The sequence below is a fragment of the Pseudomonas sp. SMN5 genome (genome assembly GCF_052041925.1).
GTDB lineage: Bacteria > Pseudomonadota > Gammaproteobacteria > Pseudomonadales > Pseudomonadaceae > Aquipseudomonas.
In genome coordinates this window covers 57,672-114,385 of sequence record NZ_JBKGGX010000007.1, presented here as the reverse complement: position 1 = coordinate 114,385, position 56,714 = coordinate 57,672, and the positions used below count along the sequence as shown (strand labels likewise).

Below are 56,714 nucleotides of genomic sequence, written 5' to 3'. Positions count from 1 at the left end.
CTGGAAGCGGCGATCGATGTCTGGAACGAGGAGTTGGGACCGTTGGAAAACTTCATCCTGCCCGGCGGCTCGACGCTGATTGCCCAGGCCCATGTCTGCCGCAGCCTGGCTCGCAGTGCCGAGCGTCGTTGCCAGCAGTTGAACACGGTCGAACCGCTGGCCGGGCCGGGGCTGGCTTATATCAATCGGTTGTCGGACCTGCTATTCGTGGCGGCCCGAGTGATAGCCCGGCGGCAAGGGGTGGCCGAGGTGCTTTGGGAGGCGGCGGCCAAGCCTGGGGATTGATCAAAAGAAATGTATCGCCTGTCAGGCCGCCTTCGCGGGCAAGCCCGCTCCCACATTGGATCTGCGTCAGACACTCAATCTGCGCTCACAACCGATCACCCTGTGGGAGCGGGCTTGCCCGCGAAGGGGTCAGCAGCCACACCACAAAAATCATGCCCCAGGCCAAAACGCCCGAATCCCCGCCACACCCTGAGCCCCAGCCTCCCAAGCTTTTTGCCGGTCATCAGGCCCGACCCCGCCCAGCAGATAAACCGGCTTGTTGAAACCTTCGATCAACCGCGCAGCTTCCTCCCAACCCAACGGCTGCGCCTCGGGATGGGTCTGGGTCGGTTGTACCGGCGAAAGCGTCACGAAATCCACATCCATCTGCTGCGCCAGGGCCAGTTCCTCAGCGTTATGACAGGAAGCCGCCAACCAGCGCTCCTTGCCGAACGGGCGACCGGCCGCTGCGTGTTTACGCAACTGCGCGGCGGTGATGTGCCAGCCAGCGGACGGAAAGTCCCCCAGCCACTCGAATGGCCCCTTGAGCATCAATTGCGCCTTGCCGGCGCACAACCCCGCCGCATCCACCGCCAGGTCGCGGTATTGCGGGTCGTAGCCGTTGGGGGCACGCAGTTGCACTAGCTTGATGCCGCCGGCGATCGCCTTCTGCAGGCCGCGCAGTAACGCCGGCGTCTCAAGGCCTTCAGGGGTGATCAGGTATTCGCCCGGCAAGCGGGCCGCAGCGACGATCGGTTGATTGGCGGCCGGAAACTCATAATTCGGCAGATCGCGGGCCGTCACCCAGGCCAGCGGCTGCCCCTCGGCGCCATGCGGCTCGCCGGTGAACGCCGAGACTTCCCAGACATCGAGCAATACCTGCTTGTCGGGGTAATCGTGGCGCACCTTGATCAGCGGTCGGGCGGTGCCGACCACTATCCCCAGCTCTTCATGGAGCTCCCGGGCCAGCGCCTTCTCGACGGACTCGTCGGCCTCGACCTTGCCACCGGGAAATTCCCACAGGCCGCCCTGGTGCTGGGTGTCGGCCCGTCGGGCGATCAGGATCTTGCCGGCAGCGTCACGAATGACTGCCGCCGCTACATGGACTCGTTTCACCGCGCAGTGTCCTCCAGGCCGGCCGTTTGCCACGCCTTGAGCGCCGGCCGTTGATAAAGGGGTTCGACTTGGGCCGCTCACCTCAAAAGTGTGCAGCCGTTGTGCCGCCATCGCGAGCTGGCTCGCTCCCACAGGGGATCTGTGGGGTGGCGTGAATTGAGTTCACACCACAGATCCCTGCTCGCGACAGGAGCAACTCGGTCCCGAGCCTTGTTAAGTCCGATACTCAGCGTTGATCTTCACGTACTCGTGGGACAAATCGGTAGTCCAGATCGTTTCGCTGCACTCACCACGCCCCAGCTCGATGCGGATGGTGATTTCTTCCTGCTGCATCACCGCCGCGCCCTGGGCTTCGGTGTAGGTCGCAGCACGAGCGCCTTGGCTGGCGATGCAGACTTCACTGAGGAACACATCGATCTTGCTCACGTCCAGCGCCGGCACGCCGGCACGACCGACCGCGGCGAGGATCCGGCCCCAGTTCGGGTCGGAAGCGAACAACGCCGTCTTGATCAGCGGCGAATGCGCCACGGTGTAGCCGACGTCCAGGCATTCCTGGTGATTGCCACCGCCGTTGACCTGCACGGTGACGAACTTGGTCGCGCCTTCGCCGTCACGGACGATGGCCTGGGCCACTTCCATGCAGACTTCGAACACAGCCTGTTTCAGGGCGGCGAACAGCGGGCCGCTGGCTTCGGTGATCTCAGGCAGGTTGGCCTTGCCGGTGGCGATCAGCATGCAGCAGTCGTTGGTGGAGGTGTCGCCGTCGATGGTAATACGGTTGAAGGACTTGTTGGCGCCGTCGAGCATCAGGTCTTGCAACACTTGGCGCGAAACCTTGGCGTCGGTGGCGATGTAGCCGAGCATGGTTGCCATGTTCGGCCGGATCATGCCCGCACCCTTACTGATACCGGTGACGGTCACGGTCACGCCATCGTGCTGGAACTGGCGGCTCGCGCCCTTGGGCAGGGTGTCGGTGGTCATGATCCCGGTGGCGGCCGCGGCCCAGTTGTTCTCCGACAGGTCGTCGAGAGCGGCCTGCAACGCGCCTTCGATTTTCTCTACCGGCAGCGGCTCGCCGATCACACCAGTGGAATACGGCAGCACCTGATTGGCATCGACACCGGTCAGTTCGGCCAGTTTTGCGCAAGTGCGCTCGGCGGCGGCCAGGCCTGGCGCGCCGGTGCCGGCGTTGGCATTGCCGGTGTTGGTCAGCAGATAGCGCACCGGCCCCTGCACGCGCTGCTTGGCAAGAATGACCGGCGCTGCGCAAAAGGCGTTGAGGGTGAACACGCCGGCGACCGTCGAACCTTCGGCGCAACGCATCACCACCACATCCTTGCGTCCGGGGCGCTTGATGCCCGCCGAAGCGATACCGAGTTCAAAACCGGCAACCGGGTGCAACGTTGGCAACGGACCAAGACCAACAGCCATGAATGCGCTCCTTTTAGATGTATGTCTGCGCCGCTCTCGTCGGGACGGCTAATCAAATGGCAAAACGCCGCGAGCCGTTTGAAACCGGTCGCGGCGTGGAGGGTTCAGCGTTGCAACGGGATTATTGGATCTGCCCGTGGCAATGCTTGTATTTCTTGCCCGAACCGCAGTAACACAGTTCGTTTCGGCCCAGCTTCTGCTCGTTGCGCACCGGCGCGCTCGCCAGGGCGACATCCACGTCGACGCCCTCTTCGGCAACGACTTCCAGGCCAGGGGCTTCGGCGTGCTCGAACTGCATGCGGGCAGCCAGGGCTTCGGCTTCCTGGCGCAGGCGGGCTTCTTCCTCGGCCGGGTCTTCGCGGCGGACCTGAACGTGGGACAGCACACGGATCGAGTCGCGCTTGATCGAATCCAGCAGATCGGAGAACAGCGTGTAGGATTCGCGCTTGTATTCCTGCTTCGGGTTCTTCTGGGCATAACCGCGCAGGTGGATACCATGGCGCAGGTGATCCATGGTCGACAGGTGGTCTTTCCACAGGTCGTCCAGTACCCGCAGCACAATCTGCTTCTCGAAGGAGCGCAGCGCCTCGGCGCCGGCCTGGTCTTCTTTCTCGTTGTACGCGGCGATCAGTTCGGCCAGCAGCCTTTCGCGCAGGGTCTCCTCGTACAGGTGGTCATCCTCGTCGAGCCACTGCTGGATCGGCAAGGACACGCCGAAGTCGCTGCGCAGGGCCGCTTCCAGTCCTGCGATGTCCCACTGCTCAGGTAGCGATTGCGGCGGAATGTGGGCGCTGACGGTAGCGTTGAGCACTTCCTGGCGGAAATCGGCGATGGTCTCGCCGATGTCGTCGGCGGCCAACAAACTGTTTCGCATGTGATAGATCACTTTACGTTGTTCGTTGTTGACGTCGTCGAACTCGAGCAGTTGCTTACGGATATCGAAGTTGCGCCCCTCGACCTTGCGCTGGGCCTTCTCGATGGCGTTGGTCACCATGCGGTGCTCGATGGCCTCGCCCGGCTGCATGCCCAGGGCCTTCATGAAGTTCTTCACCCGATCCGAGGCGAAGATGCGCATCAGGCTGTCTTCCAGCGACAGGTAGAACCGGCTGGAACCGGCGTCGCCCTGGCGACCGGCACGGCCGCGCAGCTGGTTGTCGATACGCCGCGATTCGTGACGCTCGGACGCGATCACCTGCAAGCCGCCGGATTCGAGCACCTGCTGGTGGCGCTTCTGCCAGTCGGCCTTGATCTGCGCGATCTGCTCCGGCGTCGGGTTTTCCAGCGAAGCGACTTCCACTTCCCAGTTGCCGCCCAGCAGGATGTCGGTACCACGGCCAGCCATGTTGGTGGCGATGGTCAGCGCACCCGGGCGACCGGCCTGGGCGATGATCTCGGCTTCCTTTTCGTGGAACTTGGCGTTGAGCACCTTGTGCTCGATGCCTTCCTTGGTGAGCAAGGCGGACATGTGCTCGGAGGTTTCGATGGTGGCGGTGCCCACCAGGATCGGACGGCCCTGGGCCATGCCTTCCTTGATGTCGTTGATGATCGCTGCGTACTTCTCTTCAGCGGTCAGGAACACCAGGTCGTTGTAGTCTTTACGCGCCAGCGGCTTGTTGGTCGGGATGACCACCACTTGCAGGCCGTAGATCTGGTGGAATTCGAACGCCTCGGTATCAGCGGTACCGGTCATGCCGGACAGCTTGTTGTACAGGCGGAAATAATTCTGGAAGGTGGTCGAGGCCAGGGTCTGGCTCTCGGCCTGGATATTCAGGCCTTCCTTGGCTTCGATGGCCTGGTGCAGGCCTTCGGACAGCCGACGACCGGGCATGGTACGACCGGTGTGCTCGTCCACCAGCACCACCTGGCCGTCCTGCACGATGTATTCGACGTTGCGATGGAACAGCTTGTGGGCACGCAGGCCGGCGTAGACGTGGGTCAGCAGGCCCAGGTTGTGGGCCGAGTAGAGGCTCTCGCCTTCGGCCAGCAGGCCGACGCGGGTGAGCATGTCCTCGATAAACTGGTGACCGGCTTCGTTGAGCTCGACCTGGCGGGTCTTCTCGTCGATGGTGTAGTGCCCGGCCTGGGTCACCTGGCCTTCGACTTCCTCGACGTGCAACTTGAGCTGCGGGATCAGTTTGTTGATCTCGATGTACAGCTTGGAGCTGTCCTCGGCCTGACCGGAAATGATCAGCGGGGTACGGGCTTCGTCGATGAGGATCGAGTCGACTTCGTCGATCACGGCGAAATTGAGTTCACGCTGGAATTTTTCTTCCAGGCTGAACGCCATGTTGTCGCGCAGGTAGTCGAAACCGAATTCGTTGTTGGTGCCGTAGGTGATGTCGGCGGCGTAGGCGGCACGCTTCTCTTCCGGCGGCTGGAACGGCGTGACGACGCCGACGGTCAGGCCGAGGAATTCGTAGAGCGGGCGCATCCAGTTGGCGTCGCGGCGGGCCAGGTAGTCGTTGACCGTCACGACGTGCACGCCCTTGCCGGACAGTGCGTTGAGGTAGACGCCCAGGGTCGCGACGAGGGTCTTGCCCTCACCGGTGCGCATTTCAGCAATCTTGCCTTCGTGCAGGGTCATGCCGCCGATCAACTGGACGTCGAAGTGGCGCATGCCCATGACCCGCTTGCCGGCCTCGCGGGCAACCGCAAAGGCTTCGGGCAGGAGCTGGTCAAGGGTTTCTCCCTTGGCGATGCGGTCCTTGAATTCGGCAGTCTTGGCGCGTAACTGATCGTCCGAAAGGGCCACCATTTGCTCTTCGAAGGCATTGACAGTCTGTACCGTCTTGAGCATGCGCTTGACTTCACGCTCGTTCTTGCTTCCAAAAAGTTTCTTTAACAAAGGCGCAAACATATCGGCAGGATCTTCCACACTAAAGGGATGGAGGGCGGCCCCGTGAGTCGCCCGTGCAGCCCTCATGGCCGCATGCGAACGAGCATTCTACCCGGAAACGATGGTGAGGAAAGTGGCGTTATTCCACGATGCTGGCACAGCGCTGTGACGGGGCCTGCTTAAAATAAGGGCTTTTGGGCGAACTTCAACCCATTAAATGCAGAAGTTACCAGTGTTTGTGTCAGTTAAACGCCTCGGACGACTGCGCCAAGGCGTGCCCGGTGCTTTCTGCTACCATGGCGCCTCTGTCACTTGTGGTAATCGTCCATGGCCTTTCGCCCTCTTCCAGCCAAGGCTCCCGCCGTCCTGCTGCGCGAAGCCAAACCGCTGAAAGCCCTCTTCGGCCACGCCCGGCGCCTGGGCCATTTGCAGCGCCTGCTGGACAGCCAGTTGCAACCTGCCGCCCGCGAGCATTGCCATGTGGCGTCGTGGCGCGAAGGCTGCCTGCTGCTGATTGTCACCGACGGCCACTGGGCCACGCGCCTGCGCTACCAACAGAAGCGTCTGCTGCGCCAATTGCAGGCGTTCGACGAGTTCGCCAACCTGACGCGGATCCTGTTCAAGGTCCAGCCGCCCACGGTGCAGGCCCGTGCCAAAGGGCACACCCTGGACCTGTCCAGTGATGCCGCCGCCACCATCCAGGCCACCGCCGATGGCATCAGCGATCCGCAACTGCGGGCGGCGCTGGAACGGCTGGCGGCGCATGCCCGGCCCAAGGCTTGAGGCCTTGCTTCACCTGGTAGATCGCTATCGCGAGCAGGCTCGCTCCCACAGGGGTCACTGTTGAACACAAAGTTTATGTCCACTGAAGGTCCACTGTCGGAGCGAGCTTGCTCGCGATAGCGGTGTGCCTGTGCAGGTGGTGTTGAATGTGCTGGCGCCATCGCGAGCAAGCTCGCTCCCACAGGGGGCACTGTTGAACACAAAGTTTATGTCCGCTAAAGGTCCACTGTGGGAGCGAGCCTGCTCGCGATGGCGGCGACCCGGTCTGCCGACTAGCGGCGCTTACTGCCCCCCAGCAACGACCCCATCAATCCGCGCACCAATTGCCGGCCCAGCTGATTGGCCGCCTGGCGCATGGCGGATTTCAATGCCTGGCCGGCCGCGGTGCCGAGGAACTCCCCGGCTTTGTCAGCAAAGCTCGGTTCTTCGACCTGCGGTTTACCCGGCGCTTCGGTCTGGGGTTCAAGCCCTTTGCGGCCCATCAACACCTCATAGGCCGATTCCCGATCGATCGGTTTGTCGTAACGACCTTGCAGCGACGAGTTGGCGATCAGCCCGGCGCGCTCGGCCTCGCTCAGCGGCCCGATGCGCGATTGCGGCGGCGCCACCAACACCCGCTGGACCATTTCCGGCGTGCCTTTTTCCTGCAAAGTACCAACCAAGGCTTCGCCGATCCCCAACTCAGTGAGCACCGCCAGGGCATCGAATTGCGGGTTGGGTCGAAAACCCTCCGCCACCGCCCGCAGGGATTTCTGCTCTTTCGCGGTGAAGGCCCGCAGGCCATGCTGGATGCGCAAGCCCAACTGCGCCAGCACATCGTCCGGCAGGTCACCCGGCGACTGGGTGACGAAATACACCCCCACTCCCTTGGAGCGAATCAGCCGCACCACTTGTTCCAGACGCTCCTGCAAGGCCTTGGGCGTACCGGCAAAAAGCAGGTGCGCCTCATCGAAGAACAGCGCCAGCAACGGTTTGTCCGCATCGCCGCGCTCGGGCAGTTGCTCGAACAACTCGGCCAGCAGCCACAGCAGGAACGTCGCGTAGACCTTCGGCGCCTCGTGGACCAGGCGGCTGGCGTCGAGCAAATGAATGCGGCCACGGCCATCGGCGGTCGGTTGCAGGATGTCTTCGAGTTGCAAGGCCGGCTCGCCAAACAATGCGTCCGCGCCCTGTTGTTCCAGCGTGGACAACCGTCGCAGCAAGGCCTGGCTGGAGCCGGTGGTCATCAGGGCCGCGTCGTCCCCCAGCAACTCGGGGTTGTCTTTGAGATGGTTGAGCAGCGCCTTCAGGTCCTTGAGGTCCAGCAGCAAGAGGCCTTCGCGGTCGGCGACCTTGAACGCGGCGTAGAGCGCCGATTGCTGGCTGTCCGTCAATTCGAGCAGGCTGCCGATCAACAGCGGGCCCATTTCACTCAAGGTAGTACGCAATGGGTGACCGGACTGGCCGTGGATATCCCACAAGGTCACCGGATAAGCCCTGGGCTGGTGATTGAGCCAGGGCATCGCGGCGATGCGCTCGGCGACCTTGCCCTGGGGACTGCCGGCGGCGCCGAGGCCGCACAGGTCACCCTTGATGTCCGCCGCGAACACCGCCACCCCGGCATCGCTGAACGCCTCGGCCAGGCGCTGCAGGGTGACGGTCTTGCCGGTGCCGGTGGCGCCCGCCACCAAACCATGACGATTCGCCAGGCGCATGGCCTGGCCGATAGGCTGGCCGGCGAGGTCGGCCCCGATAACGAGTTGCGCGAAATCCTGCATTTGGTCACCTGTGATTCATCTTTGGCGCTGCATGGTCGATAGCTAAAGCGACAGACCTCATCGAAAACTAAGGTCGGATAATTCCCCAGGGAGAGAAGGAAATATCAGCTTTATTTTCAGTACGGGGACATTTTGCGCTGCTTTACTAAAAAAGCACGCCTGGAAAAAAGACTTTAGCGGAACCCCGAACCATGAATAGAAATTTGCGCTTCAGCCATAAGATCCTGCTTGCTGCCGCCCTGATCGTCATCGCCGCCTTCGCCTCCTTCACGCTGTACAACGATTACCTGCAACGCAACGCCATCCGCGATGACCTCGACAGCTACCTGCATGAAATGGGCGATGTCACGGCGAGCAACATCCAGACCTGGCTGACCGGCCGCATCCTGCTGGTCGATAACCTGGCCCAGAACATCGCCATCAACCCGGATTCCGCCACGGTGTCCCGCCTGCTGGAACAGAAAGCGCTGACGTCCACGTTCATGGCGTCCTACCTGGGCGATGCCCAAGGCAGCTTCATCATTCGCCCCGATACGAAAATGCCCGACGGCTTCGATCCACGGGTTCGCCCCTGGTATAAAGGCGCGCAAAGCAGCAGTACCGCGACCCTGACCGAACCCTACATCGATGCGGCCACCGGCGCGCTGATCATCTCCATCGCCAGCGCCTCGCGCAACGCCACGCAAAGCATTGGCGTGGTGGGTGGCGACCTGAGCCTGCAAGCCGTCATCGACAACCTCAAGACCGTGGACTTCGACGGCATGGGCTATGCCTTCCTGGTCAGCGCCGACGGCAAGATCCTGGTGCACCCGGACAAGAACATGGTCATGAAGACCCTGGTCGAGGCCTTTCCCCGGAACACTCCGAAGATCAGCGACCAGATCAGCGAAGTCGAAGTGGACGGCCACACGCGCATCGTCACCTTCACGCCCATTAAAGGCCTGCCCTCGGTCAACTGGTATGTGGGTGTCTCGGTAGACAAGGACATGGCCTACTCCATGCTCAGCGACTTCCGCACCTCGGCCGTCGTGGCGACTGTCATCGCCGTGGTGTTCATCATTGCCCTTCTGAGCATGCTGATCCGCCTGTTGATCCAGCCGCTGCATGTCATGACCCGGGCCATGGAAGACATCGCCGACGGCGAAGGCGACCTGACCAAACGCCTGGTCATCCAGAACCAGGACGAATTCGGCATCCTCGGCACGGCGTTCAACCGTTTCGTCGAGCGGATCCACCGTTCGATCCGCGAGGTGTCCTCGGCCACCGAACACGTCAACGAAGTCGCCCTGCGCGTGGTCAGCGCATCGAACTCGTCGATGGTCAATTCCGATGAACAATCGAGCCGTACCAACAGCGTGGCCGCCGCCATCAATCAACTGGGCGCCGCCGCCCAGGAAATCGCCCGCAACGCCGCCCAGGCCTCCCATCAGGCCAGCGACGCCCGCGGCCTGGCCGAGGACGGCCAACAAGTGGTAGAGCGCAGCATCGCTGCGATGAATCGTTTGTCTCAGTTGCTGGGAACGTCGAGCAGCAACATCGAATCGCTGAACAGCAAAACCGTGAACATCGGTCAGATCCTTGAAGTGATCACCAGCATTTCCCAGCAGACCAACCTGCTGGCCCTCAACGCCGCGATTGAAGCCGCCCGGGCCGGTGAAGCCGGGCGCGGGTTCGCCGTGGTGGCCGATGAAGTGCGCAACCTGGCCCACCGCACCCAGGAATCGGCGCAGCAAGTGCAGACCATGATCGAAGAGTTGCAGGTCGGTGCCCGGGATTCGGTCACGACCATGAGCGACAGCCAGCGCCACAGCCAGCAGAGCGTGGAAATCGCCAACCTGGCCGGCGAGCGCCTGAGCAGCGTGACCCAGCGCATCGGCGAGATCGACGGCATGAACCAGTCGGTGGCCACCGCCACCGAGGAACAGACCGCCGTGGTGGAGTCGATCAACGTCGACATCACCGAGATCAACACCCTGAACCAAGAAGGCGTGGAAAACCTGCAATCGACCTTGCGCGCCTGTTCCGACCTGGAGCAGCAGGCGGCGCGGTTGAAGCAATTGGTGGGGAGTTTCAGGATCTAGAGCGCCTGGACTGGCCTCATCCGAGCAAGCTCGCTCCCACAGGGATTTGCGCTAACCCTGTGGGAGCGAGCTTGCTCGCGATAGGGCCCTGTCAAATCAAGCAACACTCCACTGACACCCCACCCCCCACAACCCAACCGAACATCTATTCTTCATAAAGGTCAACAAAGGGAGAACTCAGACCGGAGGGATGTTCATCGTGCATATAGCGGACATAACCATGTTCTACGCCCCCGCCAGCGGCGGCGTGCGCACTTACCTGGATGCCAAGCACCGGCGCCTGGGCGACCGGCCCGGTATTCGCCACAGCCTGCTGATTCCCGGCGCGCATCTGAGCGAACATGACGGGATCTACAAGGTCCCCGCCCCTGCACTGCCGTTCGGCAAGGGTTATCGCTTCCCGCTGCGCCTGGCACCTTGGCGAAATGTCCTGCGTGATCTGCAACCGGACCTGATCGAAGTCGGCGATCCCTACCTCACTGCCTGGGCCGCGCTGGATGCCCGGCGCCAGTTGGACGTACCGGTCATCGGCTTCTACCACTCCGACCTGCCGCTGCTGGTGAGCAACCGCATGGGCAATTGGTTCACCCCCAATATCGAGGCGTACGTCAGCAAGTTGTACGGTAACTTCGACCGCGTCCTCGCCCCAAGCCAGGTCATGGCCGACAAACTGACCGGCCTGGGCGTCAGGAATGTCTACGTGCAGCCCCTGGGCGTGGATCTGCAAACCTTCAACCCGGCGGCCCGTGACCCGGAGCTGCGAGCCGAACTGGGGATCGCCGAGGACACGCGATTGCTGGTGTTCGCCGGTCGCGGCTCCAAGGAAAAGAACCTGCCGGTGCTGCTCAAGTGCATGAAGCGCCTGGGCGAGCGTTATCACTTGTTGCTGGTGGGCTCTTCGATGCCGGCCTTGGTGCCGGATAACGTCACGGTGGTCGATGAATTCTGCCCGGCGCCGCAAGTCGCCCGGCTCATGGCCAGCGCTGACGCATTGCTGCACGCCGGGGACCAGGAAACGTTCGGCCTGGTGATCCTCGAAGCCATGGCCAGTGGCATTCCGGTGGTGGCGGTGGCGGCCGGGGCGTTCACCGAGATCGTCCACGAAGACTGCGGCTTGCTGTGCGCGCCCAACAACCCACAGGCCATGGCCAACGCCGTGCGGCAACTGTTCTCGGAAGGCTGCCAGCGCCGGGGTGCACTGGCGCGACGGCATGTGGAAAAGCACTACGCCTGGGACACTGTGGTCAACAGCCTGCTCGGGCACTACTACGCCGTACTCGGTGCGCAGATGCCAATGCTGGCCAATGCTTGAGGCGAGGTCCGTGTCGATGAATCACTCGCCCAGCGTGTTACTGGTGCTGCACGACGTGGCGCCGCAGACTTGGCCCGACTACCAGCCTTTTGTCGAAGCCGTCGATGCCCTCGGTCAGGTGCCGATGACGTGGCTGGTGGTGCCGGATTTTCATCACGCCAACGCCCTGGAGAATCATCCAGGGTTCCGCCGTTTACTCGACAGTCGGGTCGAACGCGGTGACGAACTGGTATTGCACGGCTATTACCATTGCGATGACGGCCCCCCGGCCCTGCACCCCAAGGATTGGTTCATGCGCCGGGTCTATACCCACGAAGGCGAGTTCTACCGGTTGTCCGAGGACGACGCCCTCGCCCGCCTGCGCGCCGGTGTCGACCTGTTCCAGCGCTACCAATGGCCGCTGCACGGTTTCGTCGCACCGGCCTGGTTGATGAGCGAAGGCACGCGCCAGGCCTTGCGTCAGTTGCCGCTGAGCTACACCAGTGACACCCAGCATCTGTATCGCTTGCCGGACTTCACCCCCATCGACGCTCCCGGCCTGGTCTGGAGCGCCCGAAGCGCCTGGCGCCGTGGCTTGTCGAAAGTCCTCAGCGACCAGCGCGAGCAACGCTGGCGCCAGGCCCCGGTGATTCGCCTGGGCCTGCACCCGGTGGACATGCGCCACGGGTTTTCCCGGGACTACTGGCTGCAGACCCTCAAGCGCCTGCTTGCCGATGGCCGCGTGCCGATGACCAAGGCCGGTTGGCTGGCGACCCAGGGCCTGCGGGTCAGCAGCGCCGCATGAAGCGGACACTTTGGCTGGCCGCTGCCCTGCTCACGGCGCTGCTGGTGCCGTTGCTGGTGGGCGGCGGGGAAATGTGGGCGCGGGTGCAACGTTTTCCCTTGCCGCTGCTGCTGACCATGCTCGGCATGATCGTCCTCTGCTGGGCCCTGAACTCCGTGCGCCTACGCCTGTTGCTGGGCGAACATCGCGGGCGCATCGGCGGGTTGAAGAGCATGGGCGTGGTGATGTCCACTGAGTTCGCGATGTGCGCAACGCCTGGCGGCAGCGGCGGGCCGCTGACCTTGATGGCGCTGCTGGCGCGCAACGGTGTACGCCCGGCCCATGGCAGCGCAGTGTTTGCCATGGACCAGTTGAGCGATTTGCTGTTTTTCCTATGTGCCTTGGTTGGCATTCTGTTCTACGCGCTGTTCCAGAACCTCAGCCAGCGCATGGAATGGATGCTGGCATTGAGCGCGATTTCAATGTTTGGCGGGTTGCTCGGCTGCGTGATCGTGGCGCGCTATCACCGCCGGTTGATTCTGCTGGGCGCCCGGCTGCTGTGCCGTCTACGCGTCAAATCAACTACCCGTCGGCGCTGGGCCCGCAAGATCCTGCATTTTCTCGCGGCGTTCACCGACACCTTGAAATTGCCGCGCCAGACATTGTTCCAGGTGTTTGGCCTGACCTGTTTGCATTGGGCGCTGCGCTACAGCGTGTTGTACCTGGCGTTGAAAGGCCTGGGGGCGGATTTGCAATGGGCCTGGAGTTTCCTGATCCAGATGCTCTCCCTCAGCGCCGGACAGTTCAGCCTCCTGCCAGGCGGCGCCGGAGCGGCCGAACTGACCTCGGCCGCCTTGCTGGCGCCCATGGTCGGCAAATCCACCGCCGCCGCGTCGATCCTGATCTGGCGGGCGGTGACCTACTACTTTTACCTGGTGGCTGGCGGGCCGGTGTTCTTCTTGATGGTCGGGCGACCGTTGATCAAGAGGCTGATGCGGTTGCGGCAGGCGTGAGGTAAACCACAGGCCCGTCCCCACCCGTGGCGAGGGAGCTTGCTCCCGCTGGGCTGCGCAGCAGCCCCAAAACCAGGCGCCTCGGTGTGTCAGACTGGCCCATGCAGACTTAATGGGGCCGCTTCGCAGCCCAGCGGGAGCAAGCTCCCTCGCCACAGGGACTGGTGATTTCCCTGAGTTGGCGGGGTTATTCGGGGTTGTCCTGGGGATGCAACTGCTCCCACAACTGTGCAGCATCAGGAAACTCAGTGCCGTCTTCCGGGCTCAGTTCGTCCGGGTCGAAGCGGCTCAAGCAGCCTTCGCCCAGGGTGGCCGGCGCCTTGGAAGTGGCTTTGTCCAGTGGATTGGTCATGGCGAGCCTCGTGAAAAAGGGCCTGGCGATCGCTCGTCCAGGCCCTTGTCAGTGTAGTCAGAACACCACGGTCTTGTTGCCGTGCACCAGCACCCGGTCTTCCAGGTGATAACGCAAGCCCCGCGCCAGCACCATCTTCTCCACGTCACGGCCGAACCGCACCATGTCTTCGATGCTGTCGCTGTGGCTGACACGCACCACGTCCTGCTCGATGATCGGGCCGGCGTCCAGCTCCTCGGTCACGTAGTGACAGGTCGCGCCGATCAGCTTCACACCGCGCATCGAAGCCTGGTGGTATGGCTTGGCACCGACGAACGACGGCAGGAAGCTGTGATGGATGTTAATTACCTTGTGAGCATATTCGCTGCACAGGGCCGGCGGCAGGATTTGCATGTAGCGGGCCAGCACCACCACCTCGGCGTCGTGGTGCTTGACCAGCCGCGAGACTTCGGCGAATGCCGGTTGCTTGTCCTGCGGATCGACCGGGACGTGGTAGTACGCAATGCCGTGCCACTCCACCATGCTGCGCAAGTCGTCATGGTTGGAAATCACGCAGGCGATGTCGCAATCGAGTTCATCGCTGTGCCAGCGGTGCAACAGGTCGGCAAGGCAGTGGGACTCGCGGCTGGCCATCAGCACCACGCGCTTTTTCTGCTCGGTATCGGTGATGCGCCAGTCCATCGAGAACTCTTCGGCGATCGGGGCGAACGCCTCGCGAAAAGCCTCGAGGCCAAAGGGCAGCGAGTCGGCGCGAATCTCGTGGCGCATGAAGAACCAGCCGCTTTGATTGTCCGAGTGATGACTTGCTTCAGTGATCCAGCCGTTATGGGACGCCAGAAAGTTACTGACTTTAGCAACGATACCGACGCGGTCCGGGCAAGAAATCACCAGCCGAAAAGTGCGCATTAGGGAACTCCAGAACTTCGCAAAGGCGGCCATTCTAGCCATTGCGCGGCAAAACTGCAGTATTGATGACGCCTCGCGTCCATCCAACACGTCCCAGGCAAGGCCGCGCGGCACGGGCTGCATGTGTAAACGGATGTTGGAAACGCCCTCATGCTATTTAAATGCAATAGCCATTTTGTGGCACACCACTAATTAATTAACTGAATCACCGGTTAAATGTTTACTTGATGAAACTGTCTGATTACTATTGCCGCACTGTCTCCTTGTCACCCGTGTCCTACATAAGGTAGTCCTCATGTCCCTGATCAATGAATACCGCAACACCGAAGAAGCCATCAAAGAACTGCAAAAACGCCTGGAACAGCTGTCCAAAGACGACAAACTGCAAAAAGAACTGGAATTCGAAGGCAAATTGCGCGCACTGATGGGCGAGTATTCGAAGTCCCTGCGTGACATCGCTGCCCTGCTGGATCCAGAAGCTAAGTCGAGCAAAGCCCCACGTGGCGCCGTGAAAACTACTGGCACCAAACGCGCTCGCAAAGTTAAGCAGTACAAGAACCCGCACAACGGTGAAGTCATCGAAACCAAAGGCGGCAACCACAAGACTCTCAAAGAGTGGAAAGCCAAGTGGGGCGGTGATGTGGTTGAAGGCTGGGCAACCCTGCTGGGCTAAGGCTCGCCGGTTCGCACCGCTTCATCGAAACATGAAAAAACGCCAGATTGTCTGGCGTTTTTTGTGCCCGTGATTTTCCACTTCATCGCGACTAAAGGCTTAAACGTTTGCGCAATTGCTGGCTGTAACCCTGCCATTGCTCGAGTACTTGCTGCTGCAATGGCGTCGCCAGCCCCATCCACTCTGCCATCGCCGCGTCAAAACTTTCCAGGGTATTAGGCGCGCCCCATTCCGGGGATGACAGGCGTTGTCGGCAAAACATTTTCCAGCGTGCCTGCTCTTCTGGATTCAACGTATCGGCAAAGTTACGTGCCCGATAGCGGAACAATAGTTCCGGCAAACGCTCATCATCGAACGGCCAAAGCTCTTGCGCCAACTGCGCCGGATCTGCCATACGCACTTGTTCACATAAACGCCGATCGCGATCGCCCATGAACCCAGCGTATAACTGTTGCTCGGGGTCTTCATTGGCCGAGAAATCCTCGCGGCCATAAATAGCCTGAAGTTTGTCCTGCCAGACATTCTGTGCGTCAGTCAGTCGCACCACCCGTTGCCGGTAGCCTTCCATGTCCAGTTGCAGCCGCTGTTGATCCTCGGCACGCAGCACCGCCAGCGGCGCGATGACCGGGCATTTATTGATATGAATGAGCTTGAGCGGCACCGGCAGCTCGCCATCGAGCAGTTCCTCCCGACGGGTGTACAGACGCTGGCGGAGGATCTCGGCCTCATGCTCCAGCAGGCCCTGCGGATCCAGGTGCAGGTCGCAGACAATCAGCGCGTTGCGGTTCTTCGGATGCCAGGCCAGCGGAAGGACCACACCGACGAAGTTGCGCGCCGCCGAGAAACGCCCGGAGATATGCACCATCGGTTGCAACAGGCGAATCTGATCCATGACTTTCTGTTTGCTGCGCAACTGAAAGAGCCAGTCGTAGAGCCGCGGCTGCTTCTGGCGGATCAGGCGCGCCAGGGCGATGGTCGCACGCACATCCGACAATGCATCGTGGGCCTGTCCGTGATCGATGCCATTGGCGGCGGTCAGTCGTTCGAGCTTGAGGGTGACGCGCCCGTCCTCCTGCGGCCATTCGATACCGTCGGGACGCAGGGCATAGGCGGCGCGTACCAGATCGATCAGGTCCCAACGGCTGTTACCGCCCTGCCATTCGCGGGCGTAGGGGTCGAAGAAATTCCGATACAGGCTGTAACGGGTCATCTCATCGTCGAAACGCAGGGTGTTGTAGCCCGCGCCGCACGTGCCGGGCGCGGCCAGTTGCGCATGCACGCGAGTCATGAAATCCGCTTCGCTCAAACCCTTTTCCGCCAGGCACGCCGGGGTAATCCCGGTGATCGCGCAAGCCGCCGGATGAGGCAGGATGTCATCGCTGGGCCGGCAGTAGAGATTCACCGGTTCGTCGATTTCATTGAGCGCAAAATCGGTACGAATTCCCGCCACCTGCAAGGGCCGGTCGCAACGCGGGTTGATCCCGGTGGTTTCGTAGTCGTACCAGAAGATAGAAGTCACGGGCTGTTCCTGAACTTGAGACTGGCGAAGTCTAGGCGCTCGAACCCGCCCAGGGCCAGCGGCGGTGTAACTTTTGATATCCCTGCCGCCACAAAAAATTTGAGGTGAAAACAGAATCCATAACCCCACAGCCCCCCTGTGGGAGCGAGCCTGCTCGCGATGACGGCGGTACATTCAACATCACTGTAACCTGACACACCGCTATCGCGAGCAAGCTCGCTCTCACAGGGATTTGGGGTGTACAAAAATCTAGGTATATCGCCGATGCATGAAATGACCTGCACGGCCATATCGTTTGCCTGCACAAAGGCTGCTAGCATCGCAGCCCATAGACTCTTCGAACCGGCCCCAGCACTCAGGTTGCCCATGCTCGAGACACCAGCACTGCAAAGGAACGCGACGCTGCCCGCGCCGCTGGACACGCGGTACCAGGTTGAAACGCCCGAAGGCATCGACCTGCCCTTGCGCCCGGCGGGGTTGATGCCCCGAGCCATCGCTTTCACCATCGACCTGGGCATCCGCGGCCTGGTCCTGGGCCTGCTTTTTCTCATCCTGGCGTTCTTCGGCGAACTGGGCCTCGGCCTGGGCTCCATCCTGCTGTTCGTGATCAGCTGGTGGTACATGGTGCTGTTCGAGGTACTGAACCAGGGCCGCTCGCCGGGCAAACAGATCATGGGCCTGCGCGTGGTGCAGGATGATGGCCGGCTCATCGGCTGGTCGGCCTCGCTGATCCGCAACCTGTTGCGCTTCGTCGACATGCTGCCCTTCGGCTATACCTTCGGCGCGATCAGTTGCCTGCAACACCCGGCCTTCAAACGCCTCGGCGACCTGGCCGCCGGCACGCTGGTGGTCTATCGGGAGCAACCGGTCAAACGCCCCGCATTGCCCATGGCACCGGCGCTATGCGCGCCATTTGCCCTTGCCTTGAACGAGCAACGCGCCGTGCTTGGGTTCGCCGAACGCCAGGCCGAACTGTCCCGGGAACGGGTCGACGAACTGGCGGCCATCCTTGCTGCGCCATTGAAGGTCCAGGCCCCGCGAGCCGCGGCTGAACTCAATGGCATCGCCCGCGGCCTGCTGGGGCCTACATGAAACAAAGCCTTTTCGAAAGCCGACACCAAGGGGAATGGGACCAGCTGTCCCGGCTGCTCGACCAATTGGAGCGCCGCCGCAACGTGGCCCAGAGCAGCGATTTCCCTCCCGCCTACCGGCGACTCTGCCATCACCTGGCCCTGGCCCAGGCCCGGGGCTACAGCAGCTTGCTGGTGGACACGCTGCAACAACTGGCGCTGCGCGGCCACCAGCAACTTTACCGGGACAGCAGCCGGCCATCGTCGAGCCTTTCGGCGTTCATCCTCGCCGGTTTTCCGCAGCTGGTGCGTGAACAATGGCGATTCGTGCTGGCCGCCAGCCTGATGTTCCTCGGCAGCCTGGCGATCACCGGGGTCCTGGTCTACCTGTTCCCGGAACTGGTCTACAGCATGCTGGGCGCCGATGAAGTCGCCCAGATCCGCGGCATGTACGACCCGGCGTCCGGACACCTGGGGCGCTCCGTCGAACGGGCTGCCAGCGAAGACTGGGTCATGTTCGGCTACTACATCATGCACAACATCGGCATTGCCTTTCAGACCTTCGCCAGCGGCATGCTGTTTGGCCTGGGCAGCGCGTTCTTCCTGTTCTTCAATGGCCTGACCATCGGCGCGGTGGCCGGTCACCTGACTCAGATCGGCTCCGGCAGCACGTTCTGGTCATTCGTCATCGGCCACGGCGCCTTCGAACTCACCGCCATCGCCCTGGCCGGCGCCGCCGGCCTGCAACTGGGCTGGGCCTTGGTCGCGCCGGGGCGCCTGACCCGGGGCGAAGCGTTGCGCATCGCCGCGAGTAAAAGCGTGCGGATCATCGGCGGCGTGATGCTGTTGCTGCTCATCGCCGCGTTCATCGAAGCGTACTGGTCCTCCAGTGCCGTCACGCCCGCCACCAAATACACCGTTGGCGCGCTGTTGTGGCTACTGGTGATCAGCTATCTGTCGCTTGCCGGACGGGATCGCCATGCGCCTGAGTGATGCCACCGTCGTCATTCGCCCGCGCACCAGCTGGGAAGCCATGGACCTGGGCGTGCTGATGAGCCAGCAGCATCGACGGTTGCTGATGACCAGCTGGGCGCTCATCACCCTGCCGGTGTACCTGTTGCTGGCCCTGTTACTGTGGGATTCACCGTCCCTGGTGGTCTTCCTGTTCTGGTGGCTGAAGCCGGCCTTCGAGCGCCTGCCGCTGTACATTCTGTCCAAGGCTTTGTTCGGTGAGACGCCGACCTTGCGACAGGCGTTGCGACAGTGGCCGGCCCTGCTCAAGCCGCAGCTGTTCGCCAGCCTGACCTGGCGCCGGTTCAGCCTGAGCCGCAGTTTCCTGATGCCAGTGGTGCAACTCGAAGGCCTGGCCGGCGAGGCACGCCAGCAGCGCTTGCAGGTCTTGCTGCAGCGCAATCGCGGTGCGGCGCAGTGGCTGACCATCATCGGCATGCACCTGGAAACCGCCCTGTGGTTCGGCCTGATGGCGCTGTTCTACCTGTTCGTGCCGCAACAAGTGGAAGTGGAATGGGACTGGCAGATGCTGATCGCGGCAGCCGAGTACGACTGGCTGTGGTTCGAACACCTGATCAACTTTCTCTACCCGCTGCTGTTGATCGTCTGGGAACCGATCTATGTCGCCTGCGGCTTCAGCCTCTACCTGAACCGGCGCACGATCCTCGAAGCCTGGGACATCGAGCTGGTGTTCCGCCGTTTGCGTCAGCGCTTGAGCAGCGTCGCCCCCATGCTGATGCTGGTGGCGCTGAGCCTGCTGCCGTTGGCGCCCCAAGCCTGGGCCGATGAGAACGACAGCGGCCCCGACAGCCCGCGCATGCTCAACCAACCGCTCACCAGCCAGGCCTCGCGGGACAGCATCGAAGCCGTCCTGAATGCCCCGCCGTTCAAGAACCCGCAAACCGTCACCCGTTATCGCTTCGGCGAAGAATCGTCCGAAACCGCCGAAGCCCCCGAGAGCAGCACCGACCTCGGCTGGCTCAAGGCCTTTCTCAAATGGCTGGGAAGCCAACGCTTCGACGTCGCCGCGACGCTGATCCAGGTAGTGCTCTGGGCCTGTCTGGTGAGCGCGATCGTCTGGCTGGCCTGGCGTTATCGCGAACGGCTCAACGGCCTGGTGAACCGCCAGCCGCCGAAACGAGCGCTGCCTACGGATCGACCGGCACCGGTGCAAATGTTCGGCCTGGATATCCGTGAAGAAAGCCTGCCGGTGGACGTCGCAACCCGTGTCGAGCAGCTATGGGCCGCGAATCCACGGGAAGCGCTGGGCCTGTTGTACCGGGCGCTGCTCAGCCGTTTGCACTATGACTTCAAGCTTGCGCTGAAAGCGTCCGACACCGAAGGCCAGGTGCTGCAACGCATTGAACAGCTCCAGCAGCAAGATCTGCTGGGGTTCAGCGCCAGCCTGACCCGGCATTGGCAAGACATCGCTTATGGGCATCGGGCTCCGCCGCCCCATCTGCAACAGGAACTGTGCGATGCCTGGCGCGGGCTGTTCGGTCCGCAGGTGTCCCCATGAGTCGGCGTGCCGGGCTGGTGGTCGCGGCGGTGATCGTCGCGCTGGTGGGCGCATTCGCCATTTACCTTTATTCCAAGGCCATACCGTACCAGGAAACCGTCGATCACGGCCCTTCGCCACAAGCCCAGGCCAACCCATACCTGGCCGCCGAATATTTCCTGCGCCAGCAGGGCATCAATGTCGAGCACGCCAACAGCCTGAACGTGCTCCCGACCCTGGAGCCGCGCCAGCACAGCCTGTTGCTGCTGGGAGAACGCAGCGACATGACGCCTCGGGAAGTCGATCAGTTACTGAACTGGACCCGGGCCGGCGGACGCCTGGTCTTCGTGGCCGAAGCCTTGTGGGATGACAAGACCGGCAGCAGCGGCGACCTGCTGCTGGACCGCGTGCGCCTGCGCCAGTTGCTGAGCGAGGACCTCAAGGAGCCAGAGCCGGAACTGATCAAGGAGCCTTACCCCGAGCTGACCAAGTTGTACCTGGAAGACGAAGAGGCACCGGCGTATGCGTCCTTCGACACCGACTTCCACCTCGAAGACCCGCACAACCTGGCCCAGGCCTGGGCCAACAGCGCCCTGTCGACGCACATGATGCAACTGAACCTGGGCCTGGGCTCGATCACCGTGATCACCGACGCCGAGTTGTGGAAGAACGAGCAGATCGATCAATACGACAACGCCTGGCTGCTCTGGTACCTGAGCGCCGATACCGACGTCACGCTGCTGTTCAACATCGATCACGATAACCTGCTGACCCTGCTGCTGCGCTATTTCCCCCAGGCGTTGATAGCCCTGGCGGCCCTGGTCGCCCTGTGGTTCTGGCATTCGGCGGTGCGCGATGGCCCCGTGCAACAACCCGCGCCCAAGGCGCGGCGTCAGCTGGAGGAACATTTGCAGGCCAGCGCCGGTTTCCACCTGCGGCACAACGGCCGAGAGCATCTGTTGCACGCCTTGCAGCAAGACGTACTGCGTCGAGCCCGGCATCTTCATCCGGGTTTTGAAAAACTGGCCGTCGCCGAACAATGGCAGGTGCTCGCGCGCCTGACCCGCCAACCCACACGAGCCATCAGCCAAGCCTTGAGCCCCCGGCCGAAACAGCGCATGTCCAGCGCCGAGTTCTGCCGCCAGGTCGCCCATTTGCAAACTCTCAGGAACGCCTTATGAACGGCTGCCAGGTTTCGGGTAGTTTCAACATGCATTACACCGATCGACTCAGAAAATCGGTCCTTTGGGAGACGTTTTCACTGGGAGACTATGAAAAGGCATGCCACATCGAGACGTAGGTGAACTCTGCAAAAAAATCCGCAAAAAAATTGTAGATAAACTATCGTAGGTTACGCATCAAGCCCAGCAATCACGGGCGTAATCGGCCATTTAACTTTCCGCAAAAATATCCGCATACTTCGCCGAGCAGATGGCCGTTTGTGTTCTGGAAGCAAAACGATGATTACCTCAAAAACCTACCTCGACCCAGTACTGCCAGAAAATCTGCCCGACTCGATCATTCGGGCCGCAGATCAACTGCCGCGCAAGGCAGAATTTCTCGCAGGACGGCTCGCCGATGAGACATCGAAGCAATTGGCGGGTCTGCTGCGCATCACCAACACCTATTACTCGAATCTGATCGAAGGGCATCGAACCGAGATCGCTGACCTCCAGGCTGCCCGCACGACACCGAAACGGGAAAGAAAGGAGCTCAAAGAGCTTGCCGTGCAGCACATGACGCAACAGGAGGTAATGGAACGGATGCTTCGCATGCGACCAGCGGAGAGCTTCTCTGCCATGTTCGATCCCAAGCTGATTGCGACTATTCATCGTCGACTTTTCAAGGACGCTTCCAGAAAGGACCTTACCCTGAGCGATGGTCGCTTGATGGAACCGGGCAGATTGCGGGCCCAAGAGGATGAACAAGTTCAAGTGGGTGCGCATGTCGCTCCAGCTGCTGCCGCTGTGCTACCCATGCTTGAGCATATTCAGCTGCACTTGGGACGAATCAAGGATCCACGACGTCAGCTCATCGCCACCCTGGCAAGTCACCACCGTGTGGCGCTCGTTCACCCTTTCCTCGATGGCAATGGCCGGGTGACTCGGATGCTGACTCACCTGCAACTTATTCACCTGGGGCTGAAACCTTTTCTCTGGTCGCTGTCTCGGGGCTTGGCGCGTAGGCAGGACGAGTACTATCGCTTCCTCGCTTTAGCTGATCGCCCTCGCGAAGGTGACCATGACGGGCGCGGCCAACTCTCACAGCGTCATTACTTCAACTTTATCGAGTTCATGCTCGACGTTTGCCTCGACCAGATTGATTACATGACAACTTCGCTGAACCCAGCCAAGTTGCGTGAACAGGTTATTCATGTGTTCGCGACGGATCCTGATCTTCGCCGTGCCGGCATCAGACTCACCAGTGCAGGCGCCGTGTTGGCGCTTCTGACCCAGGGTGCGATGCCACGTGCCGAGTTTAAAGTGTTCACCGGCTTGAAGGACCGGCTTGCAACGGAAGAACTGAGCCGCTTGATCGAAGCGGGGATAGTGGTCAGTAAAACCCCCAGGTCTCGCACGGTGGAAGCGGGCTTGCCCGCCCGCTTCGCCGGGTTGATCTTTGCGAACCTGCATTTTCAAATGGGCTGACGGGCGCCCGACACGGACATCCTTCACAAAAATCATGCTGCGCGGATGTTTTATAGGATATTGGGAGTGAACAGTTATGTACGAGAGCGCCAGAACCTATGACTGAACAGAACGAACCTGTCGACGGCCAGGCCCACGCCGCCCAACAGCGCCAGCGCGCCAGTCAGCTGGCCCAGGCGATTCGCGGCGAGCTGCACAAGGCGCTGGTCGGCCAGGCGGCGGTGATCGACGATGTGCTGACCGCGCTGATTGCCGGCGGTCATGTGCTGCTCGAAGGCGTTCCGGGCCTGGGCAAGACGTTGCTGGTGCGGGCCCTGGCGCGCTGTTTCGGCGGCGAGTTCGCGCGTATCCAGTTCACCCCCGACCTGATGCCCAGCGATGTCACCGGGCACGCGGTGTACGACTTGCAGACCGAGCAATTCAAGCTGCGCAAAGGGCCGGTGTTCACCAACCTGTTGCTGGCCGACGAGATCAACCGCGCACCGGCCAAGACCCAGGCCGCGCTGCTCGAAGCCATGCAGGAGCGCCAGGTCACCCTCGAAGGCCGCGCCCTGCCCATCGGCCAGCCGTTCATGGTGCTGGCGACCCAGAACCCGATCGAACAGGAAGGCACCTACCCGCTGCCCGAGGCCGAGCTCGACCGTTTCATGCTCAAGGTGCGCATGGACTACCCGGACGCCGACCAGGAATTGAACATGGTGCGCCAGGTCAGCCGCTCGACCCGCGCCGATATGCTCGACGTGCAGCCGCTGCGCACGGTGTTGCAGGCCAAGGACGTGCAGGCGCTGCAACGCATCGCCAGCGACCTGCCGATGGACGACCAGGTGCTCGACTACGCCGTGCGCCTGGCGCGCACCACCCGCAGCTGGCCGGGCCTGACCCTCGGCGCCGGGCCGCGTGCCTCGATTGCCCTGGTCCGTTGCGCTCGGGCGCGGGCGCTGTTGCGCGGCGGCGAGTTCGTCGTGCCGGACGACATCAAGGGCTGCGCCCTGGCCGTGCTGCGTCACCGGGTACGACTGGCGCCGGAACTGGACATCGAAGGGTTGTCGGTGGACCAGGTGCTGGGGCAGTTGCTCGACCAAGTGCCGGCGCCGCGGTTGTGATGACGGACGTTCGGCTGACACCATCTACCGTGGCGAGGGAGCTTGCTCCCGCTGGACGCGCAGCGGCCTCTTGCGGTGTGTCTGACATAGCCAGGGGTCTGCTTCGCAGCCCAGCGGGAGCAAGCTCCCTCGCCACAATGATCGTGCCTGACACAGTTTCTGTAGCAAAAATGGCCTCTGTGGCAAGCACTGCCTCTGTAGCAGAAATGGCCTCTGTGGCAAGCACTGCCTCTGTAGCAGAAATGGCCTCTGTGGCAAGCACTGCCTCTGTGGCAGAAATGGCCTCTGTGACAAGCACTGCCTCTGTGGCAGAAATGGCCTCTGTGGCAAGCACTGCCTCTGTGGCAGAAATGGCCTCTGTGACAAGCACTGCCTCTGTGGCAGAAATGGCCTCTGTGACAAGCACTGCCTCTGTGGCAGAAATGGCCTCTGTGGCAAGCACTGCCTCTGTGGCAGAAATGGCTGTTGTGACAGGCACAATTGCTGTGGCGAGGGAGCTTGCTCCCGCTGGGCTGCGCAGCAGCCCCCTGGGTTTGCCTGACACACCGCAAGGGGCCGCTGCGCGGCCAGCGGGGATAAATCCCCTCGCCACAATAAATGCGACCACCACGGAAAAACACCCATGAAACCCTCGCGCCTGCTGCTGATCTGGCTCGCGGTCCTGCTGGCGGTGAGTGTGCTGCTGGGCGCGTTGCGAGCGCTGGACGTGGCGGTGCCATCGACACTATTGTCGATCAACTGGGGCTTGATGCTCGCCCTGCTGGCCCTGGCCGTACTCGATGCAGTGCGCCTCAAGCGCCTGCCCTCTCCCGCTGTGCAACGGCAACTGCCCGGCAACCTGGCGCTGGGTCGATGGGGCGAGGTCCGGCTGGAAATTGCCCATGCTTTCAACCGGCCGCTACAGGTGCAGATTTTCGACCACGTCCCGGACGGCCTGGACTTCGAAAATCTTCCCCTGACCGTCGAACTGCAACCGAGCCAACACAGCCAGCTCGGCTACCGCCTGCGCCCGCTCAAGCGTGGGCATTTCAGCTTCAGCCAGTGCCAGATCAGCCTGCCCAGCCCGTTGGGCCTGTGGACCGACAAGCGCCTGCTGGACGCCTGCGACGACACCCGCGTCTACCCGGACTTCGCCCGGCTCTACGAAGGGCAATTGCTGGCGGTGGACAACTGGCTCAGTCAGCTCGGCATCCGTCAGCGCCAACGCCGCGGCCAGGGGCAGGAATTTCATCAATTGCGCGAGTTCCGCGAAGGCGACAGCCTGCGCCAGATCGACTGGAAAGCCACCGCCCGCCACCGCACACCGATTGCCCGGGAGTACGAAGACGAGCGCGACCAGCAAATCATCTTCATGCTCGATTGCGGGCGGCGCATGCGCAGCCAGGACGGTGAGCTGTCGCACTTCGACCACGCGCTCAACGCCTGTCTGCTGCTCAGCTACACCGCGCTGCGCCAGGGCGATGCGGTAGGCCTGAGCACTTTCGCCGGCGAGCAGAGCCGCTACCTCGCGCCGGTCAAGGGCCCGGGCCAGCTCAACGTCCTGCTCAACGCCGTATACGACCTCGACAGCAGCCAACGTCCGGCCGACTACCAGGCGGCCGTGACCCAACTGCTGGCCCGACAAAAACGCCGGGCGCTGGTGGTCCTGGTGACTAACCTGCGGGACGAGGACGACGAAGACCTGCTGGCCGCCGTCAAGCGCCTGGGGCAACAGCACCGCGTGCTGGTCGCCAGCCTGCGCGAAGAAGCCCTCGACCGCTTGCGCCAGGTGCCGGTGCAAACCTTGCCCGATGCCCTGGCCTATTGCGGGACCGTGGACTACATGAACGCACGCGCCCAATTGCACCAGCAACTGGCCGCCCATGCCATCCCGGCCCTTGATTCGCGGCCCGGTGAATTGGGAGCGCACCTGGTGAGCCAATACCTGGCCTGGAAGAAAGCCGGGACGGCTTAGACCGGTTCTGTAAGAAAGCTCCGTGTAACTACTGCGCCTTGCGTAACGGACTACAGATCCGCCAGAATCCGCCGACTTGTGCACCTCGGCCTTGCCCCGTAACTTGATTCGCGTCGCTGATTTTCAGCGATCGGGTTTAGTCGCCCGGTGGTAAAGGTGATGCGCACAGGCTTCATCCAGTCGGGTCCCCCTATCCCCGCACTTGATGGTGGCTGTTCGCAGGGCGCCCTCGGGCGCGCCGGGCTTTCGCTTTTCCACCGGTCGACTAACCTGCGTCCAGCCGCCACCCCTCGTTTAGTCGCGAGTGTGTGGCAGCCCCAACATGGAAAAGTGAATATGATCAAACCAACCCCGAATCCACCCCATACCGACCCGCAGTCCCCCCACGAAACGCTCTCTCCCGAAAAGCTCGATGAAGCCGCCCAGCGCGCCCTGGACTACTACCTCAAGCCCAACCACGACCAACCCGAAAAGAAACCCGAGAAACACCTGGACTACTTCATCGTCGCGCCCGACGCCGACCCCGAAGGCATGCTCGCCCACACCTACGAAACCTTCTGCTCGGTGAGCACGCTGATCCTGGATCTGTCCGAAGACCTGGAAGGCGCCCCGCGCAACCTGGCCCTGGCGATCCACCAGATGGGCGAGATGGGCGTGTTGTTGCTGGAGCGGATGCTGGATAACGAAGCGAAGGTTCAGCGCTGACCACAGAACTGGAGAACGATGACAAACCTGTGGGAGCGAGGCTGCTCCGGGCGGCGATCCGACGATGGCTGTGGATCAGCTTGCATCGATGCTAATGTGCCGCCGCCTCGCGAGCAGGCTCGCTCCCACAAGGGTTCGGCGGCGAACACCCATCCATGGCTGCCCCAATCCACTGTGGGAGCGAGCCCTGCTCGCGATAGCGGTGGATCAGCTTGCATCGATGCCAAATGTGCCGCCGCCTCGCGAGCAGGCTCGCTCCCACAAGGGTTCGGCGGCGAGCACCAAAATCCATGACCGTTCCATCGCTGGCTTAGGTATGGATCAAGCCGACGCCGGCAACGGATGAAAACTGAAATACTGCTGCAAGGCGCTCACCAATTGCCCGTACTCCGGCGGCGCCCATTGCAGGCTGAAGCCGGCGTCGAAATGTTGCGGCGTGACGTCTTCATGGCACCACAGGCAACTGGCCCGTAACACGATGTCCTGCTGCGGCCCCTCCTCGGTCGGAGTCTTCAACAACAGGTCAAAATCTGCACCCACCATCAATGGCAACGAGCTGATCAGCATGAGCCCATCGGCCGACACATTGCCCAGAAACCCCATGGGCTTGCCGTTGATACCATTGAAGACCTTGAGGAAACACGGCAGATGTTGCCGTTCGATTCGCCGTTTTTTGTACATGTCCTGTATCGCTTTTTGAACGCCCCCAGACAGGAGCGACCGAATGCTTCGGAACGAGCACATTTACACTCGCTCTCCCCGATCCCGGTGCCAGACGCTCAGGCGCGTCTCGGCTTTACCGCTGCCGGTCACAGGTGCCTCTTAAATTTAGAGAATAAGCTCTAATACGACTTGTACAAATATAGCCGAGGGTTCGACGACGGCCAGCCCTTGTCAGAACCTTTCATCTTTCAGGGATAGGCAGTTGCGGCCAGGAATCGTTCCTGGCCATTTTGCCGGGCGCCGGTCAGGAGGCGGCGGGACGGACCGTCGCGGCGCTGCGGGTCGGGTAGTGGCCCAGGCTCTGCAACGTTTCCAGGCGGGCGCGGGCGCGGAAGGCGTATTCGCTGTTAGGGTACTGGGTAATGATGAACTGGTAGGTCTGCGCCGCATCGATGAACAGTTTCTGGCGCTCCAGGCACTGGCCACGCAGCATCGAGACTTCCGGCTGCATATAGCGACGGGCACGGCTGGCGCGGTCGACCTGGGACAGTTCGAGCATCACTTGCTCGCAATTGCCACGGTCATAGGCCTTGTAGGCCAGGTTCATGTGATGGTTCATCGACCAACGGGTACAGCCCGTGACGCTCAGGGCCAGGGCAACTAAAAGCACGAATCGCATGGGAAGGTTCTCCTGTCTTGAGGTCTGTATCGACCTGGGGGCAGAAATCTTCAGCCTCAAAACGTCTACCTTAGGTAAATGCAAATCCCGTGGCGAGGGAGCTTGCTCCCGCTGGGCTGCGCAGCAGCCCCCCTAAAAACAGGGCCGCTTCGCGCCCCAGCGGGAGCAAGCTCCCTCGCCACAACGGCAATGTTCGACTTTCGTGCCTGACAGGCGCAAAAATTTTCAAGAATGTTCATTTCGAAAAACAAACGAAAAAGTAGTGCAGATGAACAATGACTACACCCAAAGAGCATAGTAGCCTTCGCTGGCGCTTGAACCTGAGGAGTCTTGCATGTCCGTCCGTCGTACCAAAATCGTCGCCACCCTTGGCCCGGCCAGTCACTCGCCGGAAGTTCTCGAACAGCTGATTCTGGCTGGCCTGGACGTTGCCCGCCTGAACTTTTCCCACGGCACCCCCGACGAGCACAAGGCCCGTGCCAAGCTGGTGCGCGACCTCGCTGCCAAGCATGGTCGCTTCGTTGCCCTGCTGGGTGACCTGCAAGGTCCCAAGATCCGTATCGCCAAATTCGCCAACAAGCGCATCGAGCTGAAAATCGGTGACAAATTCACCTTCTCCACCAGCCATCCACTGACTGAGGGCAACCAGCAGGTCGTGGGCATCGACTACCCGGACCTGGTCAAGGACTGCGGCGTGGGCGACGAGCTGCTGCTCGACGACGGTCGCGTGGTGATGCGCGTCGAAACCGCCACCGCCACCGAACTGAACTGCGTCGTGATCATCGGCGGCCCGCTGTCGGACCACAAGGGCATCAACCGTCGCGGCGGTGGCCTGACAGCCCCAGCGCTGACCGACAAGGACAAGGCCGACATCAAGCTGGCCGCGGAAATGGAAGTCGACTACCTGGCCGTGTCGTTCCCGCGTGACGCCGCCGACATGGAATACGCCCGTCAACTGCGTGACGAAGCCGGCGGTACTGCCTGGCTGGTGGCGAAGATCGAACGCGCCGAAGCGGTGGCTGACGACGAAACCCTGGACGGCCTGATCAAGGCCTCCGACGCCGTGATGGTGGCTCGTGGCGACCTGGGCGTGGAAATCGGCGACGCCGAGCTGGTGGGCATCCAGAAGAAAATCATTCTGCATGCACGTCGCCACAACAAAGCGGTGATCGTGGCGACCCAGATGATGGAGTCGATGATCCAGAACCCGATGCCAACCCGCGCCGAAGTGTCCGACGTAGCCAACGCCGTGCTCGACTACACCGACGCCGTGATGCTCTCGGCCGAAAGCGCCGCCGGCCTCTACCCGCTCGAAGCGGTGCAAGCCATGGCCCGCATCTGCCTGGGCGCCGAGAAACACCCTACCAGCAAGACCTCCAGCCACCGCATCGGCAAGACCTTCGAACGTTGCGACGAAAGCATTGCGCTGGCGACGATGTACACCGCCAACCACTTCCCAGGCGTGAAGGCGATCATCGCCTTGACCGAAAGCGGCTACACGCCGCTGATCATGTCGCGCATCCGCTCCTCGGTGCCGATCTACGCGTTCTCCCCGCACCGCGAAACCCAGGCCCGTGCCGCCATGTTCCGTGGCGTCTACACCGTGCCGTTCGACCCGGCCGCCCTGCAACCGGGTGAAGTCAGCCAGGCCGCGGTGGACGAACTGGTCAAGCGTGGCGTGGTGCAGACCGGTGACTGGGTCATCCTGACCAAGGGCGACAGCTACCACACCATCGGCGGCACCAACGGCATGAAAATCCTGCACGTTGGCGACCCGATGGTCTGAGTGACCGAGCGCTGAAAAACAAAAGCCCTGCCATGTGAATGGCGGGGCTTTTTGGTTTTAGCCTTGAAGCCTGTGCGGTCTGGTCTGCCGCCATCGCGAGCAAGCTCGCTCCCACAGGGGTTTCATGAACACCGCAGAGCTACTGTGGGAGCGAGCTTGCTCGCGATGAGGCCAGCCCAAGCACTACTGAAAATCAGCGCTCAACCACGGGGTACAAAGACGTCGGCCAGCAGTTGGTTACGCGGCAGGCCGGCCAGGTACAGGCGCTTGGCAAACGCCTCGACCCGGTCAGGATGGCCGCAGAGCAAAGCCTGGGTCTGCCGGGAAACAAGCCGCAGTTGCGCCAATGCAGACGGTGCCTCAGCCGCGGTCAACAGCTCGACGCTAAGGTTCGGGTGCTTGGCCGCCAGTGCCGCCAGGGGTTTGGCCAAGTAATGCCCCGGCGCATCATGGGCCACATGAATCAAGCGGATGGCGCCTTGGTGATGCTGGCGCAGGGCTTCGCGCAGCAGGCCGAACAGCGGCGCCAGGCCGGTGCCGGAGGCCAGCAGCCACAGCGGTCGACTATTCCAGTCGGGGTCGTAGTGCAGCGCGCCGCCGCGCAGTTCACCCAGACGAATCGTGTCGCCGGCCTTCAATTGGCGCGCCGCATCGATGAACTGGCCAGGCTCGCGACAATCGAGGTGGAACTCCAGGAAGCGGTCTTCCTCCGGCAGGCTTGCCAGCGAATAAGGCCGGGCCACGTTGCCCGCCCATAGGACCAGATGCTGGCCGGCCCGGTAACGCAGTGCTCGCTGCGGGGTGATGCGCAAGCGCAGCACCTCGCCGCCCAGCCAATCCACTGCCGCCACCACGGCGGCCTGGCCGTCGCGCTGCGGGTCGAAGGTGTGGATCCGCACGTCCTCGACCACCTGGCACTGGCATGCCAGCCGCCAGCCCTGGTCGCGCTGCGCCGGGCTCAAGGCATCCGGCCGGCTGTCGCGCACATCGCCGCCGACGCACTGCACCAGGCAGGCATGGCAACTGCCGGCACGACAGCTGTAGGGCACCGCCACGCCCGCTTCATTCAACGCGTCCAGCAGGTTACTGCCCACCGCCACCGTCCATTGCCGACCGGCGGCCGTCAGTTCAGGCATCGACGTTCTCCCAGGCGGCGGCGCAACGATTGCGGCCGTCTCGCTTGGCACGGTACAGGGCCTGGTCGGCACGCTGCAATGCATCGTCCAGATCATCGTCCATTTCCAGCATGGTCATACCCGCCGACAGGCTGAGCGGACCGACCTGCAAGCCAATCAGCTCGACTTCGGTAAACGCCAGCCGCAGGCGCTCGCAACAGGCGGTCAGGCGCGAAGGGTCGCAGGCCGGCAACAGCATGACGAACTCCTCGCCGCCATAGCGGGCCAACACGTCGCCCTCGCGCAGGCAGGCCGTGGCGACCGAGGCGAACGCCTGGAGCACCTGGTCGCCGGCGGCATGGCCGTGCAGGTCGTTGATGCGTTTGAAATGGTCGAGGTCGATCAGCGCCAGGCCATGGGCGACGTTGGGCCTGAGGGTGTTCAGTTCCCGGGAGGCCAGGCGCAGGAAGTGCCGGCGGTTGAACAGCCCGGTCAGTTCGTCGGTCGCTACCAGGTCTTCGAGCTGGCGCATCATGCCGCGCAAGGTGTCCTGGTGCGCCTGCAAGGCAAACCGGCGTTGACGCATGCGTTGGCGGGAGGTCTGGACATAGCGGGCATAAAACACCAGCCACACCAGCACCATCAACAAGACGGCCACCTGCAACCCGGCCAGCGTCGGGTCAGGAAGCCGGAAGAAATAGCCGTCCCAGAGCGTAATGCCACTGAAGCTGATGAACACCAGCGTCGCGCAGCGCACAAAGGCCCGTCGCGACAAATGGAACAGGCCAAACAACAGGATCAACACATAAAACACCAGGAACACGCCTCGGGCCTGATCCAGGTGCGCCATCATCCAGGTCTGCCAGCCCAGGCCGATCAACACCTGTATCTCGGTGAGGCTGGGGTCGGCGAAGCGCAAGTTGCGCTGGGTGATAAACGTCGTGAACAGCCCGGCCTGGCACAGCACCACCAAGACGCTGCCGATGATCACACCGCGCAACGAGTCGTGGTAATGCCCACTGAAAAATGCCAGCCACAACAACACCAATGCCAGCGCGTAGGTCGCAGCCGCCAAAGCGAAGCGTTTCAGCAAAAGACGTTGGATGGCGTTATGGGTCAATCGTTGACTCACCATGGGAAAGGAGAACTGACAGAGGCGTCCTACGCTACAGGCCAGACGCCACTTTAGTGGCGTGTTCGACAAATGACCATTCAATTCTGGAGCAGAAAAATGGCGTCAAAGCAATGGCCCAGATTGACGCAGTGGCTTGCGCACCCGATGCCCCCCTGTGGCGAGGGAGCTTGCTCCCGCTGGGCTGCGAAGCGGCCCCAGGATTTTTCGGTCGCTGCGCAACCGAGCGGGAGCAAGCTCCCTCGCCACAGGTTTCACTCCCCACCTCATCAATCCGGCGTGATCGCAAGCAAGCTCGCTCCCACAGGGTGCGTGCCTGCGATATACTGCCGCGCCTTTTTAGCGTCGCGCCAGCATGCCCGGCGTGCCTTACAGAGATGCCGTCCGTCGACCGATGCACCCAAGCGGCCGGTAGCTCATTGAATGTTCCCGTCTTTAGAGAGGAGCGCGACTCATGACCGTGATCAAGCAAGATGACCTGATTCAGAGCGTTGCCGACGCCCTGCAGTTCATTTCCTACTACCACCCTGTGGATTTCATCCAGGCGATGCACGAGGCCTACCTGCGCGAAGAATCGCCGGCGGCCCGTGATTCCATGGCGCAGATCCTGATCAACTCGCGCATGTGCGCCACTGGCCACCGGCCGATCTGCCAGGACACCGGCATCGTGACCGTGTTCGTGCGCGTGGGCATGGATGTGCGCTGGGATGGCGCGACCATGAGCCTGGACGACATGATCAACGAGGGCGTGCGTCGCGCCTACAACCTGCCGGAAAACGTCCTGCGCGCATCCATCCTCGCCGACCCGGCAGGCGCGCGTAAGAACACCAAGGACAACACCCCGGCGGTCATCCACTACTCCATCGTCCCGGGCAACACCGTGGAAGTGGACGTAGCGGCCAAGGGCGGCGGCTCCGAGAACAAATCGAAGATGGCCATGCTCAACCCGTCCGACTCGATCGTCGACTGGGTGCTCAAGACCGTGCCGACCATGGGCGCAGGCTGGTGCCCGCCGGGCATGCTCGGCATCGGCATCGGCGGCACCGCCGAAAAGGCTGCCGTGATGGCCAAGGAAGTGCTGATGGAATCCATCGACATTCACGAGCTCAAGGCTCGCGGCCCACAGAACCGCATCGAAGAAATGCGCCTGGAGCTGTTCGAGAAGGTCAACCAACTGGGCATCGGCGCCCAGGGCCTGGGTGGCCTGACCACCGTGCTCGACGTGAAGATCATGGACTACCCGACCCACGCCGCCTCGCTGCCGGTGTGCATGATCCCCAACTGCGCCGCCACCCGTCACGCCCACTTCGTGCTGGACGGCTCGGGCCCGGCGGAGCTGGAAGCGCCACCGCTGGACGCCTACCCGGAAATCGTCTGGGAAGCCGGCCCATCGGCCCGTCGCGTCAACCTCGACACCCTGACCCCGGAAGAAGTCCAGAGCTGGAAACCGGGCGAGACCGTACTGCTCAACGGCAAGATGCTCACCGGTCGCGACGCGGCGCACAAGCGCATGGTCGAGATGCTGAACAAAGGCGAAACCTTGCCGGTGGACCTCAAGGGCCGCTTCATCTACTACGTCGGCCCGGTTGATCCGGTGGGCGACGAAGTCGTCGGCCCGGCGGGCCCGACCACCGCCACGCGGATGGACAAGTTCACTCGTCAGATCCTCGAACAGACCGGCCTGTTGGGCATGATCGGCAAATCCGAGCGCGGCCCGACCGCTATCGACGCGATCAAGGACAACAAAGCCGTCTACCTGATGGCCGTCGGCGGCGCCGCTTACCTGGTGGCCCAGGCGATCCGCAAATCCAAGGTTCTGGCGTTCGCCGAACTGGGCATGGAAGCGATCTATGAGTTCGAGGTCAAGGACATGCCGGTGACCGTTGCGGTCGACAGCCAAGGCGAGTCGGTGCACATCACCGGCCCGGCGATCTGGCAGAAAAAGATCAGCGACAGCCTGGCAGTGGAAGTGCAGTAACCCTTCAGTGCCATGAGAAAGGCCGGTGAGCGACAAGCCCACCGGCCTTTTTTTGTGTGCCGCCCAATGGAACTCTGTGCAGAACCCTGTGGGAGCGAGCCTGCTCGCCATAGCGGTGGGTCAGCTTGCATCCATGCTGGATGTACCTCCGTCATCGCGAGCAGGCTCGCTCCCACAGGGTTTGTGGTTGTCCGGGAAAATGATGTCCACGCCATGCTATCGTGCCCGCCCGACTCTCGATCCGTCTGACCCAGCATGCTGCCGACTCCCCGTACCCTGCGCCTGTCGTTGTACACCCTGCTGATCCTCACCGGCGCTGCGCTGGCCGCGACCCTCGCGGTGCGTCACGCCGAAAGCCAGGCTTTGGAGGAAGATGCCCATCGCGCCAGCCAGCAACTGGCGTTGTACGCCAACTCCCTACACACCCTGATCGAACGCTACCGCGCCCTGCCCGCCGTGCTGGCGCTGGACCCTGAGTTGCGCTCGGCGCTCAAGGGATCGGTCGATGCGACGCAACAGGACGCGTTGAATCGCAAGCTGGAACAGATCAACGGCGCCGCGCAGTCATCGACCCTGGAACTGCTCGACCACACCGGCCTGGCCGTCGCGGCCAGCAACTGGCGGCTGCCGAGCAGTTACGTCGGGCACAATTATGGTTTCCGGCCCTATTTCCTCCAGACCCGCACCCAAGGCACCGGGCGTTTTTATGCGGTGGGCGTCACCAGCGGCATACCCGGTTACTTTCTTTCCAGCGCAGTGACCGGCGACAACGGTGAGTTCCTCGGCGCGATGGTGGTCAAGCTGGAGTTTCCGGAGCTGGAGCGCGAATGGCGCCAGGGCAGCGACACGCTGTTGGTCAGCGATGCCCGGGGCATCATCTTCATCGCCAATCGTCCGGGCTGGCGTTACCGCCATCTGCAACCCTTGACCGACAGCGACCGCGCCGAACTCAAGGCGACCCGCCAATACGATAAGCAACCGCTGCAACCCTTGGCCGTCGAAACGCTGCGTCGCTTTGACGACAACAGCCATCTGGCCCGGGTCGAGGCGCCCAAGGGCGCGGCGGACTATCTGTGGGAATCGCTGCCGTTGGCCGGCGAAGGCTGGACGCTGCACCTGTTGCGCCACCCACAGATCGCCTTCGAAGACCTGCGCAACGCCGGGCTCGCCGCAGCCGGCCTGTGGCTGGCGCTGGTGTTCCTGTTGCTGTTTCTCAACCAGCGCTGGCGCCTGGCCAAACTGCGCCAGCGCAGCCGCGAAGAACTGGAGCGCCTGGTGCAAGAGCGCACCCGGGACCTGCGCACTGCCCAGGACGGGTTGGTGCAATCGGCCAAGCTCGCGGCCCTGGGGCAGATGTCGGCGGCCCTGGCCCATGAGATCAACCAACCGCTGACCGCCCAGCGCATGCAATTGGCAACCCTGCGCTTGCTGCTGGACCATGGCCGGGTCGAGGAGGCCTACAAGGCCCTCAAACCGGTGGACGACATGTTGACCCGCATGGCCGCCCTCACCGGCCACCTGAAGACCTTCGCCCGCAAAAGCCCCAGCGGCCTGCGCGAACGCCTGGATCTGGCAGCGGTGGTGGACCAGGCGTTGCAACTGCTGGACACGCGCCTGCGGGACGAGCAGGTCAGCATCGTGCTGCACCTGACCCGCCCGGCGTGGGTACGTGGCGATGCGATTCGCCTTGAACAAGTGCTGATCAACCTGCTGCGCAATGCCCTGGACGCCATGGCCGGCCAACCGCTCAAGCGCCTGGAGATACGTCTGGAGGCCGATGAGCAACTGTGGCGGCTGAGCGTCAGCGACAGCGGCAGCGGCATCGCCGAAGAACACCTGGCCCAGGTGTTCGATCCGTTTTTTACCACCAAGGCCGTGGGCGATGGCCTGGGCCTGGGCCTGGCGGTGTCCTTTGCAATCATTCATGAAGCCGGTGGGCGATTGACCGCACAGAACCATGAGCACGGCGCCGTGTTCTGCGTATCCTTGCCCATCGATCCGGAGACGTAGCCATGCTTGATTCAGTGATGGTGGTGGACGACGAAGGCAGCATCCGCAGCGCCGTCGAGCAGTGGTTGAGCCTGTCGGGCTTCAAGGTGCAGCTGTTCAGCCGCGCCGAGGAGTGCCTGGCGACATTGCCGGAGCATTTCCCCGGTGTGATCCTCAGCGACGTGCGCATGCCCGGGCTCAGTGGCCTGGAGCTGCTGGCCGAAGTGCGTCGACGCGATCCGGACCTGCCGGTGATTCTGTTGACCGGCCACGGCGACGTGCCGATGGCCGTGGAAGCGATGCGCGACGGCGCCTATGACTTCCTGGAAAAACCCTTCAGCCCCGAAGCCCTGCTCGGCAGCCTGCGCCGGGCCTTGGACAAGCGCACCTTGGTCCTGGAAAACCGCCGCTTGCACGAGCAGGCCGATGCGCGGGTAAAACTCGATGCAACACTGCTGGGGGTTTCCCGGTCGCTGCAAAACCTGCGGCGCCAGGTGCTGGACCTGGCGACGTTGCCGGTCAACGTGTTGATCCGTGGCGAAACCGGCAGCGGCAAGGAACTGGTCGCCCGTTGCCTGCATGACTTCGGGCCCAGGGCGAACCGGCCTTTCGTTGCACTGAACTGCGCGGCCATCCCCGAACCGCTGTTCGAGGCGGAATTGTTCGGCCATGAAAGCGGCGCGTTCACCGGGGCCCAGGGCAAGCGCATCGGCAAGCTCGAATTTGCCGATGGCGGCACTTTGTTCCTCGATGAAATCGAAAGCATGCCCCTGGCGCAGCAGGTCAAGCTGTTACGCGTGTTGCAGGAGCAGAAGCTTGAACGCCTGGGCTCCAACCAGAGCATCCACGTGGACCTGCGCATCATCGCCGCCACCAAGCCGGATCTGCTGGACGAAGCCCGCGCCGGACGCTTTCGCGAAGACCTGGCTTATCGCCTGAACGTCGCCGAACTGCGCCTGCCGCCGCTGCGTGAGCGTCGTGAGGATATTCCACTGTTGTTCGAACACTTCTCACACAGCGCCGCCGAACGCCTTGGCCGCTCGGCCCCGCCCTTGAGTGGCGCGCAACTGAGTTATCTGCTCAGCCACGACTGGCCGGGCAATGTGCGCGAACTGGCGAACGTCGCCGAACGCCAGGTGTTGGGGCTCGATCAATTGCAACTCCCGGAAACGGAGCCCGGCCAATCCCTTGCCGCCCAACAGGAAGCCTTCGAAGCCCAATGCCTGCGCGCCGCCCTGACCCGGCACAAAGGGGATGTCAAAGCGGTGCTGGAAGAACTGCAGCTGCCGCGTCGCACCTTCAATGAAAAAATGCAGCGGCATGGGTTGAGTCGGGAGATGTTTGTCTGACTCGCGGGTTTGGCGGCGCCTGGGCTGACGCTTTCGCGAGCAGGCTCGCTCCCACAGGGGCCTGCGTACACAGGTCAAAAATGTGGGAGCGGGCTTGCTCGCGAAGGCGCCGGGTTCAGTTGGTGTTTGAGGTGACAAGCACACCGCTTTCGCGAGCAAGCCCGCTCCCACAGGGTCATACGTTCACAGGTCTGATGAGTGCGAGCCTGCTCGCGATAGGGCCGGCCCAGACAAATCACTCTCCAAGGGATAAGCGGATTTCCGCCTATCCCCAGCTCAAAACAAGCAATTTTCCGCTCACCTAAACCAGCAAACCCCTTTAGACCGGCCCTCAACCACCTGGCACAGCTCCTGCTATAGCCCTGGCAGGCTGCGTTCCCACGCGCTCCACAACAACAATTAAACGAAGGATCCTTCAATGGATAACTCCAACGCCCTGCCCCTTGGGTCGGCTGCCGTGCCCGCCCGTGAAAGAACCACCGCCAGCCGGATCAAATCGATCTTCAGCGGCTCGGTCGGCAACATGGTCGAGTGGTACGACTGGTACGTCTACGCCGCTTTCTCGTTGTACTTCGCCAAAGTCTTCTTCCCGAAGGGCGACACCACCGCGCAACTGCTCAACACCGCCGCGATTTTTGCCGTGGGCTTTCTGATGCGCCCGATCGGCGGCTGGCTGATGGGCCTCTACGCCGACCGCGCCGGTCGCAAGCGGGCGCTGATGGCCTCGGTCTACCTGATGTGCTTCGGCTCACTGATCATCGCCCTGAGCCCCGGCTATGAAACCATCGGCGTCGGCGCACCGATCCTGCTGGTGCTCGCCCGCTTGCTCCAGGGCCTTTCGGTGGGCGGTGAGTACGGCACTTCGGCGACCTACCTGAGCGAGATGGCGACCAAGGAACGTCGCGGCTTTTTCTCCAGCTTCCAGTACGTGACCCTGATCTCCGGCCAGCTCATCGCCCTTGGCGTGCTGATCGTGTTGCAACAGTTCCTCACCAGCGAGCAGCTGTACGCTTGGGGCTGGCGCATTCCGTTCGCCATCGGCGCCCTGTGCGCAATCGTGGCGCTGTACCTGCGGCGCGGCATGGAAGAAACCGAGTCGTTCACCAAGAAAGAGAAGTCCAAGGAAAGCGCCATGCGCACCTTGCTGCGTCATCCCAAGGAACTGATGACCGTGGTCGGCCTGACCATGGGCGGCACGCTGGCGTTCTACACCTATACCACCTACATGCAGAAGTACCTGGTGAACACTGTCGGCATGAGCATCTCCGACTCCACCACGATTTCCGCTGCCACGCTGTTCCTGTTCATGTGCCTGCAACCGGTGATCGGCGGGCTGTCGGACAAGGTCGGTCGCCGGCCGATCCTGATTGCCTTCGGCATCCTGGGCACGCTGTTCACCGTGCCGATCCTCACCACCTTGCACACCATCCAGACCTGGTGGGGCGCGTTCTTCCTGATCATGGCCGCGCTGATCATCGTCAGCGGCTACACCTCGATCAACGCGGTGGTAAAAGCCGAGCTGTTCCCCACCGAAATCCGCGCCCTGGGCGTCGGCCTGCCCTACGCCCTGACCGTGTCGATCTTCGGCGGCACGGCTGAATATATCGCGCTGTGGTTCAAGAGCATCGGTATGGAGACCGGCTACTACTGGTACGTGACGGCGTGCATCGCAGTGTCGCTGCTGGTGTACATCACGATGAAGGACACGCGTAAGCATTCGCGGATTGTGACTGACTGATGGTGTTGCCGCAGTCACTGCTCTAGTGATTGCGATGGCCCCATCGCGAGCAAGCTCGCTCCCACAGGATTAGCGTAAATACCTGTGGGAGCGAGCTTGCTCGCGATTGGGGAGGACCCGGGCTCAAGTCAACTCGGCAGCACCCTGCTTGCCATACCGATTCTGCGCATACGCCGCCCCGGCAATCATCACCACCAATATTCCCGCCAGCACCGCGGACGAGCCGATGGTGCCGAAATCCAGGCCGCCTTGCTCATGGGACTTGGTCATCAAGTCGCCCAGCGTTGCACCCAGGGGGCGGGTCAGGACGAAGGCGATCCAGAACAACAGCACCGTCGAGATTCTGGTGAAGTACTTGAGCAGCACGACCACCGCGATGGTCGAGCCGATCAGCAAGGCGCCTCCGGCAAACCCCAGGCCCGAGTCATCGGCCAGGTAATCCCCCAGCGCGGTACCCAGGGTGTTGGAAAACAGAATCGCCATCCAATAGAACATCTCACCGCGAAAAGTCTGCACCTTGGTGACGTTGAGCGAATCACCGCTCAGGCGCCAGGCAGCGAAGATCGCCAGCAAAATTGCAATCAGGATCATCGACCCGGTGGCGTATCCCAGTTCGAGGGTGCGGTCCATGAAGTCGGACATGGTGGTGCCGGCGGTGCTGGTGGACAGGATCACGATCCAGTACAGCAGCGGCTTGTAGGTCTTGGCCATGAGCTGGGTGACCAGGGTCAGGACGAACACGCTGATCAGGATCAGCGAGCTGATGGCGTAACCCACATTGAGGGTCATCGACAGCAGATCTCCCGCGGTTTCCCCCAGAGTCGTCGCGCAGATTTTCATCACCCAGAAGGCCAGGGTGATTTGAGGCAATTTATTCATCGCGGGGAAGCTCCAGTCTGTGGCGGCGCAAGGGTGGGTTTGAGTCTTGACGCAGACTGGCGGTGAAGCGGTGAAAAACAGGTCGCGAATGTATGAAAAATCCGTCACGCGAGCGGAAACAGCGATTAATCACCGGTTAATCCCTGCCCTGCACCCTGTGTCTACTTGATCGATGACCTGCGCGACGTTCGCTGCGAATGTGACAGCGTTTAAAGGCGTCGCCCTTAATATCAATTTAATCGATCATTACTAGCGTTATTTTGAGATTTTCAATCAATTTAATTGGCGTAGCATTCAACCCATGCAAGACACATCGCCAACGCACCAGGAGTCCTGACCATGAAAACCAAACTGATCCTCGCCCTGACCCTCTCCGTACTGGCCGCCAACACCTTTGCCGCCGACGGCTACGACAAGACCGGTTCCGCCGCCTTCGGCTCCACCGCCAGCGCAGCCATCGAACGCAGCCACTCTGGCGCTTACGCCGCTGACGGCTTCGACAAGACCGGCACCGCTGACGCCATCGCCGCCGACGGCTTCGACAAGACCGGCACCGCCGATGCCATCGCTGCCGACGGCTTCGACAAGACCGGCACCGCTGACGCCATCGCTGCCGACGGCTTCGACAAGACCGGCACCGCCGACGCCATCGCAGCCGACGGTTTCGACAAGACCGGCACCGCCGATGCCATTGGTTGATCACGGGCATTCCTTCCTGCGCCAGACGCGGGAAGGATCTCTCTCTGGAAATTAAACACTGCGCCTTGCACTATGGGCCGCCTACGAATGCCCTTCCAGGATCGCCCAATGTCCGATGACATCCATTTCTACGAACCCGCCAACGGCCACGGCCTGCCTCACGATCCATTCAACGCCATCGTCGGCCCGCGCCCCATCGGCTGGATCTCGTCCCAGGATGCCGAAGGCCGCCTGAACCTGGCGCCCTACAGTTTCTTCAACGCGTTCAACTACATTCCGCCGATCATTGGTTTTTCCAGCGTCGGGCGCAAAGACAGCTTGAACAATATCGAACAGACCGGCGAGTTCGCCTGGAACCTGGCGACGCGTCCGCTGGCCGAACAGATGAACCAGAGCTGCGCGATGGTGGCGCCGGAGGTCAACGAGTTTGAATTGGCCGGCTTGACGCCTGCGGCGTCACGGGTGATCCAGGTGCCGCGGGTGGCTGAAAGCCCGGTGTCCTTCGAATGCAAGGTCACGCAGATCATCCAGTTGCAGCGAGCGGACAAGGCGTTGGTGCCGAGCTGGCTGATCCTCGGCGAAGTGGTCGCCGTGCATATCGCCCAGTGGCTGTTGAAGGACGGGATCTACGACACGGCAGCCGCCGAGCCGATCCTGCGTGGCGGCGGGCCGGCGGATTATTTCCAGTTGGGGCCTGAGGCGCTGTTCAGGATGCATCGTCCTAAATAAACAACACATCCATAACACTGCTTATCTGAAGTGGATGGCATTTGTGGCGAGGGAGCTTGCTCCCGCTTGAGCGCGAAGCGCTCACCAAATGGGTCTGCTACGCAGCCCAGCGGGAGCAAGCTCCCTCGCCACAGGAAAGCAATACGCGATGGCTGATTACCAGACCAACCCACCCTCCTCGTCGACATCCTCGAGATGGGTCAGCTCTATGGCTGCCGCTTCATCGGCCTCGGCAGCGGTGTCGAAGGATTGCTCTTCAAGCACCTTGTTGAAACGCGGCTTGTCCGAGCCACCGATGGTTTTGGTGGCGATGGCCGCGTAATAGCCGCCACCCTCCCGGGGCATCAAGGCAGATACAGCTTCGAAGGGACCAAAAACTCGACGTGCCATGCTTGGGCTTCCTGGCGATGAAAATGACCGCCATTAAACCTTCAACCGGCCAGTTTGTGTACCGTCGCCAGGCACCCTTCGGTCGCCTGGGCGGCGGACACTTCCCGGAAGGTGTGGAAATCCAGGCTGCTCACCACCAGGTCCTGCACCAGCTCGGCGAAAATCGCCATGGCTGGCGAATTGAAGTAGGCATCCATCGCCGACTGACTGACCCAGCGTCCGGACACCAGCCACAAATCGGCGTCACATTGCGAATGCTGCAAGGCAAAATGCAGGCAACCGGGCGCCTGGCGCGAAGGCGCGATCAGTGTGCTCAAGCGCGCCCCCAACTGCCTGGAGCAACCGGCACGGGCCCGCACGAAGGCCATGTGACTGACGGGGATCTGTATAGACATGTTCAACCCTCCCAGGTAATCCGTTGTGCAGCCGGGGACAGGCTGCGACAGGATCAAAGGTTAAGGGCCGCGAAGTCATTCTCGTTAGTCGAATCCTGCCGACACATTGCACGATCCTGCGCATCGGCAAGCTGGTAGCTCCCGTCAAGCGCTCGGAAACCCGATACTTGAAACAAAAGGTTTCAAGCAAGTTTCACCAGCATCGCCCAGTTGCTGCCAGGCACGCTGTGCAGGATCAGGCAAGCTTTCAACAGGATGTGGCTACCGCTGCGGCTTGCACAAACATAAGCTTGTGCCACGGCTACCCCTTTCACCCGAGGATTCCGGCATGTCGCCATTTGACGCCCACGTCCCGCTGGACCCCTATCAGGAACAACAACGCGCTGAGTTGGCGTCGATCATCGACCGCAACACTACCGACGATGGCAACTACGCCACAGCCATCGATTCGCTGAACCTGTCGCGCTACAGCCAGCCACATGATTTCGCGACGGCACTGGCGCAACCGGCGCTGTGCATCATGGCCCAGGGGCACAAACAGGTGTGCCTGGCCAATGAAGCCTTCAGCTACGACCCGCTCCATTATCTGGTGGTGTCGGTGTCGGTGCCGTTGCGCGGTCGCGTCGCGGATGTCTCGCCTGAACATCCGATCCTGGCCCTGCGCCTGGACATCGACCCGGCGGAAATCACCGCGCTGATCGCCGACGCCGGTCCCCTGGGCGTGCCGACCCGCCCCGCAGGTCGCGGCCTGTATGTCGAACGCCTGGATACACCGATGCTCGACGCCGTGCTGCGCCTGGTGCGGCTATTGGACAGCCCGAAAGACATCGCCATGCTCGCGCCGCTGGTGCGTCGGGAGATTCTCTACCGTCTGCTGCGCAGTCCCCAGGGCTATCGGTTGTATGAAATCGCCATTGCCAACAGTCAGAGCCATCGCATCAGCCAGGCGATCAAATGGCTCAACAGCCATTTCGAACAGCCGCTGCGCATCGATGAACTGGCGCGGGAAGTGAACCTCAGCGTCTCGACCCTGCACCACCGCTTCAAAGCCATGACCGCCATGAGCCCATTGCAATATCAGAAGCAACTGCGTTTGCAGGAAGCCCGGCGGCTGATGCTCGCCGAAGGCCTGGAAGCCTCGGCGGCAGGGTATCGGGTCGGGTATGAAAGCCCCTCACAATTCAGCCGTGAGTACAGCCGCTTGTTTGGGGCGCCGCCGTTGCGGGATCTGGCGCGGTTGCGGTTGAGTGTCTGAACGGGGTTGTGCTGCCGGTACCGACCCTATCGTCGGAACGCCGCCCGGAGCACGCCCGCCCCCACAGGGTTCTTCAGTGACCTCAAGATATGAGTTCACCCCCTATCGAGGTAACGGGACCGTCAGACGGCCCGGATCACATGCTTGATTTCCTGGAACGCGGCCAGCCCCCACGGCCCCAGCTCGCGGCCCAGGCTGCTCTGTTTGTAGCCGCCCCACGCCGCCTGAGGAAAAATCACCTGGGGCGCGTTGATCCACACCAGCCCGGCCTGCAAAGCGTTGGCCACCTGCTCGGCGACCTCGGTGTCGCGACTGACCACGCTGGCCACCAGGCCAAAGCGGCTGTCGTTGGCGAGCGCAATGGCCTGCTCGACGCCGCTGAAACGGCGTACGCACAACACCGGCCCGAAGATCTCCTCGCACCACAACGCACTGTCCAGGGGCACGTCGGTGAAGATTGTCGGCTGCAAAAAAAAACCTCGCGCCAGATGCGCCGGGCGCTGGCCGCCACAGACCAGGGTCGCGCCGTCGCTCAAGCCACGGTCGATGTGCCCGAGCACCCGCTGATACTGCGCCTGGTTGACCAGCGCGCCCATTTCCACGTCCGGGTCGAACGGATCGGCCACGCGGATCGCCTTGGCGCGGGCCTTGAGCCGTTGCAGGAATTCATCGGCCAGCTCGTCAGCGACCAACACCCGGCTGGTGGCTGAACACATCTGTCCGGCATTGAAAAAACTGCCGCCACAGGCCAGCTCCACCGCCAGCTCCAGGTCGGCATCGGCCAGCACCAGCAACGACGATTTACCGCCCAGCTCCAGGCTCACGCCCTTCACCGTCTCGGCCGCGCGCTGCATTACCTGCACGCCCACCGCGTTGCTGCCGGTGAAGGAAATCTTCGCCACCCGCGGATCCGCCGCCAACGGAGCACCGACCGCCAGGCCTGTGCCGCACACCAGGTTGAACACCCCGTCGGGCAAGCCGCACTCGGCAATGATCGAGGCCAGCTCCAGCTCCGGCAGCGGCGTGACTTCCGACGGTTTGAGCACCACACAGCAGCCGGCGGCCAAGGCCGGGGCGAGTTTCCAGGCGGTGGTGACCATGGGGAAATTCCACGGCACGATCAACCCCACCACCCCGCACGGCTCGCGGCGCAGGCGGGCGCTGAACCCGTCGCTGGGCAGGGCCAGCGCACTGTCCTGCCGGGCGTCCAGGCCCTCGGCCAGTTCGGCGTAATACTCGAACGTGGCGATCACGTCATCGACATCGATGGCCGCTTCGAACAGCGGTTTGCCATTGTTGCTTGATTGCAATTTCGTCAACCGCTCACGACCGGCCTGTACGCCAGCAGCGATACGCCGCAGGATCGCACCGCGTTCGGCGCCCGTGGTGTTCGACCAGCGACCGAAGGCTTGGGTAGCGGCATTCAGGGTCCGGTCGACCTCACGCTCATCGCCGCCATTGACCGTGGTCAGCAGCGCTTCGGTTGCCGGGTTGATGACCCTCAGGCGCTGGTCTCCCGAAGACCATCGACCATTGATGTACAGGCCGTCCAGCGTCGTGGGCAGGTTCATTTCGACACCTCAGCCATCCAGCGCGCCTGATCGATCTCAATCAACGTCGGCCCCTGGCGATCGTTGGCAGCGTGCAAGGCCGCGCGCAGATGCTCCACGTCATCGACGGTTTCGGCCGCACAACCCAACGCCTTGGCGACGCCGATGAAATCCGGGGTATGGATGTCCACGCCCACCGGTTCGATGGCGCGGTTGACCATGTATTTCTTGATCTCTTCGTAGCCCTGGTTATTCCACAACAGCACGATCACCGGGGTGCACGCTTCAACCGCGCTGGCCAGTTCCGGCAGGGTGAACTGCAAGCCACCGTCACCGATCAGGCACACCACCGGCGGGCGCCCGTGCCCAGGGTCCTTGCCGCCCAGCCACGCACCGATTGCCGCCGGCAACGCATAACCGAGAGTGCCGTAGCCGGTGGATGAGTTGAACCAGCGCCGTGGCTGTTCCGGGTTGAATGTCAGGTTGCCGCTGTACACCGGTTGGGTCGAGTCGCCGACGAATACCGCCTCGGGCAGTGTCTGCAGGACCGTATCGAGAAACAGCCGCTGGGCGCGGGTCGGTTCGTCCCAGCTACGCTCAAGCTCGGCGCGCAGCCGGGCGGCACGCGCTGGGCCCCAGTCGCTGCGCCGCTCGGCCAGGGGCTGGCGGTTCAACTCGGCAAGCAAAGCTTGGGCGGCAGTGCGTGCGTCGCTCACCAGTGCCAGGTGCGGCGGATAGTTGCGCACGGTCTGGTCCGGGTCGATGTCGATGCGCAGCAGCGCACCGGGGATCTCGAAGCCGCCGGCGAAGGTGACGTCGTAATCGGTCTCGGCCAGCTCGGTGCCGATGGCCAGTACCACATCCGCTTCGGCCACCAGGGCGCGGGTGGCGACCAGGCTCTGGGTCGAGCCGATCAACAAAGGATGACGCGAAGGCAACAGGCCCTTGGCGTTGATGGTCAGAGCCACTGGCGCGCCGAGGCGTTCGGCCAGTTCGGACAATTCGCTCGCCGCATCGATGGCGCCACCACCGGCCAGGATCAACGGTCGCCTGGCCGTTGCCAGCAGGCTCGCCATTTGCGCGGCGGCGTCCGGCGCGGCCCCGGCCCGGTTGATGGTCACCGGCGTGCTGGCGAGCAAGGCGTCGGCGTCCTCCACCAGAACGTCCAACGGAATTTCGATATGCACCGGCCGCGCCCGTCCGGCCTGGAACAAGGCGAAGGCCCGGGCCAGCACGCCGGGCAGTTCGGCAGCGGACATCAGCGTGTGGGAAAACGCCGCGACCCCGCCCACCAGTGCCCCTTGGTTCGGCAGTTCATGCAGCTTGCCGCGACCGCCTCCCAGTTGACTGCGCGACTGCACGCTGGAGATCACCAGCATCGGGATCGAATCGGCGTAGGCCTGGCCCATGGCGGTGGTGATGTTGGTCATGCCGGGGCCGGTAATGATGAAACACACGCCAGGCTTGCCGCTGACGCGGGCGTAGCCGTCGGCCATGAAGCCGGCGCCCTGCTCATGCCGTGGGGTCACATGGCGGATGCTTGAGCGGGCTAGCCCGCGGTACAACTCGACGGTGTGCACGCCGGGGATGCCGAACACCTGCTCCACGCCATAGCCTTCGAGTAACTTGACCAATACTTCGCCGCACGTTGCCATTGCCACTGCCCTTTTTCTTGTCTGGGACCAGGCCCCGGCACACGCCGGGGACCGTTTTTGTCTCTGGGAATGGCGTTATTGGAACGGTCCGGCCGTAGCGGCAACAATGGATAAAAAGTCATACTAGCCATGTCCTCAGGTCATGGCTTGAATCCCTATGAAACGACTTCCTCCGCTGCAGGCGTTGCACACATTTCTGATCACGGCCCGGTGTTGCAACTTCACCCGCGCCGCTGAACAGCTGTGCATCACCCAGGGCGCGGTGAGCCGGCAGATCGCCGGGCTGGAGGATCATCTGGGCTATACGCTGTTCCAACGCCAGGCGCGTGGCCTGAGCCTGACCGCTGAAGGCCAGGCCTGGATGCCGCGGATCGAGCAGGTGTTCAGCCTGATTGGCGAGGCGGTGGAGCAGATCGGCGAGCAGCGCCAGACCTTGCAACTCAAGGCCCCGACCTGCGTGATGCGCTGGCTGCTGCCGCGCCTGTTGCAATGGCAGAAGGAACGCCCGGACGTGCCGGTGGAGCTGACCACCACGGTCAGGCACGGCGTGGATTTCCAGCGCGAAGCCTTCGACGCGGCGGTGGTCTATGGCCCGCCGCCGGATGCTTCCCTGGCCGGCCTGCATCTGTTCGATGAACAACTGACGCCGGTCTGTTCGAGTTCGATCCTGGACGGCCCGGTGCCGCTGCGCGAACCGGCCGACCTGCAACAACACTTGCTGCTGCACCCCACCGCCGACGAGCGCGACTGGAAGACCTGGCTGGACGCCGCCGATGTGCAGTTGAGCAACGTCAGCAAAGGCCAGCACTTCGAAACCCTGGACCTGGCGATGTCCATGGCTTCCCAGGGCACGGGCGTGGCGATTGGTGACTGGTCGCTGATCGGCGACGACCTGAGCGCCGGGCGGCTGGTGATGCCGTTCGAGCTGAAGGTCAGGACCGGGCTTGGCTATCACCTGGTGCATCCGCGCAAACCCCAGGCCTCGGAGCCGTTGCAGGAATTGATGGGGTGGTTGGTGGAGCAGGCGCAAGCGCGGTAGAACCCGGTTGGTCAGGGGCATGGAGACCCTGTGGCGAGGGAGCTTGCTCCCGCTGGGCCGATCCGCGTTCGGGCGCAGCAGACCCATTTTGTGGGCGCTTCGCACCCAAGCGGGAGCAAGCTCCCTCGCCACAGGGGTTCGGTGTCAGCTCAGGTAGTTCGGTGCCAGGTTTTATCAAAGCACCTTCGGCGCCTGCACCGGCTCGATCTGCGCCCAATGCGAGGTGTCTTCGCGGTGTTGTTGCAGGTACGGCAACACCGCCGCCAGCAGCGGCGCCTTGAAGGCTTCCTGGAAACGATGGGCCAGGCCCGGAATCAGTTTCAGTTGGCTGCCCTGGATATGCGCGGCCAGGTGCACGCCGTGCATCACCGGCAGCAACGGGTCGGCGGTGCCGTGTACGACCAGGGTCGGCACCCGCAACTGGTTGAGCAACGCTACCCGGCTCGGCTCGGCCAGGATCGCCATGATCTGGCGCTTCACGCCTTCGGGGTTGAACGCCCGGTCATAAGCCACGGCGGCCTGATGCAGCAAGGCCTGACGGTCGTCGACCACCAGCGGGCTGCCCAACGCCGCCAACAGATCAGCCTGTTGTTCCAAAGCCACTTCGCGATTCGGCGCACTGCGCCGCGACAACAATTGCACCAGTGCAGCACTGGGCGCCGGCAGTCCTTCGGCGCCGGAGCTGGTCATGATCAGCGTCAGACTCTCGACCCGCTGCGGCGCCATTGACGCCATGTGCTGGGCGATCATCCCGCCCATGCTCACTCCCAGCACGTGGAAGCGCTGCACGTGCAAGGCGTCCATCAACCCCAGCCCGTCGTCGGCCATGTCGGTCAAGGTATAGGGCGCGGCCACCGGCAGACCGAGTTTGTAGCGCAGGGCTTCGAAAGTCAGGTTGGCGCTGCCGGGCGCCTGGCGCCAGGTGGACAGGCCGACGTCGCGGTTATCGTAGCGAATCACTCGAAAACCCTGTTCGCACAGGGCCATCACCACCTCATCCGGCCAGTGGATCAATTGCCCGCCCAAGCCCATCACCAACAGCAAGGCCGGATCCGAGGCACGGCCAATGCTCTGGTACGTCAGGCTCACCTGATCCAGATCGACCCGTTGGGCCGCAACATTCACATCACAACGAGACGCCGCATAAGACGGCAGGCCGATAAATAATACGGCCAGAAAAATGAATACACGCATGGACAAACACCGAAACGCAGAACCCCAGTAGAGCGCGAGTCTGATGAAGTTTGTCCAAGCGCGCTGCCACAGTTGCGTGACAGTTTGATGAAGATTGCCGAGTGGTAGAGCTGCCTCGCCCCAGATTGAACCCACACCCAACAACCGGGCGGGCAGCGATCTGTTCTTGTGGCGAGGGAGCTTGCTCCCGCTGGAGTGCGTAGCGCTCCCAACAGTGGCAAGCCTTGCATAGCATGAAGGCTTGAAATGTTGGGTCTGCTGCGCCCGAACGCGGACCGGCCCAGCGGGAGCAAGCTCCCTCGCCACGGGGTTCGCGGCGGTCTTCAGATCAGGCCAACTGACTACGCAACTGCCGCGCCGCCGCGACCATGTTCACCAAGGCTGCTTCAGTCTCCGGCCAGGCGCGGGTCTTGAGTCCGCAGTCGGGGTTGATCCACAGGCGCTCGGCCGGAATCCGCTGTACCGCCTTGCTCATCAACGCGACCATCTCGGCGGTGTCCGGCACCCGTGGCGAGTGGATGTCATAGACGCCCGGGCCGATGTCGTTGGGGTACTCGAAGGCCTCGAACGCGTCCAGCAGTTCCATGTCCGAGCGCGAGGTCTCGATGGTGATGACGTCGGCGTCCATGGCGGCGATGGCCTGGATCACGTCATTGAATTCGCTGTAGCACATGTGGGTGTGGATCTGGGTTTCGTCACGCACACCCGACGCACTCAGGCGGAACGCCTCCACAGCCCAGTCCAGGTACTCCTGCCACTGGGCCCGACGCAATGGCAGCCCTTCGCGGAACGCCGCTTCGTCGATCTGTACGATCCTGACCCCGGCCGCTTCCAGGTCCAGCACTTCGTCCCGCAGGGCCAGGGCCAGTTGTCGGGCCTGAACCTGGCGCGACACGTCTTCGCGGGGGAACGACCACATCAACATGGTCACCGGACCGGTGAGCATGCCTTTCATGACTTTGTCGGTCAGGCCCTGGGCGTAGCGGATCCAGTCGACGGTCATGGCGCTGGGACGGCTGATGTCACCGAAGATGATTGCCGGTTTCACGCAGCGCGAACCGTAGCTCTGCACCCAACCGAAACGAGTGAAAGCGTAGCCATCGAGTTGTTCGGCAAAGTACTCCACCATGTCGTTGCGCTCGGCTTCACCGTGCACCAGCACGTCCAGGCCCAGACGCTCCTGGATTTCTACGGCATGGCGGATTTCGCTGTGCATGGCGTCCTGGTAGTCATTGGCCGACAGCTTGCCTTGCTTGTGAGCCTGACGCGCCAGGCGAATCGCCAGAGTCTGCGGGAACGAGCCGATGCTGGTGGTAGGAAACGCCGGTAGCTTCAGCCTTGCGCGCTGCTGCTCGATACGCTTGGCGAACACCGAACGCCGCTGGCTGTCCTGGGGCGTGATCGCGTCCAGGCGAGCCTGGACCTCGGGTTTGTGAATGCGCGCCGACGCGGCACGGTCGGCCTGCACTTGCCGGCTGGCGGCCAGCGCCTGTTGCACGCTGGTGGCCTGCGGATCGTTCAGCGCATCGCGCAACACCGCCACTTCGCCGCACTTCTGCACGGCAAAGGCCAGCCAGCTCTTGAGTTCCGGATCGAGGCGGTCTTCGCGCTCCAGGTCCACCGGGCTGTGCAACAGCGAACAAGAAGTGCTGACCCAGAGGTTGTCGCCAAAGCGCTCCTGGGCCGGTTGCAACTGTGCCAGCGCCTGCTCCAGTTCGCAGCGCCAGACGTTGCGGCCATTGACCAGGCCCACCGAGAGGATCTTGTAGGTCGGCAGGCGATCCAGCACCTGGCCCAGTTGCTCCGGGTCGCGCACCGCGTCGATGTGCAAGCCGTCCACCGGCAGGCCCACGGCCAGACCGAGGTTGTCTTGCAGGCCACTGAAATAGGTCGCCACGAGTTTTTTCAGCGGCGAGTACTGGAGGATGTGATAGGCCCGCTCGAAGGCGCTTTTCCAGGCCAGGGGCAGATCGAGGGTGAGGATCGGCTCGTCGATCTGGACCCACTCCACGCCTTGGGCCTTGAGGCGATTGAGGATTTCACCGTAGACCGGCAGCAGGCGCTCCAGCAGGTCGAGCCGGTCGAACTCCGCGCCCTTGGCCTTGCCCAGCCACAGGTAGGTCAGCGGGCCGATGATCACCGGCTTGACCTGGTGCCCCAGGGTGTGGGCCTCGTCCACTTCGTCGAACAGTTGCTCCCAGCTCAGGGCGAAGGTCTGGTCGATGGAAAACTCCGGGACCAGGTAGTGGTAGTTGGTGTCGAACCACTTGGTCAACTCCTGGGCCGGTTGCCCGTGATCGGCGTTGCAGCAACTGGCCGTGGCGCCACGGGCCATGGTGAACAGGGTGTCGAGGGTCGGCCGGCCCTGATCATCCAAGGTGTTGTGGAAACGCGACGGCACGACACCCAGTGCCAGGGTGTGGCTCAGTACCTGGTCGTACCAGGCGAAATCACCGACCGGCAGCAAATCGATGCCCGCGTCTTTCTGCAACTGCCAGTGACGGGCCCGCAGCTCGCGACCCACCGTCTGCAGTTCCGCCTGGGCCAGGTCGCCCTTCCAGTAAGCTTCGAGGGCTCTTTTCAGTTCGCGGTCGGCGCCGATGCGGGGAAAACCGAGGGTGTGGGCCAGGGCCATGGTGTGCGTCCTCCTGTAAAAGATGGCGCCATTGTCGACAGCCCGCCCCACATGAGACAAACTCAACCTTTTCGTGTTGATCTCAAGTTTTACTCATGGAGCCACTCGGTGCTTGAACTCCGTCATCTCAAGACCCTGCACGCTTTGCGCGAAGCCGATAGCCTGGTGGAAGCCGCCGAACGCCTGCACCTGACCCAGTCCGCCCTGTCCCACCAGTTCAAGGAACTGGAGGAACGGTTGGGAATGCCGTTGTTCGTGCGCAAGACCAAACCGGTGCGCTTCACCAGCGCCGGCCTGCGCCTGTTGCAACTGGCCGATGCCACCCTGCCGTTGTTGCGCGGTGCCGAGCGCGACATTGCCCGGCTGGCCGGCGGCACCGCCGGACGTTTGCACATGGCAATCGAGTGCCACAGTTGCTTTCAGTGGCTGATGCCCACCATCGACCAGTTCCGCGATGCCTGGCCGGAGGTCGAACTGGACCTGGCCTCGGGCTTCGCCTTCGCTCCGCTGCCGGCCCTGGCCCGGGGCGACCTGGACCTGGTGGTGACCTCCGACCCGCTGGAACTGGCCGGCATTACCTATGTGCCGCTGTTCACCTACGAAGCGATGCTCGCCGTGGCGAACCAGCATCGCCTGGCCGGCAAGCCGTATATCGTGCCGGAAGACCTGGTCAGCGAAACCCTGATCACCTACCCGGTGGAGCGCGACCGGCTGGACATCTTCACCCGCTTCCTGGAGCCGGCCGACATCGAACCGGCCCAGGTGCGCACCTCCGAACTGACGGTGATGATGATGCAACTGGTCGCCAGCGGCCGTGGCGTCTGTGGTATGCCGCACTGGGCGCTGCATGAGTACAGCTCGCGGGGCTACGTGAAGGCCAAGCGGCTTGGGGAGAAAGGTCTGTTTGCCACGCTGTACGCGGCGGTCCGCACCGACATGCTCGACGCACCGTACATGCGCGACTTTCTGCTGACAGCCAAGGACACTTCGTTTTCGACGCTGGATGGGGTCAGTGCCGTGCGGTGAGACCGCGTTGCCGGCCTATCGCGAGCAGGCTCGCTCCCACATTGGGCCTGCGCAGTGCTAAAAATCTGTGACCACCACAGATCAAATGTGGGAGCGGGCTTGCTCGCGAAGAGGCCGTGCCAGTTGCCACAAATGTCACTGATCTACCGCCTTCGCGAGCAAGCCCGCTCCCACAAGGGGATCTGCGACAAAGCCAAATTCTGTGGACACCACCAATCCCTGTGGGAGCGAGCCTGCTCGCGATAGCGGCCCATCAGTCATTTAGCTGTTGGATCCGACGATGAGACCCTAGAGCTCCAACCACATGTGGATCTTGTCGAAGTATTCATCCCCTACGCGAATCGCCTGGGGTTCGAGGCCGTACAGGGCGAAGCCGCAGCGCTGGTAGAGCCTGATGGCCGGGTCGTTGCCGGCAGTGACGGTCAATTGCACCAGCCGCAGGAAGGCATGGCGCCGGGCTTCGGCGAGGGCCGCTTCCAGCAGTTGCTGGCCGAGCCCGCGCCGGTGATGCTGCTCGCTGACGTACATGCCGAACAGCAGCGCCTTGTGCCGAGCCTTTTCCCGAGGCTCCAGGGCCAGCCCAACGATACCCACCAACTCATCCCCGACGAATGCCCCGAGCAACACATCGAGCCGGCTGGTCAGGCGCGATTCCCACCAGTTGATCGGCAGCGCCGCTCTTTCGTTGACACTGGAGGTGAATGCCTGGGGATGACGCGCATAAGCCTGGAGCATCAACTCGCGATAGGCCGAGGCATCACCCGCCCGCAGCCGCCGGATGCTCATGCCGTGCGCCGCTGCTCAAGCATCAGCCGCACCGCCAGCGCTCCCAGGACAAAGCCCATGAAGTAGCGCTGCGCCGCCAGCCACGTCGGGTTGTGGACGAACCACGAAGCAATGCCGGCGGCGAACAGGGCAATCAGCAGGTTGACACTGAAACTGACGCTGATCTGGGTCAGCCCGAGGATAAGGCTCTGGGTGAACAGCGAACCGTGCTCCGGACTGATGAACTGCGGGAACACCGACAGGTAAAACACCGCGATCTTCGGATTCAGGGCACTGGTGAGAAACCCCATGGTGATCAACTTGCGCGTCGAGTCCGGGGGCAACTGGCGGGCTTCGAACGGCGAACGTGCGCCCGGCTTCACGGCCTGCCAGGCCAGCCACAGCAGGTACAGCGCACCGGCCCATTTCAACGCTTCATAAGCCGTGGGCACCGCCAGGAACACTGCCGTCAGCCCGGCGGCGGCAGCGAACATATGCACGAAGAACCCCGCCACCACGCCCAGCAGGGACGTGACCCCGGCCTTGCGGCCCTGGCAGATCGAACGGGAAATCAGGTAAATCATGTTCGGCCCCGGCGTGAGCACCATCAGCAACGCGGCGGCGGCGAAAATCAGCAGGTCCGGCAATGGAATCATGGGCAGCAGTCCTTGAGCCTTGAATCGTGACAGGTGGCTCGATAAAACGGCAGGATCACCTCGCCTGTCAACGGCGCCAGGCACAGATCGCCTTCGTCGTCCAGGTCGATCCAGCGGACTTCTTCGATTTCGGCGGCGGGCGACACCGCGCCGTCGACCGTGACCAGAAACACCTCGGCCTGCGCGACGAACCCCGGCTCGTTGGCGGCTGGCGCGCTGAAGGTGCCCAGGTAACGAGCATGCGCCGGCTCGATCAGCAGCCCAAGCTCTTCCTCCAGCTCGCGAGCCAGGGCCTGGACCGGTTGTTCATCAGGCTCGATCTTGCCCCCCGGTTGCATGAACGCCAGGGTGCCGCGCTTGCGCACCAGCAGGGTCCGGCCGTCCGGCCCGATCAATAGGGCGGCGGCGATGCGGATGAGGGGATGGGTCATGGAAGGGCAGCCTTGGCGGGGGAAAGGCTTGGGAGATTACCTAACACAGTGGCAGGAGCAAAGCTTCCAGGCCAGCACTTCCCCCTTGTGGGAGCGAGCCTGCTCGCGATAGCAATCTGTCAGTCGACTGCATCGCCAGCTGATAGCCTGCTATCGCGAGCAGGCTCGCTCCCACAGGGGATTGCGTTGTCTGTCAGAACATGTTCACCCCAGGATCGGCTTGGGTGCCGAGGGGGCGGCCTCTTCCTCGGGGACTTTGACGAACACGCTGTACCGGGCGCCTTCCATCGCTTCGAAAGCGATGAGCTTTTCCACCAGCGGGCCACTCAGGACCTTGCCGGCGTTGAGCAAAAGCATGCCGTTGTCGGCGTTGAGGTTGCGCGCCAGGACCATGCCGGCCCCCAGCTCGCGAGTGGTCATGACCTTCACTGTCGGGTCGGACAGGGTCACGTCTTCCAGGTATTCCCCGCAGGCCTTGATGAAGTCCTCGACCATGTCCGGGTCGTACAGCTTGCCGGCGTATTTGCGGATGTACACCAAAGCCTCGTCGCTGTTCATCTGCCGTTCGAGGATCAGGCCGCGCTGCAGTTCGATGAAGTCCACCGCCAGTTTCAACAGCCGCGAACCGAACGGGATCGCCTCTCCCTTCAAGTGCTCGGGGAACCCGCTGCCATCCCAACGCTCCTGATGATGGCGGATGATCCGCGCCGCATCTTTCATCGGATCCAGGGTCATCAGCAGCGACTCGCTCTGCCTGGGGTAGGCGCGATACAGCTCAAGCTCAGTGTGGTGCAGCATGTCGGCCGGGGTGACCATCATGTTATCGGTCCAGCTCAGCTTGCCGATGTTGTACAACGCCGCGGCCATGGTCAGGTCGCGGTCAGTGGACTCATCGAGAAAATGCAGCCGGCTGTAGACCCGGATCAGTTCGATGATCTGGCGGTTGGTCTGCTTGGCCTTGGGCAGGCGCAGGTTGGCGATCAACGAGAACACTTCCGTACTGGTCACGTAGCTGCGCTTGAGCTCGTCGTAGGCCAGGTCGAGCATGTCGGCGGTCTGCTGCAACTCGGAGGTGCGCGACGCCACGCGTTTTTCCAGGGTGGCGTTGAGGGTCTTGAGTTGCTGGTTCTGCTCGCGGGTCAGCGCTTCGAGGCGCTGGCGTTCGCTTTCGGAATGCTGGTGGGCCAGGGCCTGGCGCAGGGCCTGCACCAGTTCTTCATCGTTCCAGGGCTTGCTGAGGTAGCGGTAGAGCTGCCCCTCGTTGATGGCCTTGGTCATCATGTCCACATCGGCATAACCGGTGAGCAGGATGCGCAAGGTCGACGGATACAGTTGGCGAATCTGCGCCAGCAGCGTGGCGCCGTCCATGTTGGGCATGCGCGCATCGGTCATTACCAGGTCGACCGGCCGCTCCTTGAGGATTTCCAGGGCCTTGGCGCCACTGTCGGCCAGCAGGATCTCGTACGGCTGGCTGCGCAACAAGCGGCGCAGGCTATTGAGAATCGACTCTTCATCGTCGACCAGCAACACCGTCGGCTTCTTGACCGGAACGTCCGGCGATTGATCTTCCATTGCTACCCCCTCCTATGAATCACAACCGTTCTACCGCCCCCCAAAAGACAGGTTAGTAGATTGAGAAAATTTAGACACATTTGCCATCACTGACCGAGCGCATCCGGATGAGACGACTATGCTGTACCCCATGAAGGGCCATGTACAGGCCAGCGTACTCATGCCAGCGAAAGGGACATCAGATGTACCCACGGTTCCGTAGTCCGCATCTCGACGGTGCACGGCCATGAACCTGTCGATGGAAAAGACCAATCGGCGGATCCTGATCGTCGACGACACCGCGACCATCCATGAGGATTTCCGCAAGATCCTCAGCCCCCAGGTCGTTACCGAAGACAGCCTGAGCAACGCCGAAGAGGCGTTGTTCGGCGCACCGGTGGGCATCGCCAGCCAGAGTTTCGTGCTCGACTCGGCATTCCAGGGCATGGAAGCCCTGAACAAGGTAGAGACTGCACTGGCCCAGGGGCGGCCCTTTGCCATGGCTTTCATCGACATGCGCATGCCGCCGGGCTGGGATGGCCTGGAGACCATCGAACGACTGTGGCGCGTCGACCCCAAGCTACAAGTGGCGCTGTGCACCGCCTATTCGGACTATTCCTGGGAGGACATCTCAGAGCGCC

General features: G+C 62.6%; 49 protein-coding genes and 1 pseudogene (2 of these 50 cut by a window edge). 27 read left to right on the top strand and 23 right to left on the bottom strand.

Features of this window, described 5'->3' with window-relative positions:
* Positions 1–285, top strand: partial view of a cob(I)yrinic acid a,c-diamide adenosyltransferase gene (locus ACLEJR_RS09275; protein ID WP_440813464.1) — the 3' portion only. It extends 297 nt beyond the left edge of the window; the window shows 285 of its 582 coding nt (coding positions 298–582); its start codon lies beyond the left edge, outside the window; the stop codon is at positions 283–285.
* A gap of 150 nt (positions 286–435) precedes the next feature.
* Here ACLEJR_RS09275 and ACLEJR_RS09270 read toward each other — a convergent pair whose 3' ends face one another.
* From ACLEJR_RS09270 to secA, 3 genes are all read right to left on the bottom strand, one after another.
* Positions 436–1,380: a Nudix family hydrolase gene (locus tag ACLEJR_RS09270; protein WP_440799204.1), complete on the bottom strand. Its 945-nt coding sequence runs from the start codon at positions 1,378–1,380 to the stop codon at positions 436–438.
* Positions 1,381–1,593: 213 nt separating this feature from the next.
* Complete coding sequence (argJ, locus tag ACLEJR_RS09265) at positions 1,594–2,811, bottom strand: bifunctional glutamate N-acetyltransferase/amino-acid acetyltransferase ArgJ (protein ID WP_440813461.1); 1,218 nt, start codon at positions 2,809–2,811, stop codon at positions 1,594–1,596.
* 121 nt (positions 2,812–2,932) lie between these two features.
* Entirely contained in the window at positions 2,933–5,668 is a 2,736-nt protein-coding gene (secA, locus tag ACLEJR_RS09260; protein ID WP_440799208.1) for a preprotein translocase subunit SecA, read from the bottom strand.
* 306 nt (positions 5,669–5,974) lie between these two features.
* Between secA and ACLEJR_RS09255 the strand changes: the two genes are divergently transcribed.
* A complete protein-coding gene (locus tag ACLEJR_RS09255) occupies positions 5,975–6,430 on the top strand; it encodes a DUF721 domain-containing protein (protein WP_440799210.1) in 456 nt (151 codons plus the stop codon).
* Positions 6,431–6,702: 272 nt separating this feature from the next.
* Here the strand turns inward: ACLEJR_RS09255 and ACLEJR_RS09250 are convergent, their stop codons facing one another.
* Positions 6,703–8,187, bottom strand: a complete 1,485-nt coding sequence (locus ACLEJR_RS09250) for a helicase HerA-like domain-containing protein (protein WP_440813458.1) — start codon at positions 8,185–8,187, stop codon at positions 6,703–6,705.
* Between the two features lie 191 nt (positions 8,188–8,378).
* On the opposite strand from ACLEJR_RS09250, the pseudogene ACLEJR_RS09245 reads away from it, so the two are divergent.
* The 5 genes and pseudogenes from ACLEJR_RS09245 to ACLEJR_RS09225 form a co-directional block, all read left to right on the top strand.
* Positions 8,379–9,410 (top strand): annotated as a pseudogene (locus ACLEJR_RS09245) (HAMP domain-containing protein); the annotation flags it as partial.
* A gap of 93 nt (positions 9,411–9,503) precedes the next feature.
* Positions 9,504–10,268 carry a methyl-accepting chemotaxis protein gene (locus ACLEJR_RS09240; RefSeq protein WP_440799218.1) on the top strand — a complete coding sequence of 255 codons (765 nt, stop codon included), beginning with the start codon at positions 9,504–9,506 and terminating at the stop codon, positions 10,266–10,268.
* A 190-nt stretch (positions 10,269–10,458) separates the two neighbouring features.
* Positions 10,459–11,580 (top strand): glycosyltransferase family 4 protein, encoded by a 1,122-nt coding sequence (locus tag ACLEJR_RS09235; protein WP_440797307.1) that lies wholly within the window; start codon positions 10,459–10,461, stop codon positions 11,578–11,580.
* Between the two features lie 16 nt (positions 11,581–11,596).
* Positions 11,597–12,364, top strand: coding sequence for a DUF2334 domain-containing protein (locus ACLEJR_RS09230; RefSeq protein WP_440813457.1), 768 nt, complete (start codon positions 11,597–11,599; stop codon positions 12,362–12,364).
* The gene (locus tag ACLEJR_RS09225; protein ID WP_440813456.1) at positions 12,361–13,356 is read left to right on the top strand and encodes a lysylphosphatidylglycerol synthase transmembrane domain-containing protein; all 996 of its coding nucleotides are present in this window, start codon (positions 12,361–12,363) and stop codon (positions 13,354–13,356) included. Before ACLEJR_RS09230 ends, ACLEJR_RS09225 begins: the two co-directional genes overlap by 4 nt.
* Before the next feature lie 187 nt (positions 13,357–13,543).
* Here the strand turns inward: ACLEJR_RS09225 and ACLEJR_RS09220 are convergent, their stop codons facing one another.
* Positions 13,544–13,708, bottom strand: coding sequence for a hypothetical protein (locus ACLEJR_RS09220; protein ID WP_440813454.1), 165 nt, complete (start codon positions 13,706–13,708; stop codon positions 13,544–13,546).
* 57 nt (positions 13,709–13,765) lie between these two features.
* A complete protein-coding gene (gene purU / locus ACLEJR_RS09215; protein WP_440813452.1) occupies positions 13,766–14,614 on the bottom strand; it encodes a formyltetrahydrofolate deformylase in 849 nt (282 codons plus the stop codon).
* 295 nt (positions 14,615–14,909) lie between these two features.
* Here purU and mvaT point away from each other — a divergent pair, with 295 nt between their 5' ends.
* The gene (mvaT, locus tag ACLEJR_RS09210) at positions 14,910–15,287 is read left to right on the top strand and encodes a histone-like nucleoid-structuring protein MvaT (RefSeq protein ID WP_440797315.1); all 378 of its coding nucleotides are present in this window, start codon (positions 14,910–14,912) and stop codon (positions 15,285–15,287) included.
* Between the two features lie 91 nt (positions 15,288–15,378).
* On the opposite strand, the gene sbcB is transcribed toward mvaT, so the two are convergent.
* Both sbcB and ACLEJR_RS09200 read right to left on the bottom strand, forming a co-directional pair.
* The gene (gene sbcB, locus ACLEJR_RS09205) at positions 15,379–16,806 is read right to left on the bottom strand and encodes an exodeoxyribonuclease I (protein ID WP_440813449.1); all 1,428 of its coding nucleotides are present in this window, start codon (positions 16,804–16,806) and stop codon (positions 15,379–15,381) included.
* Positions 16,803–17,174: a hypothetical protein gene (locus ACLEJR_RS09200; RefSeq protein ID WP_440813446.1), complete on the bottom strand. Its 372-nt coding sequence runs from the start codon at positions 17,172–17,174 to the stop codon at positions 16,803–16,805. Before ACLEJR_RS09200 ends, sbcB begins: the two co-directional genes overlap by 4 nt.
* Here ACLEJR_RS09200 and ACLEJR_RS09195 point away from each other — a divergent pair.
* From ACLEJR_RS09195 to ACLEJR_RS09160, 8 genes are all read left to right on the top strand, one after another.
* Positions 17,173–17,898, top strand: a complete 726-nt coding sequence (locus tag ACLEJR_RS09195) for an RDD family protein (RefSeq protein ID WP_440813445.1) — start codon at positions 17,173–17,175, stop codon at positions 17,896–17,898. The two genes, ACLEJR_RS09200 and ACLEJR_RS09195, sit on opposite strands and share 2 nt — an antisense overlap.
* The gene (locus ACLEJR_RS09190) at positions 17,895–18,869 is read left to right on the top strand and encodes a stage II sporulation protein M (RefSeq protein ID WP_440813442.1); all 975 of its coding nucleotides are present in this window, start codon (positions 17,895–17,897) and stop codon (positions 18,867–18,869) included. The genes ACLEJR_RS09195 and ACLEJR_RS09190 overlap by 4 nt, the downstream gene beginning before the upstream one ends.
* On the top strand, positions 18,856–20,406 hold the full coding sequence (locus ACLEJR_RS09185; RefSeq protein WP_440813439.1) for a DUF4129 domain-containing protein: 1,551 nt from the start codon (positions 18,856–18,858) through the stop codon (positions 20,404–20,406). The genes ACLEJR_RS09190 and ACLEJR_RS09185 overlap by 14 nt, the downstream gene beginning before the upstream one ends.
* Complete coding sequence (locus ACLEJR_RS09180; RefSeq protein WP_440813436.1) at positions 20,403–21,566, top strand: DUF4350 domain-containing protein; 1,164 nt, start codon at positions 20,403–20,405, stop codon at positions 21,564–21,566. Before ACLEJR_RS09185 ends, ACLEJR_RS09180 begins: the two co-directional genes overlap by 4 nt.
* Positions 21,567–21,845: 279 nt before the next feature.
* Positions 21,846–23,033 carry a Fic family protein gene (locus ACLEJR_RS09175; RefSeq protein WP_440813433.1) on the top strand — a complete coding sequence of 396 codons (1,188 nt, stop codon included), beginning with the start codon at positions 21,846–21,848 and terminating at the stop codon, positions 23,031–23,033.
* Positions 23,034–23,131: 98 nt separating this feature from the next.
* A complete protein-coding gene (locus tag ACLEJR_RS09170) occupies positions 23,132–24,136 on the top strand; it encodes an AAA family ATPase (RefSeq protein ID WP_440797329.1) in 1,005 nt (334 codons plus the stop codon).
* Between the two features lie 622 nt (positions 24,137–24,758).
* On the top strand, positions 24,759–26,090 hold the full coding sequence (locus ACLEJR_RS09165) for a DUF58 domain-containing protein (RefSeq protein ID WP_440813431.1): 1,332 nt from the start codon (positions 24,759–24,761) through the stop codon (positions 26,088–26,090).
* A 336-nt stretch (positions 26,091–26,426) separates the two neighbouring features.
* Positions 26,427–26,795: a DUF6124 family protein gene (locus ACLEJR_RS09160; RefSeq protein WP_440797333.1), complete on the top strand. Its 369-nt coding sequence runs from the start codon at positions 26,427–26,429 to the stop codon at positions 26,793–26,795.
* A gap of 321 nt (positions 26,796–27,116) precedes the next feature.
* On the opposite strand, the gene ACLEJR_RS09155 is transcribed toward ACLEJR_RS09160, so the two are convergent.
* Together ACLEJR_RS09155 and ACLEJR_RS09150 are read right to left on the bottom strand one after the other, a co-directional pair.
* Positions 27,117–27,476, bottom strand: a complete 360-nt coding sequence (locus tag ACLEJR_RS09155) for a PilZ domain-containing protein (RefSeq protein WP_440813428.1) — start codon at positions 27,474–27,476, stop codon at positions 27,117–27,119.
* 286 nt (positions 27,477–27,762) lie between these two features.
* Complete coding sequence (locus tag ACLEJR_RS09150; protein WP_440797337.1) at positions 27,763–28,137, bottom strand: tetratricopeptide repeat protein; 375 nt, start codon at positions 28,135–28,137, stop codon at positions 27,763–27,765.
* Positions 28,138–28,471: 334 nt separating this feature from the next.
* Here ACLEJR_RS09150 and pyk point away from each other — a divergent pair, with 334 nt between their 5' ends.
* The gene (gene pyk, locus ACLEJR_RS09145; RefSeq protein WP_440797339.1) at positions 28,472–29,923 is read left to right on the top strand and encodes a pyruvate kinase; all 1,452 of its coding nucleotides are present in this window, start codon (positions 28,472–28,474) and stop codon (positions 29,921–29,923) included.
* A 200-nt stretch (positions 29,924–30,123) separates the two neighbouring features.
* On the opposite strand, the gene ACLEJR_RS09140 is transcribed toward pyk, so the two are convergent.
* Both ACLEJR_RS09140 and ACLEJR_RS09135 read right to left on the bottom strand, forming a co-directional pair.
* Positions 30,124–31,059, bottom strand: a complete 936-nt coding sequence (locus ACLEJR_RS09140; RefSeq protein WP_440813425.1) for an iron-sulfur-binding ferredoxin reductase — start codon at positions 31,057–31,059, stop codon at positions 30,124–30,126.
* Positions 31,052–32,158, bottom strand: a complete 1,107-nt coding sequence (locus ACLEJR_RS09135) for a diguanylate cyclase domain-containing protein (protein WP_440797343.1) — start codon at positions 32,156–32,158, stop codon at positions 31,052–31,054. Before ACLEJR_RS09135 ends, ACLEJR_RS09140 begins: the two co-directional genes overlap by 8 nt.
* Before the next feature lie 466 nt (positions 32,159–32,624).
* On the opposite strand from ACLEJR_RS09135, the gene ACLEJR_RS09130 reads away from it, so the two are divergent.
* The 4 genes from ACLEJR_RS09130 to ACLEJR_RS09115 all read left to right on the top strand — a co-directional run bounded on the left by ACLEJR_RS09130 (position 32,625) and on the right by ACLEJR_RS09115 (position 39,224).
* On the top strand, positions 32,625–34,148 hold the full coding sequence (locus ACLEJR_RS09130; RefSeq protein ID WP_440797345.1) for a fumarate hydratase: 1,524 nt from the start codon (positions 32,625–32,627) through the stop codon (positions 34,146–34,148).
* Positions 34,149–34,403: 255 nt separating this feature from the next.
* Positions 34,404–36,158, top strand: a complete 1,755-nt coding sequence (locus ACLEJR_RS09125; protein WP_440797347.1) for a sensor histidine kinase — start codon at positions 34,404–34,406, stop codon at positions 36,156–36,158.
* A 2-nt stretch (positions 36,159–36,160) separates the two neighbouring features.
* Entirely contained in the window at positions 36,161–37,486 is a 1,326-nt protein-coding gene (locus ACLEJR_RS09120; protein ID WP_440813422.1) for a sigma-54-dependent transcriptional regulator, read from the top strand.
* Between the two features lie 418 nt (positions 37,487–37,904).
* Positions 37,905–39,224 carry an MFS transporter gene (locus tag ACLEJR_RS09115; protein WP_440797351.1) on the top strand — a complete coding sequence of 440 codons (1,320 nt, stop codon included), beginning with the start codon at positions 37,905–37,907 and terminating at the stop codon, positions 39,222–39,224.
* A gap of 123 nt (positions 39,225–39,347) precedes the next feature.
* On the opposite strand, the gene ACLEJR_RS09110 is transcribed toward ACLEJR_RS09115, so the two are convergent.
* Entirely contained in the window at positions 39,348–40,103 is a 756-nt protein-coding gene (locus ACLEJR_RS09110) for a COG4705 family protein (protein ID WP_440813420.1), read from the bottom strand.
* Between the two features lie 339 nt (positions 40,104–40,442).
* Here ACLEJR_RS09110 and ACLEJR_RS09105 point away from each other — a divergent pair, with 339 nt between their 5' ends.
* Both ACLEJR_RS09105 and ACLEJR_RS09100 read left to right on the top strand, forming a co-directional pair.
* Positions 40,443–40,802 carry a hypothetical protein gene (locus ACLEJR_RS09105; RefSeq protein WP_440813418.1) on the top strand — a complete coding sequence of 120 codons (360 nt, stop codon included), beginning with the start codon at positions 40,443–40,445 and terminating at the stop codon, positions 40,800–40,802.
* A 108-nt stretch (positions 40,803–40,910) separates the two neighbouring features.
* Positions 40,911–41,531: a flavin reductase family protein gene (locus tag ACLEJR_RS09100; RefSeq protein ID WP_440813415.1), complete on the top strand. Its 621-nt coding sequence runs from the start codon at positions 40,911–40,913 to the stop codon at positions 41,529–41,531.
* Positions 41,532–41,687: 156 nt separating this feature from the next.
* On the opposite strand, the gene ACLEJR_RS09095 is transcribed toward ACLEJR_RS09100, so the two are convergent.
* Both ACLEJR_RS09095 and ACLEJR_RS09090 read right to left on the bottom strand, forming a co-directional pair.
* Entirely contained in the window at positions 41,688–41,921 is a 234-nt protein-coding gene (locus ACLEJR_RS09095; RefSeq protein WP_440797357.1) for a hypothetical protein, read from the bottom strand.
* Positions 41,922–41,962: 41 nt separating this feature from the next.
* Complete coding sequence (locus ACLEJR_RS09090) at positions 41,963–42,316, bottom strand: putative quinol monooxygenase (RefSeq protein ID WP_440813413.1); 354 nt, start codon at positions 42,314–42,316, stop codon at positions 41,963–41,965.
* Between the two features lie 328 nt (positions 42,317–42,644).
* On the opposite strand from ACLEJR_RS09090, the gene ACLEJR_RS09085 reads away from it, so the two are divergent.
* Positions 42,645–43,571 (top strand): AraC family transcriptional regulator N-terminal domain-containing protein, encoded by a 927-nt coding sequence (locus tag ACLEJR_RS09085; protein ID WP_440797361.1) that lies wholly within the window; start codon positions 42,645–42,647, stop codon positions 43,569–43,571.
* A 122-nt stretch (positions 43,572–43,693) separates the two neighbouring features.
* On the opposite strand, the gene ACLEJR_RS09080 is transcribed toward ACLEJR_RS09085, so the two are convergent.
* Both ACLEJR_RS09080 and ACLEJR_RS09075 read right to left on the bottom strand, forming a co-directional pair.
* A complete protein-coding gene (locus tag ACLEJR_RS09080; protein WP_440813411.1) occupies positions 43,694–45,142 on the bottom strand; it encodes an aldehyde dehydrogenase family protein in 1,449 nt (482 codons plus the stop codon).
* Positions 45,139–46,776: a 5-guanidino-2-oxopentanoate decarboxylase gene (locus tag ACLEJR_RS09075; protein ID WP_440813606.1), complete on the bottom strand. Its 1,638-nt coding sequence runs from the start codon at positions 46,774–46,776 to the stop codon at positions 45,139–45,141. Before ACLEJR_RS09075 ends, ACLEJR_RS09080 begins: the two co-directional genes overlap by 4 nt.
* Positions 46,777–46,933: 157 nt before the next feature.
* Here ACLEJR_RS09075 and ACLEJR_RS09070 point away from each other — a divergent pair, with 157 nt between their 5' ends.
* Positions 46,934–47,815 carry a LysR substrate-binding domain-containing protein gene (locus ACLEJR_RS09070; RefSeq protein ID WP_440797365.1) on the top strand — a complete coding sequence of 294 codons (882 nt, stop codon included), beginning with the start codon at positions 46,934–46,936 and terminating at the stop codon, positions 47,813–47,815.
* Positions 47,816–47,989: 174 nt separating this feature from the next.
* On the opposite strand, the gene ACLEJR_RS09065 is transcribed toward ACLEJR_RS09070, so the two are convergent.
* Both ACLEJR_RS09065 and metE read right to left on the bottom strand, forming a co-directional pair.
* The gene (locus tag ACLEJR_RS09065; RefSeq protein WP_440797367.1) at positions 47,990–49,009 is read right to left on the bottom strand and encodes an alpha/beta fold hydrolase; all 1,020 of its coding nucleotides are present in this window, start codon (positions 49,007–49,009) and stop codon (positions 47,990–47,992) included.
* A 328-nt stretch (positions 49,010–49,337) separates the two neighbouring features.
* Complete coding sequence (gene metE / locus ACLEJR_RS09060; RefSeq protein ID WP_440813408.1) at positions 49,338–51,644, bottom strand: 5-methyltetrahydropteroyltriglutamate--homocysteine S-methyltransferase; 2,307 nt, start codon at positions 51,642–51,644, stop codon at positions 49,338–49,340.
* A gap of 108 nt (positions 51,645–51,752) precedes the next feature.
* Here metE and metR point away from each other — a divergent pair, with 108 nt between their 5' ends.
* Positions 51,753–52,670 carry a transcriptional regulator MetR gene (gene metR / locus ACLEJR_RS09055; RefSeq protein WP_245139514.1) on the top strand — a complete coding sequence of 306 codons (918 nt, stop codon included), beginning with the start codon at positions 51,753–51,755 and terminating at the stop codon, positions 52,668–52,670.
* A gap of 288 nt (positions 52,671–52,958) precedes the next feature.
* On the opposite strand, the gene ACLEJR_RS09050 is transcribed toward metR, so the two are convergent.
* From ACLEJR_RS09050 to ACLEJR_RS09035, 4 genes are all read right to left on the bottom strand, one after another.
* Positions 52,959–53,456 (bottom strand): N-acetyltransferase family protein, encoded by a 498-nt coding sequence (locus ACLEJR_RS09050; RefSeq protein WP_440813406.1) that lies wholly within the window; start codon positions 53,454–53,456, stop codon positions 52,959–52,961.
* Positions 53,453–54,091: a LysE family translocator gene (locus tag ACLEJR_RS09045; RefSeq protein WP_440813404.1), complete on the bottom strand. Its 639-nt coding sequence runs from the start codon at positions 54,089–54,091 to the stop codon at positions 53,453–53,455. The genes ACLEJR_RS09050 and ACLEJR_RS09045 overlap by 4 nt, the downstream gene beginning before the upstream one ends.
* On the bottom strand, positions 54,088–54,522 hold the full coding sequence (locus tag ACLEJR_RS09040; protein WP_440813402.1) for an NUDIX hydrolase: 435 nt from the start codon (positions 54,520–54,522) through the stop codon (positions 54,088–54,090). Before ACLEJR_RS09040 ends, ACLEJR_RS09045 begins: the two co-directional genes overlap by 4 nt.
* 204 nt (positions 54,523–54,726) lie before the next feature.
* A complete protein-coding gene (locus ACLEJR_RS09035; RefSeq protein WP_440813400.1) occupies positions 54,727–56,094 on the bottom strand; it encodes an HD domain-containing phosphohydrolase in 1,368 nt (455 codons plus the stop codon).
* 226 nt (positions 56,095–56,320) lie between these two features.
* Here ACLEJR_RS09035 and ACLEJR_RS09030 point away from each other — a divergent pair, with 226 nt between their 5' ends.
* Positions 56,321–56,714 carry the beginning of a GGDEF/EAL domain-containing response regulator gene (locus ACLEJR_RS09030; RefSeq protein ID WP_440813397.1) on the top strand. It continues 1,898 nt past the right edge of the window, so 394 of the gene's 2,292 nt are visible here — the first part of the coding sequence; its start codon is at positions 56,321–56,323; its stop codon lies off the right edge, out of view.

Coding starts and splice junctions, on each gene's coding strand:
- ACLEJR_RS09110 (WP_440813420.1), bottom strand. CDS start 40,103: ATGAATAAATTGCCTCAAATCACCCTGGCCTTCTGGGTGATGAAAATC.
- purU (WP_440813452.1), bottom strand. CDS start 14,614: ATGCGCACTTTTCGGCTGGTGATTTCTTGCCCGGACCGCGTCGGTATC.
- ACLEJR_RS09180 (WP_440813436.1), top strand. CDS start 20,403: ATGAGTCGGCGTGCCGGGCTGGTGGTCGCGGCGGTGATCGTCGCGCTG.
- ACLEJR_RS09250 (WP_440813458.1), bottom strand. CDS start 8,187: ATGCAGGATTTCGCGCAACTCGTTATCGGGGCCGACCTCGCCGGCCAG.
- ACLEJR_RS09170 (WP_440797329.1), top strand. CDS start 23,132: ATGACTGAACAGAACGAACCTGTCGACGGCCAGGCCCACGCCGCCCAA.
- ACLEJR_RS09175 (WP_440813433.1), top strand. CDS start 21,846: ATGATTACCTCAAAAACCTACCTCGACCCAGTACTGCCAGAAAATCTG.
- ACLEJR_RS09095 (WP_440797357.1), bottom strand. CDS start 41,921: ATGGCACGTCGAGTTTTTGGTCCCTTCGAAGCTGTATCTGCCTTGATG.
- ACLEJR_RS09240 (WP_440799218.1), top strand. CDS start 9,504: ATGGTCAATTCCGATGAACAATCGAGCCGTACCAACAGCGTGGCCGCC.
- ACLEJR_RS09160 (WP_440797333.1), top strand. CDS start 26,427: ATGATCAAACCAACCCCGAATCCACCCCATACCGACCCGCAGTCCCCC.
- ACLEJR_RS09070 (WP_440797365.1), top strand. CDS start 46,934: ATGAAACGACTTCCTCCGCTGCAGGCGTTGCACACATTTCTGATCACG.
- ACLEJR_RS09100 (WP_440813415.1), top strand. CDS start 40,911: ATGTCCGATGACATCCATTTCTACGAACCCGCCAACGGCCACGGCCTG.
- ACLEJR_RS09165 (WP_440813431.1), top strand. CDS start 24,759: ATGAAACCCTCGCGCCTGCTGCTGATCTGGCTCGCGGTCCTGCTGGCG.
- pyk (WP_440797339.1), top strand. CDS start 28,472: ATGTCCGTCCGTCGTACCAAAATCGTCGCCACCCTTGGCCCGGCCAGT.
- ACLEJR_RS09105 (WP_440813418.1), top strand. CDS start 40,443: ATGAAAACCAAACTGATCCTCGCCCTGACCCTCTCCGTACTGGCCGCC.
- ACLEJR_RS09115 (WP_440797351.1), top strand. CDS start 37,905: ATGGATAACTCCAACGCCCTGCCCCTTGGGTCGGCTGCCGTGCCCGCC.
- ACLEJR_RS09220 (WP_440813454.1), bottom strand. CDS start 13,708: ATGACCAATCCACTGGACAAAGCCACTTCCAAGGCGCCGGCCACCCTG.
- ACLEJR_RS09065 (WP_440797367.1), bottom strand. CDS start 49,009: ATGCGTGTATTCATTTTTCTGGCCGTATTATTTATCGGCCTGCCGTCT.
- ACLEJR_RS09190 (WP_440813442.1), top strand. CDS start 17,895: ATGAAACAAAGCCTTTTCGAAAGCCGACACCAAGGGGAATGGGACCAG.
- ACLEJR_RS09225 (WP_440813456.1), top strand. CDS start 12,361: ATGAAGCGGACACTTTGGCTGGCCGCTGCCCTGCTCACGGCGCTGCTG.
- ACLEJR_RS09155 (WP_440813428.1), bottom strand. CDS start 27,476: ATGTACAAAAAACGGCGAATCGAACGGCAACATCTGCCGTGTTTCCTC.
- ACLEJR_RS09125 (WP_440797347.1), top strand. CDS start 34,404: ATGCTGCCGACTCCCCGTACCCTGCGCCTGTCGTTGTACACCCTGCTG.
- ACLEJR_RS09120 (WP_440813422.1), top strand. CDS start 36,161: ATGCTTGATTCAGTGATGGTGGTGGACGACGAAGGCAGCATCCGCAGC.
- ACLEJR_RS09035 (WP_440813400.1), bottom strand. CDS start 56,094: ATGGAAGATCAATCGCCGGACGTTCCGGTCAAGAAGCCGACGGTGTTG.
- ACLEJR_RS09235 (WP_440797307.1), top strand. CDS start 10,459: ATGTTCATCGTGCATATAGCGGACATAACCATGTTCTACGCCCCCGCC.
- metE (WP_440813408.1), bottom strand. CDS start 51,644: ATGGCCCTGGCCCACACCCTCGGTTTTCCCCGCATCGGCGCCGACCGC.
- ACLEJR_RS09090 (WP_440813413.1), bottom strand. CDS start 42,316: ATGTCTATACAGATCCCCGTCAGTCACATGGCCTTCGTGCGGGCCCGT.
- ACLEJR_RS09195 (WP_440813445.1), top strand. CDS start 17,173: ATGCTCGAGACACCAGCACTGCAAAGGAACGCGACGCTGCCCGCGCCG.
- ACLEJR_RS09050 (WP_440813406.1), bottom strand. CDS start 53,456: ATGAGCATCCGGCGGCTGCGGGCGGGTGATGCCTCGGCCTATCGCGAG.
- ACLEJR_RS09075 (WP_440813606.1), bottom strand. CDS start 46,776: ATGGCAACGTGCGGCGAAGTATTGGTCAAGTTACTCGAAGGCTATGGC.
- ACLEJR_RS09230 (WP_440813457.1), top strand. CDS start 11,597: ATGAATCACTCGCCCAGCGTGTTACTGGTGCTGCACGACGTGGCGCCG.
- ACLEJR_RS09085 (WP_440797361.1), top strand. CDS start 42,645: ATGTCGCCATTTGACGCCCACGTCCCGCTGGACCCCTATCAGGAACAA.
- argJ (WP_440813461.1), bottom strand. CDS start 2,811: ATGGCTGTTGGTCTTGGTCCGTTGCCAACGTTGCACCCGGTTGCCGGT.
- mvaT (WP_440797315.1), top strand. CDS start 14,910: ATGTCCCTGATCAATGAATACCGCAACACCGAAGAAGCCATCAAAGAA.
- ACLEJR_RS09185 (WP_440813439.1), top strand. CDS start 18,856: ATGCGCCTGAGTGATGCCACCGTCGTCATTCGCCCGCGCACCAGCTGG.
- ACLEJR_RS09040 (WP_440813402.1), bottom strand. CDS start 54,522: ATGACCCATCCCCTCATCCGCATCGCCGCCGCCCTATTGATCGGGCCG.
- secA (WP_440799208.1), bottom strand. CDS start 5,668: ATGTTTGCGCCTTTGTTAAAGAAACTTTTTGGAAGCAAGAACGAGCGT.
- ACLEJR_RS09130 (WP_440797345.1), top strand. CDS start 32,625: ATGACCGTGATCAAGCAAGATGACCTGATTCAGAGCGTTGCCGACGCC.
- ACLEJR_RS09255 (WP_440799210.1), top strand. CDS start 5,975: ATGGCCTTTCGCCCTCTTCCAGCCAAGGCTCCCGCCGTCCTGCTGCGC.
- ACLEJR_RS09140 (WP_440813425.1), bottom strand. CDS start 31,059: ATGCCTGAACTGACGGCCGCCGGTCGGCAATGGACGGTGGCGGTGGGC.
- ACLEJR_RS09080 (WP_440813411.1), bottom strand. CDS start 45,142: ATGAACCTGCCCACGACGCTGGACGGCCTGTACATCAATGGTCGATGG.
- ACLEJR_RS09200 (WP_440813446.1), bottom strand. CDS start 17,174: ATGGGCAACCTGAGTGCTGGGGCCGGTTCGAAGAGTCTATGGGCTGCG.
- ACLEJR_RS09045 (WP_440813404.1), bottom strand. CDS start 54,091: ATGATTCCATTGCCGGACCTGCTGATTTTCGCCGCCGCCGCGTTGCTG.
- ACLEJR_RS09150 (WP_440797337.1), bottom strand. CDS start 28,137: ATGCGATTCGTGCTTTTAGTTGCCCTGGCCCTGAGCGTCACGGGCTGT.